The 56,433-nt window shown below is 62.8% G+C and carries 54 protein-coding genes and 1 other RNA gene (2 of these 55 running past the window's edge); 14 read left to right on the plus strand and 41 right to left on the minus strand.

Annotated elements, in window-relative coordinates; translation table 11 throughout:
- From QN085_RS21175 to QN085_RS21185, 3 genes are all read right to left on the minus strand, one after another.
- Positions 1-310, minus strand: the beginning of a protein-coding gene (locus QN085_RS21175; protein WP_013974097.1) for an MFS transporter. The gene continues 935 nt to the left of window position 1, outside the view; 310 of the gene's 1,245 nt are visible here — the first part of the coding sequence; it begins with the start codon at positions 308-310; its stop codon lies off the left edge, out of view.
- Positions 311-514: 204 nt separating this feature from the next.
- Complete coding sequence (locus tag QN085_RS21180; RefSeq protein WP_015271698.1) at positions 515-1,357, minus strand: mechanosensitive ion channel family protein; 843 nt, start codon at positions 1,355-1,357, stop codon at positions 515-517.
- Positions 1,358-1,471: 114 nt separating this feature from the next.
- A complete protein-coding gene (locus QN085_RS21185) occupies positions 1,472-1,957 on the minus strand; it encodes a YajQ family cyclic di-GMP-binding protein (protein WP_013974099.1) in 486 nt (161 codons plus the stop codon).
- Positions 1,958-2,057: 100 nt separating this feature from the next.
- Here QN085_RS21185 and QN085_RS21190 point away from each other — a divergent pair, with 100 nt between their 5' ends.
- From QN085_RS21190 to QN085_RS21200, 3 genes are read left to right on the plus strand one after another with little or no spacing between them, the layout of a single operon-like run.
- Positions 2,058-2,975 (plus strand): putative 2-dehydropantoate 2-reductase, encoded by a 918-nt coding sequence (locus tag QN085_RS21190; protein ID WP_013974100.1) that lies wholly within the window; start codon positions 2,058-2,060, stop codon positions 2,973-2,975.
- Positions 2,976-3,013: 38 nt separating this feature from the next.
- Positions 3,014-5,044 (plus strand): sensor histidine kinase, encoded by a 2,031-nt coding sequence (locus QN085_RS21195; RefSeq protein ID WP_013974101.1) that lies wholly within the window; start codon positions 3,014-3,016, stop codon positions 5,042-5,044.
- A 1-nt stretch (position 5,045) separates the two neighbouring features.
- Entirely contained in the window at positions 5,046-5,612 is a 567-nt protein-coding gene (locus QN085_RS21200) for a cob(I)yrinic acid a,c-diamide adenosyltransferase (protein WP_013974102.1), read from the plus strand.
- 125 nt (positions 5,613-5,737) lie between these two features.
- On the opposite strand, the gene QN085_RS21205 is transcribed toward QN085_RS21200, so the two are convergent.
- The 4 genes from QN085_RS21205 to secA all read right to left on the minus strand — a co-directional run bounded on the left by QN085_RS21205 (position 5,738) and on the right by secA (position 11,582).
- Positions 5,738-6,682 (minus strand): Nudix family hydrolase, encoded by a 945-nt coding sequence (locus tag QN085_RS21205; protein ID WP_013974103.1) that lies wholly within the window; start codon positions 6,680-6,682, stop codon positions 5,738-5,740.
- Positions 6,679-7,311 carry a glutathione S-transferase family protein gene (locus QN085_RS21210; RefSeq protein ID WP_013974104.1) on the minus strand — a complete coding sequence of 211 codons (633 nt, stop codon included), beginning with the start codon at positions 7,309-7,311 and terminating at the stop codon, positions 6,679-6,681. Before QN085_RS21210 ends, QN085_RS21205 begins: the two co-directional genes overlap by 4 nt.
- A 143-nt stretch (positions 7,312-7,454) precedes the next feature.
- Positions 7,455-8,672, minus strand: a complete 1,218-nt coding sequence (argJ, locus tag QN085_RS21215) for a bifunctional glutamate N-acetyltransferase/amino-acid acetyltransferase ArgJ (RefSeq protein WP_023662147.1) — start codon at positions 8,670-8,672, stop codon at positions 7,455-7,457.
- A gap of 174 nt (positions 8,673-8,846) precedes the next feature.
- On the minus strand, positions 8,847-11,582 hold the full coding sequence (gene secA, locus QN085_RS21220) for a preprotein translocase subunit SecA (RefSeq protein WP_015271704.1): 2,736 nt from the start codon (positions 11,580-11,582) through the stop codon (positions 8,847-8,849).
- A 390-nt stretch (positions 11,583-11,972) separates the two neighbouring features.
- On the opposite strand from secA, the gene QN085_RS21225 reads away from it, so the two are divergent.
- Complete coding sequence (locus QN085_RS21225; protein ID WP_023661964.1) at positions 11,973-12,428, plus strand: DUF721 domain-containing protein; 456 nt, start codon at positions 11,973-11,975, stop codon at positions 12,426-12,428.
- 47 nt (positions 12,429-12,475) lie between these two features.
- On the opposite strand, the gene lpxC is transcribed toward QN085_RS21225, so the two are convergent.
- The 18 genes from lpxC to rsmI form a co-directional block, all read right to left on the minus strand.
- Positions 12,476-13,387: a UDP-3-O-acyl-N-acetylglucosamine deacetylase gene (lpxC, locus tag QN085_RS21230; RefSeq protein ID WP_023661965.1), complete on the minus strand. Its 912-nt coding sequence runs from the start codon at positions 13,385-13,387 to the stop codon at positions 12,476-12,478.
- A 112-nt stretch (positions 13,388-13,499) separates the two neighbouring features.
- Complete coding sequence (gene ftsZ, locus QN085_RS21235) at positions 13,500-14,696, minus strand: cell division protein FtsZ (protein ID WP_003260772.1); 1,197 nt, start codon at positions 14,694-14,696, stop codon at positions 13,500-13,502.
- Positions 14,697-14,751: 55 nt separating this feature from the next.
- A complete protein-coding gene (gene ftsA / locus QN085_RS21240; RefSeq protein ID WP_015271706.1) occupies positions 14,752-16,008 on the minus strand; it encodes a cell division protein FtsA in 1,257 nt (418 codons plus the stop codon).
- Between the two features lie 14 nt (positions 16,009-16,022).
- Complete coding sequence (locus QN085_RS21245; protein WP_285688312.1) at positions 16,023-16,892, minus strand: cell division protein FtsQ/DivIB; 870 nt, start codon at positions 16,890-16,892, stop codon at positions 16,023-16,025.
- A 4-nt stretch (positions 16,893-16,896) separates the two neighbouring features.
- Positions 16,897-17,853, minus strand: a complete 957-nt coding sequence (locus QN085_RS21250; protein WP_023661967.1) for a D-alanine--D-alanine ligase — start codon at positions 17,851-17,853, stop codon at positions 16,897-16,899.
- Positions 17,850-19,298, minus strand: coding sequence for a UDP-N-acetylmuramate--L-alanine ligase (gene murC, locus QN085_RS21255; RefSeq protein ID WP_003260781.1), 1,449 nt, complete (start codon positions 19,296-19,298; stop codon positions 17,850-17,852). Before murC ends, QN085_RS21250 begins: the two co-directional genes overlap by 4 nt.
- Positions 19,291-20,370 carry an undecaprenyldiphospho-muramoylpentapeptide beta-N-acetylglucosaminyltransferase gene (gene murG, locus QN085_RS21260; protein ID WP_023661968.1) on the minus strand — a complete coding sequence of 360 codons (1,080 nt, stop codon included), beginning with the start codon at positions 20,368-20,370 and terminating at the stop codon, positions 19,291-19,293. Before murG ends, murC begins: the two co-directional genes overlap by 8 nt.
- On the minus strand, positions 20,360-21,574 hold the full coding sequence (gene ftsW / locus QN085_RS21265; RefSeq protein ID WP_013974112.1) for a putative lipid II flippase FtsW: 1,215 nt from the start codon (positions 21,572-21,574) through the stop codon (positions 20,360-20,362). The genes murG and ftsW overlap by 11 nt, the downstream gene beginning before the upstream one ends.
- A complete protein-coding gene (gene murD, locus QN085_RS21270; protein ID WP_024087703.1) occupies positions 21,571-22,917 on the minus strand; it encodes a UDP-N-acetylmuramoyl-L-alanine--D-glutamate ligase in 1,347 nt (448 codons plus the stop codon). Before murD ends, ftsW begins: the two co-directional genes overlap by 4 nt.
- Positions 22,918-22,923: 6 nt before the next feature.
- Entirely contained in the window at positions 22,924-24,006 is a 1,083-nt protein-coding gene (gene mraY, locus QN085_RS21275) for a phospho-N-acetylmuramoyl-pentapeptide-transferase (protein ID WP_023661969.1), read from the minus strand.
- Entirely contained in the window at positions 24,006-25,373 is a 1,368-nt protein-coding gene (locus QN085_RS21280) for a UDP-N-acetylmuramoyl-tripeptide--D-alanyl-D-alanine ligase (RefSeq protein WP_023661970.1), read from the minus strand. The genes mraY and QN085_RS21280 overlap by 1 nt, the downstream gene beginning before the upstream one ends.
- A complete protein-coding gene (locus QN085_RS21285) occupies positions 25,366-26,856 on the minus strand; it encodes a UDP-N-acetylmuramoyl-L-alanyl-D-glutamate--2,6-diaminopimelate ligase (RefSeq protein WP_013974116.1) in 1,491 nt (496 codons plus the stop codon). Before QN085_RS21285 ends, QN085_RS21280 begins: the two co-directional genes overlap by 8 nt.
- Positions 26,853-28,595 (minus strand): peptidoglycan D,D-transpeptidase FtsI family protein, encoded by a 1,743-nt coding sequence (locus QN085_RS21290; RefSeq protein ID WP_162150115.1) that lies wholly within the window; start codon positions 28,593-28,595, stop codon positions 26,853-26,855. The genes QN085_RS21285 and QN085_RS21290 overlap by 4 nt, the downstream gene beginning before the upstream one ends.
- Positions 28,595-28,888: a cell division protein FtsL gene (gene ftsL, locus QN085_RS21295; RefSeq protein WP_003260787.1), complete on the minus strand. Its 294-nt coding sequence runs from the start codon at positions 28,886-28,888 to the stop codon at positions 28,595-28,597. Before ftsL ends, QN085_RS21290 begins: the two co-directional genes overlap by 1 nt.
- Positions 28,885-29,832 (minus strand): 16S rRNA (cytosine(1402)-N(4))-methyltransferase RsmH, encoded by a 948-nt coding sequence (rsmH, locus tag QN085_RS21300; protein ID WP_013974118.1) that lies wholly within the window; start codon positions 29,830-29,832, stop codon positions 28,885-28,887. The genes ftsL and rsmH overlap by 4 nt, the downstream gene beginning before the upstream one ends.
- On the minus strand, positions 29,829-30,284 hold the full coding sequence (gene mraZ / locus QN085_RS21305) for a division/cell wall cluster transcriptional repressor MraZ (RefSeq protein ID WP_004575120.1): 456 nt from the start codon (positions 30,282-30,284) through the stop codon (positions 29,829-29,831). Before mraZ ends, rsmH begins: the two co-directional genes overlap by 4 nt.
- 308 nt (positions 30,285-30,592) lie before the next feature.
- An RNA gene (rnpB, locus tag QN085_RS21310) (RNase P RNA component class A) lies at positions 30,593-30,952 on the minus strand.
- A gap of 67 nt (positions 30,953-31,019) precedes the next feature.
- The gene (rsmI, locus tag QN085_RS21315) at positions 31,020-31,814 is read right to left on the minus strand and encodes a 16S rRNA (cytidine(1402)-2'-O)-methyltransferase (RefSeq protein ID WP_230397085.1); all 795 of its coding nucleotides are present in this window, start codon (positions 31,812-31,814) and stop codon (positions 31,020-31,022) included.
- A 267-nt stretch (positions 31,815-32,081) separates the two neighbouring features.
- On the opposite strand from rsmI, the gene QN085_RS21320 reads away from it, so the two are divergent.
- The 5 genes from QN085_RS21320 to QN085_RS21340 all read left to right on the plus strand — a co-directional run bounded on the left by QN085_RS21320 (position 32,082) and on the right by QN085_RS21340 (position 35,908).
- Positions 32,082-33,899 (plus strand): penicillin-binding protein activator, encoded by a 1,818-nt coding sequence (locus QN085_RS21320; protein WP_024087708.1) that lies wholly within the window; start codon positions 32,082-32,084, stop codon positions 33,897-33,899.
- Positions 33,899-34,270, plus strand: a complete 372-nt coding sequence (locus QN085_RS21325; protein WP_013974121.1) for a YraN family protein — start codon at positions 33,899-33,901, stop codon at positions 34,268-34,270. The genes QN085_RS21320 and QN085_RS21325 overlap by 1 nt, the downstream gene beginning before the upstream one ends.
- Positions 34,271-34,356: 86 nt before the next feature.
- Entirely contained in the window at positions 34,357-34,950 is a 594-nt protein-coding gene (locus tag QN085_RS21330; RefSeq protein ID WP_012274070.1) for a phosphoheptose isomerase, read from the plus strand.
- Positions 34,947-35,525 carry a BON domain-containing protein gene (locus QN085_RS21335; RefSeq protein WP_023662826.1) on the plus strand — a complete coding sequence of 193 codons (579 nt, stop codon included), beginning with the start codon at positions 34,947-34,949 and terminating at the stop codon, positions 35,523-35,525. Before QN085_RS21330 ends, QN085_RS21335 begins: the two co-directional genes overlap by 4 nt.
- A 164-nt stretch (positions 35,526-35,689) precedes the next feature.
- The gene (locus tag QN085_RS21340; RefSeq protein WP_013974122.1) at positions 35,690-35,908 is read left to right on the plus strand and encodes a YgdI/YgdR family lipoprotein; all 219 of its coding nucleotides are present in this window, start codon (positions 35,690-35,692) and stop codon (positions 35,906-35,908) included.
- Between the two features lie 49 nt (positions 35,909-35,957).
- Here the strand turns inward: QN085_RS21340 and QN085_RS21345 are convergent, their stop codons facing one another.
- From QN085_RS21345 to rplM, 7 genes are all read right to left on the minus strand, one after another.
- Complete coding sequence (locus QN085_RS21345) at positions 35,958-36,389, minus strand: ClpXP protease specificity-enhancing factor (RefSeq protein ID WP_024087709.1); 432 nt, start codon at positions 36,387-36,389, stop codon at positions 35,958-35,960.
- A 10-nt stretch (positions 36,390-36,399) separates the two neighbouring features.
- Positions 36,400-37,023 carry a glutathione S-transferase N-terminal domain-containing protein gene (locus QN085_RS21350; RefSeq protein ID WP_023662824.1) on the minus strand — a complete coding sequence of 208 codons (624 nt, stop codon included), beginning with the start codon at positions 37,021-37,023 and terminating at the stop codon, positions 36,400-36,402.
- A gap of 117 nt (positions 37,024-37,140) precedes the next feature.
- A complete protein-coding gene (locus QN085_RS21355) occupies positions 37,141-37,920 on the minus strand; it encodes a cytochrome c1 (protein WP_023662823.1) in 780 nt (259 codons plus the stop codon).
- The gene (locus QN085_RS21360) at positions 37,920-39,131 is read right to left on the minus strand and encodes a cytochrome b (protein WP_003260795.1); all 1,212 of its coding nucleotides are present in this window, start codon (positions 39,129-39,131) and stop codon (positions 37,920-37,922) included. The genes QN085_RS21355 and QN085_RS21360 overlap by 1 nt, the downstream gene beginning before the upstream one ends.
- Entirely contained in the window at positions 39,131-39,724 is a 594-nt protein-coding gene (gene petA, locus QN085_RS21365; protein ID WP_015271723.1) for a ubiquinol-cytochrome c reductase iron-sulfur subunit, read from the minus strand. The genes QN085_RS21360 and petA overlap by 1 nt, the downstream gene beginning before the upstream one ends.
- A gap of 263 nt (positions 39,725-39,987) precedes the next feature.
- Positions 39,988-40,380, minus strand: a complete 393-nt coding sequence (rpsI, locus tag QN085_RS21370) for a 30S ribosomal protein S9 (RefSeq protein WP_003260797.1) — start codon at positions 40,378-40,380, stop codon at positions 39,988-39,990.
- A gap of 14 nt (positions 40,381-40,394) precedes the next feature.
- On the minus strand, positions 40,395-40,823 hold the full coding sequence (rplM, locus tag QN085_RS21375) for a 50S ribosomal protein L13 (protein ID WP_003260798.1): 429 nt from the start codon (positions 40,821-40,823) through the stop codon (positions 40,395-40,397).
- A gap of 257 nt (positions 40,824-41,080) precedes the next feature.
- On the opposite strand from rplM, the gene QN085_RS21380 reads away from it, so the two are divergent.
- Both QN085_RS21380 and QN085_RS21385 read left to right on the plus strand, forming a co-directional pair.
- The gene (locus tag QN085_RS21380) at positions 41,081-42,121 is read left to right on the plus strand and encodes an NADP(H)-dependent aldo-keto reductase (protein WP_023662822.1); all 1,041 of its coding nucleotides are present in this window, start codon (positions 41,081-41,083) and stop codon (positions 42,119-42,121) included.
- 262 nt (positions 42,122-42,383) lie between these two features.
- Complete coding sequence (locus QN085_RS21385) at positions 42,384-43,304, plus strand: GlxA family transcriptional regulator (protein WP_169774643.1); 921 nt, start codon at positions 42,384-42,386, stop codon at positions 43,302-43,304.
- A 117-nt stretch (positions 43,305-43,421) separates the two neighbouring features.
- Here the strand turns inward: QN085_RS21385 and zapE are convergent, their stop codons facing one another.
- The 3 genes from zapE to QN085_RS21400 all read right to left on the minus strand — a co-directional run bounded on the left by zapE (position 43,422) and on the right by QN085_RS21400 (position 46,691).
- Positions 43,422-44,516 (minus strand): cell division protein ZapE, encoded by a 1,095-nt coding sequence (gene zapE / locus QN085_RS21390; protein ID WP_285688342.1) that lies wholly within the window; start codon positions 44,514-44,516, stop codon positions 43,422-43,424.
- A 164-nt stretch (positions 44,517-44,680) separates the two neighbouring features.
- Positions 44,681-46,030: a tryptophan--tRNA ligase gene (locus QN085_RS21395; RefSeq protein ID WP_003257163.1), complete on the minus strand. Its 1,350-nt coding sequence runs from the start codon at positions 46,028-46,030 to the stop codon at positions 44,681-44,683.
- A 25-nt stretch (positions 46,031-46,055) separates the two neighbouring features.
- Positions 46,056-46,691 carry an alpha/beta hydrolase gene (locus QN085_RS21400; RefSeq protein WP_023662821.1) on the minus strand — a complete coding sequence of 212 codons (636 nt, stop codon included), beginning with the start codon at positions 46,689-46,691 and terminating at the stop codon, positions 46,056-46,058.
- Between the two features lie 135 nt (positions 46,692-46,826).
- Between QN085_RS21400 and QN085_RS21405 the strand changes: the two genes are divergently transcribed.
- Positions 46,827-47,261, plus strand: a complete 435-nt coding sequence (locus QN085_RS21405; RefSeq protein WP_003257164.1) for a Z-ring associated ZapG family protein — start codon at positions 46,827-46,829, stop codon at positions 47,259-47,261.
- 160 nt (positions 47,262-47,421) lie between these two features.
- On the opposite strand, the gene QN085_RS21410 is transcribed toward QN085_RS21405, so the two are convergent.
- Positions 47,422-48,618, minus strand: coding sequence for a methionine gamma-lyase (locus tag QN085_RS21410; protein WP_013974133.1), 1,197 nt, complete (start codon positions 48,616-48,618; stop codon positions 47,422-47,424).
- A 127-nt stretch (positions 48,619-48,745) separates the two neighbouring features.
- Between QN085_RS21410 and QN085_RS21415 the strand changes: the two genes are divergently transcribed.
- Positions 48,746-49,225, plus strand: coding sequence for an Lrp/AsnC family transcriptional regulator (locus QN085_RS21415; protein WP_013974134.1), 480 nt, complete (start codon positions 48,746-48,748; stop codon positions 49,223-49,225).
- A gap of 256 nt (positions 49,226-49,481) precedes the next feature.
- On the opposite strand, the gene cysN is transcribed toward QN085_RS21415, so the two are convergent.
- The 3 genes from cysN to QN085_RS21430 all read right to left on the minus strand — a co-directional run bounded on the left by cysN (position 49,482) and on the right by QN085_RS21430 (position 53,323).
- Positions 49,482-51,383, minus strand: coding sequence for a sulfate adenylyltransferase subunit CysN (gene cysN, locus QN085_RS21420; protein ID WP_023661810.1), 1,902 nt, complete (start codon positions 51,381-51,383; stop codon positions 49,482-49,484).
- 16 nt (positions 51,384-51,399) lie between these two features.
- Entirely contained in the window at positions 51,400-52,317 is a 918-nt protein-coding gene (cysD, locus tag QN085_RS21425; protein WP_013974136.1) for a sulfate adenylyltransferase subunit CysD, read from the minus strand.
- Between the two features lie 247 nt (positions 52,318-52,564).
- Positions 52,565-53,323: a Nif3-like dinuclear metal center hexameric protein gene (locus tag QN085_RS21430; protein ID WP_023661811.1), complete on the minus strand. Its 759-nt coding sequence runs from the start codon at positions 53,321-53,323 to the stop codon at positions 52,565-52,567.
- Positions 53,324-53,490: 167 nt separating this feature from the next.
- Here QN085_RS21430 and algW point away from each other — a divergent pair, with 167 nt between their 5' ends.
- Positions 53,491-54,651, plus strand: coding sequence for a Do family serine endopeptidase AlgW (algW, locus tag QN085_RS21435; RefSeq protein WP_015271734.1), 1,161 nt, complete (start codon positions 53,491-53,493; stop codon positions 54,649-54,651).
- A gap of 133 nt (positions 54,652-54,784) precedes the next feature.
- Here algW and QN085_RS21440 read toward each other — a convergent pair whose 3' ends face one another.
- On the minus strand, positions 54,785-55,549 hold the full coding sequence (locus QN085_RS21440; protein WP_003251792.1) for an amino acid ABC transporter ATP-binding protein: 765 nt from the start codon (positions 55,547-55,549) through the stop codon (positions 54,785-54,787).
- A gap of 10 nt (positions 55,550-55,559) precedes the next feature.
- A protein-coding gene (locus QN085_RS21445) for an amino acid ABC transporter permease (protein ID WP_013974139.1) crosses the window boundary here: on the minus strand, positions 55,560-56,433 show its 3' portion. 224 nt of this gene lie beyond the right edge of the window; the window shows 874 of its 1,098 coding nt (coding positions 225-1,098); its start codon lies off the right edge, out of view; its stop codon occupies positions 55,560-55,562.

Here is a 56,433-nt window from a genome sequence, read left to right on the forward strand (position 1 = left end):
GGCCGATGTCGTGGACCCAGAAGGTGGCCAGACAGGCCAGGCCGAAGAACGCGCAGCCGATCAGCAGCAACGGGCGCCTGCCATAGCGGTCGGCCAGCGGACCGATCAGCCATTGCAGCACCACGCCCCCCAGCAGGTACAAGTTGAGGGCGTGGGGAATGTATTCGGGGCTGGCATTCAGGTCGCCGACCACCACCGGCATGGCCGGCATGACGGCGTCGCTGGCCAGGTAGGTGAGCAGCTCGAACAGGGCCAGGGTCAGACCGAACAGCAAGGCGCGCAGGGGGGTGATGTACAGCAGTGGTTTCATGATGGCGTATCGGGTGTGGCAGGTGGGGTCAGGCTATATGCCAGAAATGGCGGGGTATTGCTGTGAACAAGTGTAAAAAGCCGAGGCCGCTTCGCGCCCCATCGCGACACAAGGCCGCTCCTACAAGGGTTACGCGATTCCCTGTAGGAGCGGCCTTGTGTCGCGATGGGGCGCGAAGCGGCCCCAATCAATGACAACGCGGTATTACTGCGCTGCAGTCTCCTGCACCACGCGAATCACCCGCTGCGGGAACGGAATGTCGATCCCTTCGGCCTTCAACCGGTCACGCGCATGCTCGTTGAGCATGAACATCACATCCCAGTAATCGGCAGTCTTGGTCCACAAGCGCAAGGACACTGTGATCGAGCTGTCGCCCAGGGTCGCGACCACCGCCTGCGGCGCCGGGTCGGGCAGCACGCGCGGGTCCTGCGCCAGCTCCAGCAGCACGTTGCGGGCCTTCTGCAGGTCGGCCTCGTAGTCCACGCCCACATCGAACACCACCTTGCGCGTCGGCTGGCGGTTGGTGTTGGTGATGATGCCGTTGGACAGGCTGCCGTTGGGCATGATCACCGTCTTGTTGTCACCAGTGCGCAGCACGGTGTGGAAGATCTGGATGCTGTCGACGGTGCCGGCCACGCCTTGCGCCTCGATCCAGTCACCGATGCGGAACGGGCGAAACATCAGGATCAGCACACCGCCGGCGAAGTTCGCCAGGCTGCCCTGCAAGGCCAGGCCGATGGCCAGGCCCGCGGCACCGATGGCGGCAACGAACGAGGTGGTCTCGATACCGATCATCGACGCCACGCTGACGAACAGCAGCACCTTCAGCACGATATTCGACAAGGTGCTGATGAAGCCCTGCAGCGCCAGGTCGGCGTTGCGCAGGCCAACCAGCTTGCCCAGGCGAGCGCTGACCTTGTTGATGATCCACCAGCCGACCGCCAGGGTCAGCAGCGCCAGCAGCACACGGCTGCCATATTCCATGATCAAGGGGATCCAGGTCTGGGATTGGCGGACCAGCTGATCGACTTCAGCGTTCAAATCCATATTCATCTCCTGATGCCGAGCGGCAAGTACACGGTAGAACTGGCCACGCGCGATGGCGCAGCCCCGGCCCCCATGGACATCATTTGGCCATCGGGGTTCCGGGCGATGCCCACATCAGTCGCGGAAGTTATTGAACTGCAGTGGCATGTCGAATTCCTTGGTACGCAGCAGCGCAATGGCTTCCTGCAGGTCGTCGCGCTTTTTGCCGGTAACGCGTACCTGCTCGCCCTGGATGGCGGCCTGCACTTTCAGCTTGGCATCCTTGATGGTGGCGACGATCTTCTTCGCCAGATCCTTGTCGATACCTTCGCGGAACTTGGCTTCCTGTTTCTTTTCCTTGCCCGAGGCATACGGGTCCTTGGTTTCCAGGCACTTCACGTCGATCTTGCGCTTGACCAGCGCCAGGCGCAGGATTTCCAGCATCGCTTCGAGCTGGAACTCTTCCTCGGCGGTGAGCATCACGGTCTGCTCTTTGTCCTTGAACTCGAAGGTGCCCTTGCCCTTGAGGTCGTAGCGACGGTCCAGGTCCTTGATGGCGTTGTCGACCGCGTTCTGCACTTCGTGCTTGTCCAGTTCCGATACCACGTCGAACGAAGGCATGGTTGTTCTCCCAAAATAAAAGCGCGCTCAGGCTGAAGATGGAGCGCGCTGGGTTTGACGGTTAAAATGCGGGCTCATTATAACGGGTTGCGAAACGCATATGAGCAGCACCTGGCATATTCTCGGCGCCGGTAGCCTGGGCAGCCTGTGGGCTTGCCGCCTGGCGCGCGCGGGCAAGGCAGTGCGCCTGATCCTGCGTGACGGGCAGCGGCTGCAGGCCTACCAGCAGGCCGGCGGCCTGACCCTGGTCGAACAGGACCAGTCCCGCCACTACGCCATCCCCGCCGAAACCGCGCAGGCACACGGCCCGATCCATCGCCTGCTGGTGGCCTGCAAGGCCTACGACGCCGCCCCGGCCATCGCCGGCGTGGCACCTCGCCTGGCCGAAGACGCCGAGGTGGTTCTGCTGCAGAACGGCCTGGGCAGCCAGGACGAGGTCGCCGACCTGGTGCCCCATGCACGCTGCATCTTCGCCTCCAGTACCGAAGGCGCATTCCGCGAGGGAGATTGGCAGGTACGCTTTGCCGGCCACGGCTTCAACTGGCTGGGTGACCCACGCAACCCGACGATCCCGGCCTGGTTCGATGACCTGCATCAGGCTGGCATCCCTGCCGAGTGGACGGTGGATATCCTTACCCGTCTGTGGCGCAAGCTGGCACTCAATTGCGCCATCAACCCGCTGACCGTGCTGCACGACTGCCAGAACGGCGGGCTGCTGGGGCACCTGGGCGAAGTGGATGCGCTGTGCGCCGAGCTGGCCCAACTGCTGCGCCGCTGTGGCCAGCCAGAAGCGGCAGACGGGCTGAACGAGGAAGTGCAGCGGGTGATCCTCGCCACTGCGGCCAACTACTCTTCCATGTACCAGGATGTACGCGCAGGCCGCCGCACCGAGGTGCACTACCTGCTTGGCCATGCCTGCCGCACCGCCGGCCGTCATGGCCTGCAACTGCCAGAGCTGGAACGCCTGCTGCAGCACCTGGTCGATAACCTGCGTGTGCGTGGTTTGCCCTGCGACTGACGCAGCCCTTTCAACCGGATACGGACATTGCCTAGCCCATGACCTTGCGCCAACGCCTGGAAAACCTCCCGGTCGGGCAGAAGCTGCTGGCAGCCCTGCTGGTGTTGCTGGTGACCATCCTGTTGGTGGCCAACCTCACCTTCATCAGCGCCGCCTACTGGATCACCCAGGAAAGCATGGCGCCACAGGCGCTGCACACCATCGGCCGGCTGGTGGCCAACCCGCAACTGGCGGCGCGCGCCGGCGATACACCGGACACCGCCAGCGCCCTGCTGAAAGAGCTGGACAGCTACACGCCGCTGCGCGCCGCTGCCGTCTACGGTGGCGATGGCCGCATGTTGGCGCAGCTGCAGCACGGCGAGCCGCTGGCACTGCCCAAGCGTTTTCGCAACATCGACGGCTGGCGCCTGATGGAGTTTCGCAGCACCCAGCTGATCCGCATGCCACGTGACGCCAACCCGCCCGCACACCTGCTGCTGGTGGCCAGCAGTGAACTGCCCACGGCTTTCTATACCGGCACCCTCAGCGCCAGCCTGGGCATCCTGGTGTTCAGCATCCTGCTGTGGATCGTCATCGCCCGACAGATAAAACGCCTGATCACCCAGCCGATCAACCAGCTCGAAGAGCTCAGCCGCCAGGTCACCCGCGAAGAGAGCTATGCCTTGCGCGCGCAGCGCGGTAACGACGACGAAATCGGCAGCCTGGCCGAAGCGTTCAACACCATGCTCTCGCGCATCGAAGCCCGCGAACAGCAACTCAAGCGCACCCGCGACGAGTTTCAGGAGGCCTACGACCAGGCCCAGGGCCTGGCCGAGGAAACCCGCCACACCAACCGCAAGCTGGAACTGGAAGTCCAGGTGCGCAGCAAGATCGAGAAAAAACTCACCGGCTTCCAGAACTACCTCAACAGCATCATCGACTCGATGCCCTCGGCGCTGATCGCCCTGGATGAACAGCTCTACGTGACCCAGTGGAACCACGAAGCCACGGTACTTTCCGGCACGCCTCTGGACGAGGCGCTGAACCAGCCGATCTTCATTGCCTTCGAACCGCTCAAGCCGTTCCTGCCGCAACTGAAGGAAACAGTGGAAAAGCACCGGGTGGCAAAGATCGAGCGGGTCACCTGGCCCAAGGGTGACGACCTGCGCCACTACGCCCTGACCTTCTACCCGCTGACCGGTGGCGGCGGCCGTGGCGTTGTCATCCGTATCGACGACATCACCCAGCGCCTGTCGCTGGAAGAAATGATGGTGCAATCGGAAAAGATGCTTTCGGTCGGCGGCCTGGCCGCCGGCATGGCCCACGAGATCAACAACCCGCTGGGCGCGATCCTGCATAACGTGCAGAACATCCGCCGGCGCCTGTCACCAGAACTGCCGCGCAATCAGGAACAGGCAGAGGAACTGGGCATCGACCTGCCCACGGTCAACCGCTACCTGGAGAGCCGCGAAGTGCCGCAATTGCTCGACGGCATCCAGCAGGCCGGTGCCCGGGCAGCGAAGATCGTCACCCACATGCTCAGCTTCAGCCGCCGCAGCAACCGTCAGCTGGCGCCGTGCGACCTGCCGGCGCTGATCGATCAGGCGGTGGAAATTGCCAGCAACGACTTCGACCTGGCCATAGGCTTCGATTTCAAGGGCCAGGCCATCGTGCGTCAGTTCGACCCCGACCTGGGGCCGGTGCCGTGCACCGCCAACGAATTGGAGCAGGTGCTGCTCAACCTGCTGAAAAACGCGGCCCAGGCCATCCACCAGCGGCCACAGCCGAGCGAGCCCGGGCGCATCACCCTGCGCACCCGCTTGAGCCCGCCATGGGCGGAAATCCAGGTCGAGGACAACGGCGTCGGCATGCCCGAAGGGGTGCGCAAGCGCACCTTCGAGCCGTTCTTCACCACCAAGGAAATCGGCCAGGGTACCGGGCTGGGGCTGTCGGTCTCGTACTTCATCATCACCAACAACCACAAGGGGCAGATGGAAGTGCAGTCCACGCCCGGCCAGGGCACCTGCTTCACCCTGCGCCTGCCCCTTGGCCAGCCGGCAGCGGTGGCGCCGGCCAAAATGGAGAAATGACATGGGCTACCGCCTGTCGAAGATCTACACCCGCACCGGCGACAAAGGCGAAACCGGCCTGGGCGACGGGCGCCGAGTGCCCAAGGACCACCCGCGAATCGAGGCGATTGGCGAGGTGGACAGCCTGAACAGCCAGCTGGGTTTGCTGCTGGCGGGGCTGGCCGAACAAGGGCTGGATGAAGTGAGCGCGGTGTTGGCGCCGTGTCAGCACCGCCTGTTCGACCTGGGCGGTGAGCTGGCGATGCCCAGTTATCAGGCGTTGGACCTGGCGGAGGTGGAGCGGCTTGAGGCAGCGATCGATGTGTGGAATGAAGAGCTGGGGCCGTTGAAAAACTTCATCTTGCCCAGTGGCTCGGCGCTGGTGGCACAGGCGCATGTGTGCCGGAGCCTGGCGCGCAGTGCGGAGCGGCGGTGCCAGCAGCTGAATGCGCTGGAGCCGTTGGCGGGGGTTGGGTTGGCGTATATCAACCGGCTTTCGGATCTACTGTTCGTGGCCGCGCGGATCATTGGGCGGCGGCAGGGGGTGGCGGAGGTTTTGTGGCAGCCTGCTGAGAAACCAAACGGCTGATATTTCTGGGGCTGCTGCGCAGCCCATCGCCGGCAAGCCAGCTCCCACAGAGCCCGGTCTGTGCTGCCTCTGTGGGAGCTGGCTTGCCGGCGATGGGCCGCAAAGCGGCCCCAATTACAGGCGACTCAGATCTCAGGCCAGAACGCCCGGATCCCGGCCACACCCTGTGCCCCCGCTTCCCAGGCCTGCTCACGCTCACCCGGCCCTACCCCACCCAGCAGGTAGACCGGCTTGTTGAACCCGGCAATCAACCGCTGTGCCTCGTCCCACCCCAGCGGCACCGCCTCAGGGTGTGTCCGGGTTGCCTGCACCGGCGACAAGGTGACGAAGTCCACGCCCATCTGCTCCGCCAGCGCCAGCTCTTCGGCACTGTGGCAGGACGCCGCCAACCAGCGCTCCTTGGGGAACGGCCGGCCGTTGGCGGCATATTTGCGCAGTTGTGCAGCCGTCAGGTGCCAACCCGCGGCTGGGAAGTCACCCAGCCACTCCAGCGGCCCCTTGAGCATCAGCTGCGCCTTGCCCGCGCAAAGGCCGACCGCATCCACCGCCACATCGCGATACTTGGGATCGTACATGTCCGGGGCACGCAACTGGATCAGGCGAATGCCACTGGCCACTGCCTTCTGGATGCCCTTGAGCATCTGCGGCACTTCCAGGCCATCGGGGGTGATCAGGTACTGATCCGGCAGGCGCGCGGCTGCAACGATCGGCTTGTTGGCCTCGGGGAATTCGTATTGGGGCAAATCGCGTGGAGCAACCCATTCCAGCGGCTGCCCTTCGGCGCCATGCGGCTCGCCGGCGAATGCCTCGACTTCGCGCACATCCAGCAGCACCTGCTTGTCCGGGTAATCGTGGCTGACCTTGATCAGCGCGCGCGAACGGCTCACCTCGATACCCAGCTCCTCGCGCAGCTCGCGGGCCAGCGCCGCCTCGACGCCCTCACCCTCTTCTACCTTGCCGCCCGGGAATTCCCACAGACCGCCCTGGTGCTGGGTATCGGCGCGCCGTGCGATCAGAATACGGCCGTCAGTACCGCGAATGACAGCAGCTACAACATGAATCCGTTTCACCCTTCACGCTCCGCCAGGCCAGCCTTTTGCCAGGCCTGGAAGGCTGGCCACTGATAAATGGTTTCGATATAAGCCGCTGCCTCTGCTGGCACTTCCACACGGTAGGTGCGCAGGCGCACCGCCACCGGGGCGAAGAAGGCATCAGCCAGGCTCGGCCTGCCGAACAGGAACGGGCCGCTGTCCTTGGCCGCAAGGCGACATTCCGACCACAGTGCAACGATACGGTCGATATCGATTTGAACCTCCAGCGGCACACCGTCCAGCGCCTGGTCGCGGGACAGGTCGAACGGCATCGCGCCGCGCAGGGCGAAGAAGCCGCTGTGCATCTGCGCGCAGGCCGAACGGGCCTGGGCCCGGGCCGCCACGTCGGCAGGCCACAGCTGCGCGTCGGGGTGGCGTTCGTTGAGGTATTCGGCAATGGCCAGCGAGTCGGCGATCACACCGTGCTCGGTCTTGAGCAGCGGTACCTTGCCGGTAGCCGAAAAGGCGAGGATGCGCTGACGGGTGTCAGGCTGGTTCAGCTTGATCAGTGTTTCTTCGTAAGGCACGCCAGCCAGCTCGAGGGCCAGGGCGCCACGCAGCGACCAGGAGGAATACAGCTTGTCGCCGATGATCAGGTGATAGCTCATGGTTCGGCTCCATCGTTTGGGAATTCTGGGGCTGCTCTGCAGCCCTTTCGCGACACAAGGCCGCTCCCACATGGGGCGGTGTACGAAGGTCCTTGTGGGAGCGGCCTTGTGTCGCGATGGGCCGCAAAGCGGCCCCAGCTACATCAGGTACGGTACTCGGCGTTGATCTTCACGTACTCGTGGGACAGGTCGGTGGTCCAGATGGTTTCGCTGCACTGGCCACGACCCAGTTCGATACGGATGGTGATCTCTTCCTGGGCCATAACCTTGGCACCCTGGTCTTCGGTGTAGCTCGGGCTACGGCCGCCTTTGCTGGCAATGCACACGCTGTCCAGGTACACATCGATCAGGCTCACGTCCAGCTCCGGTACGCCGGCACGGCCGACGGCGGCGAGGATACGGCCCCAGTTGGGGTCGGAAGCGAACAGCGCAGTCTTGATCAGCGGCGAGTGGGCCACGGCGTAGCCGACGTCCAGGCATTCCTGGTGGTTGCCACCGCCGTTGACCTGCACGGTAACGAACTTGGTGGCGCCTTCGCCGTCACGGACGATGGCCTGGGCCACTTCCATGCACACTTCGAACACTGCCTTTTTCAGAGCTTCGAACAGTGCGCCGCTGGCTTCGGTGACTTCCGGCAGGTTGGCCTTGCCAGTGGCAATCAGCATGCAGCAGTCGTTGGTCGAGGTGTCGCCATCGATGGTGATGCGGTTGAACGACTTGTTGGCGCCGTCCAGCATCAGGTCCTTGAGCACCGCCGGGGCAACCTTGGCGTCGGTGGCGATGTAGCCGAGCATGGTGGCCATGTTCGGGCGGATCATGCCTGCACCCTTGCTGATGCCGGTGACGGTAACCGTCACGCCATCGTGCTGGAACTGGCGGCTGGCCCCCTTGGGCAGGGTGTCGGTGGTCATGATGCCGGTGGCAGCTTCAGCCCAGTGGTTTTCCGACAGGTTGTCGAGGGCGGCCTGCAGTGCGCCTTCGATCTTCTCGACCGGCAGCGGCTCGCCGATAACGCCGGTGGAGAATGGCAGTACCGACTCGGCCGGTACGCCGGCCAGTTCGGCCAGCTTGGCGCAGGTGCGCTCGGCGGCGGCCAGGCCTGGCGCGCCGGTGCCGGCGTTGGCGTTACCAGTGTTGGTCAGCAGATAGCGCACGGTGCCCTGTACACGCTGCTTGGACAGGATCACCGGCGCTGCGCAGAAGGCGTTGAGGGTGAACACGCCAGCCACGCTGGAGCCTTCGGCGCAGCGCATGACCACCACATCCTTGCGCCCCGGGCGCTTGATGCCGGCAGAAGCGATGCCGAGTTCAAAACCCGGAACCGGGTGCAGGGTGGGCAAAGGACCAAGACCAACAGCCATTAGAGCGCTCCTAGAAAATACGGTTGAGTTGCAAAAAGCGGGGCCGCTTCGCGCCCCATCGCGACACAAGGCCGCTCCTACATAGGATGGCGCAGCGTTGCGGCTGTGCGCTATCCCTGTGGGAGCGGCCTTGTGTCGCGATAGGGCCGCACCGCGGCCCCAATTCAGGTCAGATCACTCGATCTGCCCGTGGCAATGCTTGAACTTCTTGCCCGAACCACACCAGCACGGCTCGTTGCGGCCCAGCTTCTGCTCGTTGCGCACCGGTGCCGAGGCAACGGCCACTTCGGCGCCCTCCTCGTTCAGTTGCTCGCTTTCCAGGCCCGGAGCAGCGGCATGCTGGAACTGCATGCGGCTGGCCAGTTCCTCGGCCTCGCGGCGCAGGCGTGCTTCCTCTTCGACCGGGTCTTCGCGGCGTACCTGAACGTGCGACAGCACGCGGATGGTGTCGCGCTTGATCGACTCGAGCAGCTCCTGGAACAGGCTGAAGGATTCGCGCTTGTACTCCTGCTTCGGGTTCTTCTGCGCATAACCACGCAGGTGGATACCGTGACGCAGGTGGTCCATGGTCGACAGGTGGTCTTTCCACAGGTCATCCAGCACACGCAGCAGGATCTGCTTCTCGAAGGTACGCAGGGCTTCGATACCGGCCTGGTCTTCCTTCTCGGTGTACGCGGTGGTGATTTCGTTCAGCAGCTTCTCGCGCAGGGTCTCTTCGTAGAGGTGATCGTCCTCGTCGAGCCACTGCTGGATCGGCAGCTTCATGGCGAAATCGCTGGCCAGCGAAGCCTCCAGGCCGGCCACGTCCCACTGTTCGGGCAGCGACTGCGGCGGAATGTGCTGGCTGATGGTAGCGTCCAGTACTTCCTTGCGGAATTCGACGATGGTGTCGCCGATGTTCTCGGCGGCCAGCAGGCTGTTGCGCATGTGGTAGATCACCTTGCGCTGCTCGTTGGCCACGTCGTCGTATTCCAGCAACTGCTTGCGGATGTCGAAGTTGCGGCCTTCGACCTTTCGCTGGGCCTTCTCGATGGCGTTGGTGACCATGCGGTGCTCGATGGCCTCGCCGGACTGCATGCCCAGCGCCTTCATGAAGTTCTTCACCCGGTCAGAGGCGAAGATACGCATCAGGCTGTCTTCCAGCGACAGGTAGAAGCGGCTGGAGCCCGGGTCGCCCTGACGGCCGGAACGGCCACGCAGCTGGTTGTCGATACGGCGCGATTCGTGGCGCTCGGAAGCGATCACGTGCAGGCCACCCGACTCGATCACCTGCTGGTGACGCTTCTGCCAGTCGGCCTTGATCTGGGCGATCTGCTCGGCGGTCGGGTTTTCCAGGGCTGCCACTTCGGCTTCCCAGTTACCGCCCAGCAGGATGTCGGTACCACGGCCGGCCATGTTGGTGGCGATGGTCAGGGCACCTGGCGCACCGGCTTGCGCGATGATCTCGGCTTCCTTCTCGTGGTACTTGGCGTTGAGCACCTTGTGGTCGATACCTTCCTTCTTCAGGAGGTTGGACATGTGCTCGGAGGTTTCGATGGTCGCAGTACCCACCAGCACCGGGCGACCCTGCTTCATGCTTTCCTTGATGTCGGCGATGATCGCGGCGTATTTCTCGTCGGCGGTCAGGTACACCAGGTCGTTGAAGTCTTTACGTGCCAACGGTTTGTTCGGCGGAATGACCATCACGTTGAGACCATAGATCGACTGGAACTCGAACGCTTCGGTGTCAGCGGTACCGGTCATGCCGGACAGCTTGGTGTACAGGCGGAAGTAGTTCTGGAAGGTAGTCGAAGCCAGGGTCTGGCTCTCGGCCTGGATGTTCAGGTTCTCTTTGGCTTCGATGGCTTGGTGCAGGCCTTCGGACAGACGGCGGCCCGGCATGGTACGGCCGGTGTGCTCGTCGATCAGCAGGACCTGGCCGTCCTGGACGATGTACTCGATGTTGCGGTGGAACAGCTTGTGCGCGCGCAGGCCTGCATAGACGTGGGTCAGCAGGCTCAGGTTATGCGCCGAATACAGGCTCTCGCCCTCGGCCAGCAGGCCGGACTGGGTGAGCATCTCTTCGATGAACTGGTGACCGGCTTCGTTCAGCTCGACCTGACGGCTCTTTTCGTCAATGGTGAAGTGGCCTTCCTGGGTGACCTGGCCTTCCACTTCCTCGATGTGCTGGGTAAGGCGCGGGATCAGACGGTTGATCTCGATGTACAGCTTGGAGCTGTCCTCGGCCTGGCCGGAAATGATCAGCGGGGTACGCGCTTCGTCGATGAGGATGGAGTCGACTTCGTCGATCACGGCGAAGTTCAGTTCACGCTGGAACTTCTCTTCCTGGCTGAACGCCATGTTGTCGCGCAGGTAGTCGAAACCGAATTCGTTGTTGGTGCCGTAGGTGATGTCGGACGCGTAGGCGGCACGCTTTTCTTCCGGCGGCTGGAACGCCGAGACGATGCCGACCGACAGGCCAAGGAACTCGTACAGCGGGCGCATCCAGTTGGCGTCGCGGCGGGCCAGGTAGTCGTTGACGGTGACCACGTGCACGCCCTTGCCGGACAATGCGTTGAGGTACACGGCCAGGGTACCGACCAAGGTCTTGCCTTCACCGGTACGCATTTCTGCGATCATGCCCTCGTGCAGGGTCATGCCACCGATCAGCTGCACGTCGAAGTGGCGCATGCCCATCACGCGCTTGCCGGCCTCACGGGCCACGGCGAAGGCTTCAGGCAGCAACTGGTCCAGTGTCTCGCCTTTGGCCAGGCGCTCCTTGAACTCTGCGGTCTTGCCCCGCAGTTGCTCGTCGGAGAGGGCCACCATCTTCTCTTCGAGAGCATTGACGATGTTCACCGTCTTGAGCATGCGTTTGACTTCACGCTCGTTCTTGCTTCCAAAAAGTTTCTTTAACAAAGGCGCAAACATATCGGCAGGATCTTCCACACGTAGGGATGGAGGGCGGCCCCATGAGTCGCCCGTGCAGCCCTGAGGCCGCATGCGAACGAGCATTCTACCCGGAAACGATGGTGAGGAAAGTGGTGGATTTCCACGATGCTTGGACAGCGTTTTGGCGGGGGCTTGTTTTAGATAGGGGCATTTTCCCTGAGTTCAAGGTTCGGGAAGATGAAACGTATCGAGAATGAGTCTTGTCTTTTGTTATCTGTGCCGGCCACTTCGCGGGTAAACCCGCTCCCACAGGATTACCTACACATCAAGGGCAGTGCCGTGCGTGTAGGAGCGGGTTCACCCGCGAAGAGGCCAGTGCAGGCTATAGAGATGTTAGACTGCGGACCATGTAACCTCATGCGTACCCCCATGGCCTACAAACCCTCCCCCGCCCAGCCGCCCTCGGCCCTGCTCCGCCAGGTCCGCCCGCTGCGCCTGCTGCTGAACCAGGCCGAACGCCTGGAGCACCTGCAGCGCCTGCTGGAAAGCCAGCTGCAACCGGCCGCCCGCGAGCATTGCCATGTGGCGTCGTGGCGCGATGGCACATTGTTGCTGGTGGTGACAGACGGCCATTGGGCAACCCGCCTGCGCTATCAGCAGAAACGCTTGATGTCTGCATTACAGGCCATGGAGGCATTCGCCAACCTCAGGCGCATCCTGTACAAGGTCCAGCCACCGCTGGTGCCAGCCAAGCGTGGTGGCAATGCCGCAGAACTGTCCAATAACGCAGCCGAGAGCCTGCGCGATACCGCCGAGGGCATCACTGACCCCAAGCTGCGCGCAGCACTGGAACGATTGGCCGCCCACGCCCGGGACAAGCCATAAAAAAGGCCACCCAAAGGTGGCCTTAATGAACTAGAGAGTGTTCGAACTTACACGGCCGCAACAGGGCGCATGTACGAGATCGGTGCCGTGCTGGCATCTTCGAAGGTGACCACTTCCCAGGCATCGGTTTCGGCAATCAGCTTGCGCAACAGCTGGTTGTTCAGCGCGTGGCCGGACTTGTAGCCCTTGAACTCGCCAATCAGGCTATTGCCCAGCAGGTAGAGGTCGCCAATAGCGTCGAGGATCTTGTGCTTGACGAATTCGTCTTCGTAACGAAGGCCGTCTTCGTTGAGCACGCCGTCCTCATCGACCACGATGGCGTTCTCGACACTGCCACCCAGCGCAAGGTTGTGCTTGCGCAGGTACTCGATGTCACGCATGAAACCGAAGGTACGCGCGCGGCTGACTTCCTTCACGAACGAGGTGCTGGAAAAGTCGACGCTCGCACTCTGGGTCCGGTTGCGAAGCACCGGATGATCGAAGTCGATCTCGAAGCTCACCTTGAAACCGTCGAAAGGCAGGAAAGTGGCGCGCTTGTCGCCCTCTTCCACGGTTACCTCACGCAGGATGCGGATGAACTTCTTGGCTGCGTCCTGTTCTTCCAGGCCGGCAGACTGAATCAGGAATACAAAGGGTCCGGCGCTGCCATCCATGATCGGCACTTCCGAGGCGGAGAGCTCGACGTAGGCGTTATCGATGCCCAGGCCCGCCATGGCGGAGAGCAGGTGCTCGACCGTATCGACCTTGACGTCACCGTTGACCAGCGTCGTCGACATGGTTGTCTCGCCGACGTTGGCCGCGCGCGCCGGGATTTCGACCACAGGGTCGAGGTCGGCGCGGCGGAAGACGATGCCGGTGTCAACAGGTGCAGGCTTGAGGGTCAGGTAAACCTTCTCCCCGGAGTGCAGACCGACACCTGTGGCACGGATGGTATTCTTCAGGGTGCGTTGTTTAATCATGGCATTGGCCGCTTCAGCGCAAATTGCGAACAGGTATCAACAAAGGCTGGGGATGATAACAGACCCAACCTTTGATGAATACCAATCACCTTTATACCCCTGATAAATTCCATTAATCAGCCTGACGACGCAGGAATGCCGGGATATCAAGGTAGTCCAGGTCATCCTGAGGGTTCAGTTTAGCGGCTGCAGCGGCACCTGCATGAGCCTGGTTGCGCATTACGGTCGGGCGCTCCAGGTCACGGTAGTTGACCGCAGGCTGCTCCTGGCGAACCGGCGCCGGGTTGGAGGCCTCATACACCTGCTGGGCAGTCTGCAGGGTGTTGTCGACCACCTTCACAGGCTTCTCGATGCGCGCGCCCAGGCCAGTAGCCACCACGGTCACGTGCAGCTCGTCACGCATGTCCGGGTCGATCACGGTGCCGACCTTGACCATGGCGTGGTCGGAGGCGAAGGCTTCGATGATGCTACCCACATCGGAGTACTCACCCAGCGACAGGTCAGGGCCTGCGGTGATGTTCACCAGGATGCCGCGGGCGCCCTGCAGGTTGACGTCTTCCAGCAGCGGGTTGCGGATCGCTGCCTCGGTGGCTTCACGCGCACGGTTCGGGCCGCTGGCGCAGCCAGTACCCATCATGGCCATGCCCATTTCACCCATCACGGTACGCACGTCGGCGAAGTCGACGTTGATCATGCCCGGGCGCTTGATGATATCGGAGATACCGCGCACGGCACCGGCCAGTACGTCGTCGGCCTTGGCGAAGGCGGACAACAGGCTGGCATCCTTGCCCAGGATGGTCAGCAGCTTCTCGTTGGGGATGGTGATCAACGAGTCGACGCTTTCGGCCAGCATGCGGATGCCTTCATCGGCGATCTGCATGCGCTTGCGGCCTTCGAACGGGAACGGACGGGTCACCACGGCGACGGTGAGGATGCCCATTTCCTTGGCCACTTCGGCGATGATCGGCGCTGCACCGGTACCGGTACCGCCACCCATGCCAGTGGTGATGAACACCATGTTGGTGCCCTGCAGCACTTCAGCGATGCGCTCACGGTCTTCCAGCGCGGCCTGACGGCCGACTTCCGGATTGGCACCAGCACCCAGGCCCTTGGTCACGCCAGTGCCCAATTGCAGGATGGTGCGCGCGCCGATGTTCTTCAGCGCCTGGGCATCGGTGTTGGCGCAGATGAATTCCACGCCTTCGATGCTGCTCTTGACCATGTGGTTGACAGCGTTGCCGCCACCACCGCCAACACCGATCACTTTGATGACCGGGCTTTGCGGGACGTTGTCTACGAGCTCGAACATTTTCCCTCTCCTTACAGTTCTCTAGTTGTCGCGCCTACCACTACTGCTTTGAAACTTAGAAATTGCCCTGGACCCAGCGCTTGAAGCGTTCAAGCACTGGAGCCTTCGGTTCATCGCCATAGCTGTTGTTGCTGCTGTTACCGGTCAGGGGCAGGTCTTCGGTCTGCTTCTGCAGGCCGTAGGTGAGCAAGCCCACGCCGGTGGAATAGATCGGGTTGCGAACCACGTCGCTGAGCCCCCGAACGCTGTGCGGTACGCCCAGGCGTACCGGCATGTGGAAGATTTCCTCGGCCAGTTCCACGGCGCCTTCCATCTTCGCGGTGCCGCCGGTGAGAACGATGCCGGCCGGCACCAGGTCCTCATAGCCACTGCGGCGCAGTTCGGCCTGGATCAGGGTGAAGAGCTCGTCGTAACGTGGCTCCACCACCTCGGCCAAGGCCTGGCGCGACAGCTCGCGCGGTGGGCGATCGCCCACGCTCGGCACCTTGATGGTCTCGCCGGCGCCAGCCAGTTTGGCCAGGGCGCAGGCGTAGCGGATCTTGATTTCTTCGGCGTACTGGGTCGGAGTACGCAGCGCCATGGCGATGTCGTTGGTCACCTGGTCGCCAGCAATCGGGATCACCGCGGTGTGACGGATCGCGCCCTCGGTGAAGATGGCGATGTCGGTAGTGCCACCGCCGATGTCCACCAGGCACACGCCCAGCTCTTTTTCATCGTCGGTCAGCACCGAGTAGGCCGAGGCCAACTGCTCGAGGATGATGTCGTCGATTTCCAGGCCGCAACGGCGTACGCACTTCTCGATGTTCTGCGCCGCGTTGACCGCGCAGGTGACCACGTGGACCTTGGCTTCCAGGCGTACGCCAGACATGCCCAGCGGCTCGCGCACGCCTTCCTGGTTGTCGATCACGTAGTCCTGCGGCAGGGTGTGCAGCACGCGCTGGTCGGCCGGGATGGCAACGGCCTGGGCGGCGTCGAGTACGCGCTCCAGGTCGGCCAGGCTGACCTCGCGATCGCGGATGGCGACGATGCCGTGGGAGTTCAGGCTGCGGATGTGATTGCCGGCCACGCCGACGAAGGCCGAGTGGATGCGGCAGCCTGCCATCAGCTGCGCCTCTTCCACGGCGCGCTGGATCGACTGCACGGTGGACTCGATGTTCACCACCACGCCTTTTTTCAGGCCGCGGGACGGATGAGTACCGATCCCGACGATTTCCAGGGTGCCGTCCTCGCCCACTTCACCCACCAGCGCCACCACCTTGGAGGTGCCGATGTCCAGCCCGACGATCATTTTGCCGCTATGCGCGTTTGCCATGGTCCTGCCTCTCTCTAATTCTTCGCAACGGCGGGTTGGGCCGTCGTCGGTGCAATCGGTTCCCGCCAACCAACGGCAAGTCCGTTGGAGTAACGCAGATCAATGCGGGCGATAGTGGTGATCTGGTCTTTGAGTGTCTTGTCGTAAATGGCAATGAAACGGCGCATCTTCTCCACCAGATGGTCGCGCCCCAGCAGCAGCTCGATGCCCGGCCCGGCGCTGCTCGCGCCCGTGGTCAGGAACCAGCTGCCTCGCTCGCGCAGCTCCAGGCGAGCGATGGAAAAGCCCAGGGGGCGCAGCATCTGGCTCAATACCTGATACTGCTGCATGACTTGTTGCTGAGCACGCTGCGGCCCGGCCAGCTGCGGCAGGTGCTCGTAGTTGGCCAGTTCGCGCGGGGTGAAAGCCTGGCCCTGGTTGTTGAGCAAGGCTTCGTCACCCCAGCGCGCCACCGGCAACTGTTCTTCCAGGCGGATCACCACCTCGTCTGGCCACACCCGGCGCACTTCTGCATGGGCGATCCACGGCATCTGCTCGAGTTCTGCGCGCATCGCCGGCAGGTCGGCGCTGAAGAAGCTCGCTGCCACGTAGGGCGCGATACGCTGCTGCACCGACTGCTGGCTGATGTAGCTGAGGTCGCCCTGCACGTCGATCTTGGTGATCGGCCGGTCGGCATATGGCATCAGGCGAATGGCGCCCTCGTAGGCGCCAAAACCGGCCGCCACCAACAGCACCGGCCACAACAGGCGCTTGAGGCCACCCAGGCTTGGCCGCGGCAGGCGCGCCGATACGGGCTCGTCGGCCACCAGCCTGCTGGCACCACGCGGCACCGGCTTGCTACGGCCGGTAACGGGTTGCTGCTGACGTATCATCGCGCCTTGCATGGTTTTAACCTCGCGTCGCCACGCTCTCGGCCAGGATTGCCAGCACCAGTTGCTGGAAGTCCAGGCCGGCCGCGCGGGCCGCCATGGGCACCAGGCTATGGTCGGTCATGCCGGGTGCGGTGTTGACTTCGAGCAGCCAGAACCGGCCCTGCTCGTCCTGCATCACGTCCAGCCGCCCCCAGCCTTCGATGCCGATGGCATCGCAGGCACGCGCGGTCAGGTCGATCAGTTCCTGTTCCTTGACGCTGTCCAGGCCGCACGGAATGCGGTACTGGGTATCGTTGGCGATGTACTTGGCGTCGTAGTCGTAGAACACGTGCGGCGTACCCAGGGCGATCGGCGGCAGCACCTGGCCGCGCAATACCGCGACGGTGAACTCCGGCCCGTGGATCCACTGCTCCACCAGTACCTGGGAATCGTATTTAGCTGCGTCCTGCCAGGCGGCGACCAGTTCCTGGGCGCTGTTCACCTTGGCCATGCCGATGCTGGAACCTTCATGGGCGGGTTTGACGATAAGCGGGAAGCCCAGTTCCGTACTGGCCTGCAAACAATCGCTTTCGCTCGCCAGCACTGCGTGGCGCGGAGTCGGAATGCCCAGGCTCTGCCACACCTGCTTGGTGCGCAGCTTGTCCATGGCCAGTGCCGAAGCAAGGATGCCACTGCCGGTATAGGGAATGCCCAGGCACTCGAGCAGGCCTTGCATGCTGCCGTCTTCACCGCCACGACCGTGGAGAATGATGAAGGCGCGGTCGATCTTCTCGCTTTGCAGGCGGTCGAGCAGGTCGTCCCCCACGTCGATGGCGACCACGTCGACACCGGCGGTGGTCAGCGCGTCGATCACTGCGGCGCCGGACTTGAGCGACACTTCGCGCTCGGCGCTCTTGCCGCCGTACAGCACCGCGACGCGGCCGAACGCCTTGACGTCCAGGGTCGAGTGCAGTTTGTCGTAGGCGCTGGTCATTTCGACTTCTCCTGCTTGGCGCCAGCGAACAGCGGGCTTTTCATCAATTGAGGGGCCAGGCCGCCGACATCACCGGCACCTTGGCAGATCAGGATGTCGCCAGCGCGCAGCAGTGGCTTGACCAGTGGCGCAAGGTCGACACCACGTTCGATGTAGATCGGGTCCAGCTTGCCGCGCTGGCGGATGCTGTGGCACAGCTGGCGGCTGTCGGCGCCGGGGATCGGCTCTTCGCCAGCCGGGTAGACTTCCATCAGCAGCAGCACGTTGGCATCGCCCAGCACCTGGACGAAATCGTCGTACAGGTCGCGGGTACGGCTGTAGCGGTGCGGCTGGTAGACGATCACCAGGCGACGGCTTGGCCAACCGCCGCGCACGGCCTGGATCACCGCAGCCACTTCGGTCGGGTGGTGGCCGTAGTCGTCGACCAGCATCACGCTGCCGCCTTCGACCGGCAGTTCGCCGTACACCTGGAAGCGGCGGCCGACGCCCTGGAACCCGGACAGGCCTTGGACGATGGCTTCGTCGGTGATGCCTTCGTCAGTGGCGATGGCGATGGTGGCCAAGGCGTTGAGCACGTTGTGGTTACCGGGCATGTTCACCGACACCTCCAGCGGCTCGCGATCACGACGCAGCACGGTGAAGTGGGTCTGCATGCCCATCTGGCGAACGTTGATGGCGCGGACGTCAGCCTCGTCGCTGAAGCCATAGGTCACGGTCGGGCGCTTGACCTGTGGCAGGATCTCGCGCACCACCGGGTCGTCCAGGCACATAACGGCCAGGCCGTAGAACGGCAGGTTGTGCAGGAATTCGACAAAGGTTTTCTTCAACTTGTTGAAGTCACCTTCGTAGGTCGCCATGTGGTCGGCGTCGATGTTGGTGACCACGGCCACCATCGGCTGCAGGTGCAGGAAGCTGGCATCGCTCTCGTCCGCTTCGGCAATCAGGTAGCGGCTGGTACCCAGCTGGGCATTGGTGCCGGCAGCGGTCAGGCGGCCACCGATGACGAAGGTCGGGTCCAGGCCACCGGCGGCGAACACCGAGGCCAGCAGGCTGGTGGTGGTGGTCTTGCCATGAGTGCCGGCAACGGCCACGCCATGCCGATAGCGCATCAGCTCGGCGAGCATCTCGGCACGCGGCACCACCGGAATGCGCCGTTCGAGGGCGGTGGCGACTTCCGGGTTGGCTGGGTTGATGGCGCTGGAAACCACCAGCACATCGGCAGTGGCGGCATTCTCGGCGCGGTGGCCGACGAAAATCTCTGCGCCGAACGACTCCAGACGCTCGGTGACCGGCGACGCCTTCAGGTCGGAACCGGACACTTCATAGCCCAGGTTCAGCAACACTTCGGCAATGCCGCACATGCCCACGCCGCCGATACCGACGAAGTGGATACGGCGGATACGGCCCATCTTTGGCTGGGGCATGGCTTTCTGGCTCTCAACCATGGGCCACCTCCAGGCAGATATCGACCACGGTGCTGGTTGCTGCAGGTTTGGCCAGACGCCGTGCGGTGCCTGCCATGACGTTGAGTTTCTCGGGTTGCATCAGCACCTCGTTCAGGCGTTCAGCGAGCTGCGCTGCGCCAGTTGTCGCTTGTGGCATCAGGAAGGCAGCGCCTTCCCGGGCCAGATATTGGGCGTTGTGGGTCTGGTGGTCGTCGATCGCGTGGGGCAATGGCACCAGCATCGAAGGCAGGCCCGCTGCCGCCAGCTCGCTGACGGTCAGGGCGCCGGCCCGGCACACCACAATGTCGGCCCAGCCATAGGCTTGGGCCATGTCCTTGATGAAGGGCTCTACCTGAGCCTCGACGCCCGCCTCGCGATAACGCTCGGCGGTGGCCGGCGCGTGTTGCTTGCCGGCCTGGTGGAATACCTCTGGCCGCAGCGCGGGGGGCACTTCGGACAGGGCCTTAGGCAACAATTTGTTCAATGGTTCCGCCCCCAGGCTGCCGCCCATCACCAGCAGGCGCGCACGGCGCTCGGCCAGCGGCGCGCGCAGGGCATCCATGAACAGCTCCGGGCGCACAGGATTACCGGTGGTGCGCAGTTTGTCGCTGGCGGCGAAGGTGGCCGGGAAGGCTTCGCACACGCGGGCAGCCAGCGGCAGCAGCAGGCGGTTGGTAGTACCGGCGCGGGCGTTCTGCTCATGGATCACCAGCGGTACGCCGCACAGGCGTGCGGCCACGCCACCTGGGCCGGTCACATAGCCACCGAAGCCGACCACGCATACCGGCTTGAGCTCACGCACGATACGCCGCGCCTGCAGCACGGCCTTGACCAGGGTCAACGGCGCCTTGAGCAACGACAGCTTGCCCTTGCCGCGAAGGCCGCTGACCTGGATCAGATGCAACGGCAGGCCGGCCTGGGGCACCAGTTCGTTCTCGATGCCACGCGGGGTGCCCAGCCAGTGCACGCTGTAACCGCGCGCCTGGAATTCACGGGCGCAGGCCAGGGCCGGGAATACGTGGCCCCCGGTGCCGCCTGCCATGATCAGTACGTTCCTGCCGTCAGCGGCCATGATTGGTCTCCTCGGCAAAATCGCTTTCGCTGAATTCGTGCTCCTCACTGCCCAGGTGCGTACGGCTTTCCCACTCGATACGCAGCAACAGGCCCACGCAGGCACAGCAGATCACCAGCGAGCTGCCCCCGTAGCTGAGGAACGGCAGGGTCAGGCCCTTGGTCGGCAGCAGGCCGACGTTCACACCGATGTTGATCAGGAACTGGCCGATCCACAGGAAGGCAAGGCCGAACGCAACATAAGCGGCAAAGAACTGTTTGGCTTTTTCCGCCCACAGGCCGATATACAGGGCACGCACAGTCACGAATACGAACAGCGCGATAGTCAGCAGCGAGCCGACCACGCCGAGTTCTTCGGCCAGTACCGAGAACACGAAGTCGGTGTGCGCTTCAGGCAGGTAGAACTGCTTCTGCACGCTGTTGCCCAGGCCAACGCCCAGCCACTCGCCACGGCCGAAGGCAATCAGCGCCTGGGTCAGCTGGTAGCCCGAGCCGAACTGGTCGGACCACGGGTCGGTAAAGGTAATCAGGCGCGCCATACGGTAAGGCTGCGCCTGTACCAGGACGAACACCGCGACCACCGCCAATACCACCATCAGGCTGAAGCGGAACAGCCCCACCCCGCCGAGGAACAGCATGGCCGCCGCCGCGCCCATCATCACCACGGTGGCACCGAAGTCCGGCTCCATCAGCAGCAGGGCAGCCATGGGCAGCAGCACGATGAACGGTTTGAAGAAGCCCATCCAGGTTTCGCGCACCTCGGTCTGCCGGCGCACCAGGTAGCCAGCCAGGTAGATGACCACGAACACCTTGGCAATTTCCGAAGGCTGCACGTTGAAGAAGCTGAAGCCGATCCAGCGCATGGAACCGTTCACTTCGCGGCCGATACCCGGCACCAGCACCAGCACCAGCAGGCCGAAGGCTCCCAGCAGCATCAGGAAGCCCATGCGCTGCCAGGTGGCGATCGGCACCATCATGGTGGCGCCACAGGCGACCAGGCCGAGGAACACGTACACCAAGTGGCGGAACATGTGGTAAAGCGGGTTGCCAGATTGCACCGCAGCCACTTCCGAGGACGCCGAGGTGATCATCACCAGGCCCAGGCCCAGCAAAGCCAGGCAACCGGCGAGCATCGCGAAGTCCAGGTCGATGCCACGGCCGCTGATCAGCGGCGACGGATAGGGCTTGAGGATGCCAAAGATCATGCAAGGCCTCCCGCTGCCTGGGCGAACAGGCGCCCGCGCTCTTCGAAGTTCTTGAACATGTCGAGGCTGGCGCACGCCGGCGACAGCAGCACGGCATCACCCGCCCGGGACAGTTCGGCGCATTGCTTTACAGCCTCGTCAAGAGACTTAACGCGGACCAGTTGCACGCCATCACCCAGGGCTTCGGCCAGGCGCTCGGCATCACGGCCAAGCAGCACCACGGCGCGGCAGAAGCGCTTGACCGGCTCGCGCAACGCGGCGAAGTCGGCGCCCTTGCCGTCGCCACCGGCGATCAGCACCAGTTTGCCTTCGATGTCGGAACCCAGGCCTTCGATCGCGGCCAGGGCAGCACCGACGTTGGTGGCCTTGGAATCGTCGTACCAGTTCACGCCGTTGCGCTCGCGCACCCACTGGCAACGGTGGGCCAGGCCGCCGAACTCGCGCAGTGCCTCGAGCATTGGTTCGAACGGCAGGCCGGCAGCGTGCCCCAGAGCCAGAGCCGCCAGGGCGTTGCTCTGATTGTGGGCGCCACGAATCTTCAGCTCACGTGCCGGCATCAGCGCCTGGAACTCGAACGCCAGGTATTTTTCGCCGTCCACTTCACGCAGGCCGAAGGCCTTGAAATCCGGTTGGTTGAGACCGAAGGTCCAGCATGGGCGGCCTTCCACCGGCAGCGGTCGGCTCAGGGCGTCCTGGCGGTTGACCACGACCTGACGGGCACCACGGAAGATCCGGTGCTTGGCCAGGTGGTAGGCCGGCAGGCCGCTGTAGCGGTCCATGTGGTCTTCGCTGATGTTCAGCACGGTGGCCACTTCGGCGTTGAGCTGGTCGGTGGTTTCCAGCTGGAAGCTGGACAGTTCCAGCACGTACAGCTCGACGTCATCGGCCAGCAGGTCCAGCGCCGGGGTACCGAGGTTGCCGCCCACCGCCACGCGCTTGCCCGCCTTGGCGGCCATTTCGCCGACCAGGGTAGTGACGGTGCTCTTGGCGTTGGAGCCGCTGATGGCAATGATCGGAGCCTTGGCGTGGCGGGCGAACAGTTCGATGTCACCGGACAGCTTCACCCCACGCGCGGCCGCCTGCTGCAAGGCCGGGGTGGCAAGGGCCAGGCCGGGGCTGACGTACAGCTCGTTGGCGCGGCACAGGAAGTCCACGTCCAGTTCACCACAGCGCACTTCCACCTGCGGGTAATCACGGCGCAGGGTGTCCAGTTCCGGCGGTTGCTCGCGGGTGTCGGCGACCGCAAAGGCAATGCCCCGGCTCGCCAGGAAGCGAACCAGGGACATGCCGCTCTTGCCGAGGCCGACAACGATGCGGAATTGGTCGGAAGCGATCAAGGACACGCTCATCTACCTCAGTTTCAGGGTTGCAAGGCCGATCAGCACCAGGATCACGGTGATGATCCAGAAGCGGACGATCACCCGTGGCTCTGGCCAGCCCTTGAGTTCAAAGTGGTGGTGGATCGGCGCCATGCGGAACACGCGCTTGCCGGTCAGCTTGAAGGAGGCAACCTGGATCACCACCGACAGGGTTTCCATGACGAACACGCCGCCCATGATGAACAGCACGATTTCCTGGCGGACGATCACGGCGATGGTGCCCAGCGCAGCGCCCAGCGCCAGCGCACCGACGTCACCCATGAATACCTGCGCTGGGTAGGTGTTGAACCACAGGAAGCCCAGGCCGGCACCGATCAGCGCGCCGCAGAACACGATCAGCTCGCCCGAGCCCGGCACATAGGGGATCAGCAGGTATTCGGCGAACTTAACGTTGCCCGACAGGTAGCAGAAGATGCCCAGAGCGCCGCCGACCATCACCGTCGGCATGATCGCCAGGCCGTCGAGGCCGTCAGTGAGGTTGACCGCGTTGCTCGAACCGACAATGACGAAGTAGGTCAGCACGACGAAGCCGATGCCCAGCGGAATGGTGACATCCTTGATGAACGGCAGGATCAGCGTGGTTTCGACGCTGGTCGGCGCGGTCTTGTAAAGGAAGATGGCTGCAGCCAGGCCGAACACCGACTGCCAGAAGTACTTCCAGCGGCTTGGCAGGCCACGCGAGTTCTTTTCGATCACCTTGCGGTAGTCGTCGACCCAGCCGATGGCACCGAATGCCAGGGTAACGATCAGCACCACCCACACGTAGCGGTTGGTCAGGTCGGCCCATAGCAGCGTGCTGACGGCGATGGCGGACAGGATCAGCGCCCCACCCATGGTCGGGGTGCCGGACTTGGACAAGTGCGATTGCGGGCCGTCGTTACGCACGGCCTGGCCGATCTGGCGGATTTGCAGGGTACGGATCATCCACGGCCCCAGCCACAGCGCCAGGGACAACGCGGTCAGCACACCCAGAATCCCGCGCAGGGACAGGTACTGGAAGACCGCGAAGCCTTTGTGGAACTGTTGCAGATACTCGGCCAACAGCAGCAGCATTAATGTTTCTCCCCGCTGGCACCGCACAATGCCGCCACGACGTTTTCCATCGCAGCGCTGCGCGAGCCCTTGATCAAGATAGTGGTGTCGCTGGCATTCTCGGCGCCAACCGCGTCGATCAGCTCAGCTTGAGTAGCGAAATGGCGGCCATTGGCTCCGAACGCCTTGACCGCGTGTGTCATGTTGGAACCCACTGCGTACAGGGCGTCGACCTTGCCACGCGCGTAGTCACCCACCTGACGGTGGCCTTCTTCCGCCCATTGCCCCAGTTCGCCGATATCCCCAAGCACCAAGACGGTGCGCCCGGAAAAGCCGGCGAGTATATCAATGGCCGCGCACATGGAGGTGGGATTTGCGTTGTAACTGTCGTCGATCACCCGCACGCCGTTCGGCGCAATCTGCGCCACGGTACGGCCCTTGACCGGTTGCACGGCAGCCAGGCCTGCGGCGATGCCGCTCAGGCTCAGACCAACGGCATGGGCAGCGGCAGCGGCGGCCAGGGCATTGCTGACGTTGTGCTCACCGAGCACATTGAGTTGCACGTCTACCGTGTCGCCAGCGCCATGCAGCTTGAACGACGGGCAACCACGGGCATCGCGGCCGATGTCAGAGGCATGGAAATCGGCCTTTGGATTGTTGCGGGCAAAGCTGAAGACCTTGTGCGCGCCGGCACGTGCCTTCCATATATCAAAGGCCTTGTCGTCCAGGTTGAGGATGGCGATACCGCCCTCGCCCAGGCCTTCGAGAATCTCGCCCTTGGCTTCGACGATCTTTTCCGGGCCGCCGAACTCGCCAACGTGGGCGGTGCCGGCGTTGTTGATGATGACCACCTGGGGCCGGGTCAGGCCGACGGTGTAGCGGATCTCGCCAATGCGCGAGGCGCCCAGCTCGATCACCGCGGCGCTGTGCTCGGGGGCGATCTCCAGCAGGGTCAGCGGCGCGCCGAGGTCGTTGTTCAGGTTGCCGCGGGTGGCGTGCACCAGGCCACGGGTGCGCAGGATGCTGGCGAGCATCTCCTTGACCGTGGTCTTGCCGCTGGAACCGGTGATGGCCACCACCGGCTTGTCGAAGGCAGCACGGTTCAGCGCGCCAAGCTGGCCGAGGGCCAGGCGGCAATCGGCGACCAGCAGCTGCGGCAGGTCGACATCGGCCACTTCACGCTCGACCAGGGCAGCGACAGCGCCCTTGGCCTTCACATCGGCCAGGTAGTCGTGGCCATCGAAGCGCGGGCCAGCCAGGGCGACGAACAATTGCCCGGCGCCAACACTGCGGCTGTCGATGCTGACGCCGGTGAAGGTGGCGTCAGCACCGATTTGTTGACCACTCAGTGCTGTGGTCAGCTGGCTGAGTGACATCGGCTTAAGCATGTGGAGCCTCCCAGGCTGCAAGTGCCTTTTCGGCCTCGGTCAAATCGGAGAAATCATGGCGCTCGCCATTGATCTCCTGGTAATCCTCGTGCCCCTTGCCGGCCAGCACGATCACATCGTCGGCAGCGGCGGTGGCGATCAGGTGCGCGATGGCTTCGCCACGACCGGCAACGAACTCGACTTCGACAGGCTTGGTGAAACCCGGGCGGATGTCGTCAAAGATGCGCAGCGGGTCTTCAGTACGCGGGTTGTCGTCTGTTACCAGCACGCGGTCGGCCAGGCGCTCGGCCACTTCAGCCATCAGCGGGCGCTTGCCGCGGTCTCGGTCGCCGCCGCAGCCGAAGAGGCACAGCAGCTTGCCGTGCGCATGCGGGCGCAGGGCTTCGAGCACTTTCTCCAGGGCGTCCGGGGTGTGCGCATAGTCGACCACCACCAACGGCTTGTCGCCCCCACCCAGGCGCTGCATACGGCCGATAGGCCCCTGCAGTTTCCGGGTGACCTCGAGGATTTCGTCCAGCGCATAGTCCAGCGCCAACAGAGTCGCCACGGCGGCGAGCATGTTGCTCAGGTTGAAGCGGCCCAGCAACTGGCTGCGCAGGGTACGTTCGCCCTGGGCGGTGACCAGGGTGGCGCACACGCCATCGTCATTGAACACGGCTTCACGGCAGTACAGCGAGGCCTCCGGGTTCTCCAGGCTGTAGCTGAGCAACCGGGTTTCGATATGGTCGACACTCGGGCGGCGGGCAAAATCGGCGGCCAGGCGACGGCCGAAATCGTCATCCAGGTTGACCACCTGGCAACGCAGGCTCGGCCAGGCGAACAGCTTGGCCTTGGCGGCCTCATAGGCCTCCATGCTGCCGTGGTAGTCCAGGTGGTCGCGGGACAGGTTGGTCATGACCGCAATGTCGAATTCCAGAGCGGCGACCCGGCCCTGCTCCAGTGCGTGGGAGGAAACCTCCATGGCCACGGCTTTGGCGCCACCTTTCTTGAGGTCATTGAGGGTCGACTGTACGGCGATCGGGTCGGGCGTGGTCAGGCGGCCACTCTGCAGCTCACCATAGAAGCCGGTACCCAAGGTGCCGATCAGGCCACAACGCTGGCCAAGCAAATCCAGCGCCTGAGCCACCAGCTGGGTGACGCTGGTCTTGCCGTTGGTACCGGTAACGCCCACCAGATTCAGCTGGCGGCTTGGTTCGCCATAGAAGCGACCTGCGATATCCGAAAGCTGGGCGATCAGGCCCTTGACCGGGATGAGCGGCACATCGGTGATTGGCAGGACGCTCGCGCCCTGCTCTTCATAGGCTACGGCGGCAGCGCCACGCGCCAGGGCATCGGCGATATGCTCGCGGCCATCGACCTTGGCACCCGGAACAGCCAGGAACAGATCACCCGGGCGCACATTGCGGCTGTCCAGCGTCAGTTCACGGATCAACGGGTCACGGCTGGCGTGAGCGAAAAGCTTGCTCAATGGCATTGTCATCATCCACGCCCTCCCTTGGCGGTTGCAGCTGCATTGACTTGCGATTGTTCGACGGGTGCCGGTGGCGGCAGGTTGTCTGGCGGAACGTTCATCAGGCGCAGGGTGCCGGACATGACCTTGCTGAATACCGGTGCCGAAACCAAGCCACCGAAGTAACCGCCCTTGCCAGGCTCATCGATCACCACGACGATGGCGTAGCGCGGGTCGCTCATCGGCCCGAAGCCGGCGAACAGCGAGCGGTAGGCGTTTTCGGTGTAGCCCTTGGAGCCCACGGTGGCTTTACGCGCGGTACCGGACTTGCCGGCCACGTGGTAGAACGGCACCTGGGCGCGGAACACGCCGCGCGGTGCTTCGATCACCTGTTGCAGCATGCCCTGAATGGTTTCGGCGGTTTCCTTCGGAATGGCCTGCACCGCTTCCGGGGCCTTGTCGACCTTGAGGATCGACAGCGGCACCATCTTGCCGTCGTTGGCCAGCGCCGCGTATGCATGCACCAGCTGCAGAGCGGTCACCGACACGCCATAGCCATAAGACAGGGTCGCAGTCTCGGCCTTGCGCCACTCGCGATGGTTGGGCAGGTTGCCGACGCGCTCGCCGGGGAAGCCAAGGCCGGTGTACTGGCCCAGGCCGACCTGGGACATGACCCGGTAGATGGCCTCGCCGCCGATGTCGAAGGCGATCTTGCTCATGCCGACGTTACTGGAGTTGATCAGGATACCGGTCAGGTCGAGGATCGGGCCTTCGCTCTTGGACACGTCCTTGATGGTGTAGCGACCAATTTGCAGGCTGCCCGGGTACACCTCGACCTTGTCGGTCGGCTTCCAGCGACCACTTTGCAGCGCCGCGCTCATGGAGATCGGCTTGACCGTGGAGCCCGGCTCGAACACGTCGATGATCGCGCGGTTACGCATGGCGGCCGGGAACATGCTGCGGCGGTTGTTGGGGTTGTAGGTCGGCTGGTTGACCATGGCCAGGACCTCACCGGTCTTGACGTCCATGATCACCAGGCTGCCGGCCTTGGCGTCCTGTTCGGCAATGGCGTTGCGCAGCTCGCGGGTGGCCAGGTACTGCAGGCGCAGGTCTATCGACAACGCCAAGGTCTTCCCGGCCTTGGCGTTCTTGGTTACCTGGATGTCCTTGATCAGCCGGCCGCGCCGGTCCTTGATCACCTGCCGCTTGCCGGGTACGCCAGCCAGCCATTCGTCATAGGCCAGCTCCACCCCTTCGCGACCGTGGTCGTCGAGGTCGGTGAAGCCGACCATGTGCGCGGTGACATCACCGGCCGGGTAGAAGCGGCGGAATTCTTCCAGGCCATACACGCCCGGCACTTTCAGGTCGAGCACATGCTGGCCCTGCTCCGGGGTCAGGCCGCGGACCAGGTAGATGAACTCTTTGCTGGCCTGCTGGGTCAGGCGCTCGGTCAGCTGCTGCGGGTTCTGCCCCAGTGCTGCTGCCAGCTGCGGCCAGCGGTCCTTGGAGGCCTGCATTTCCTTGGGGTTGGCCCACAGGGTGGTGACCGGGGTACTGACCGCCAACGGTTCACCGTTACGGTCGGTGATCAGGCCGCGGTGAGCCGGGATAGGGATGTGACGCAGGCTGCGCGCATCGCCCTGCCCCTTGAGGAAGTCACGGTCGACTACCTGCAGGTCGATGATGCGCCAGCAGATGGCACCGACCATCAGCGCCAGCAAGCCGATCACCACGCGGAAGCGCCAGGGGTAGAGTGCGCCTTCGAGCTTCATCATGGCGCCACCATCCGCACTTCGTCAGCCGAAGGTACGCGCATCTTCAGTTGCTCGGAAGCCAGGTTCTCGATGCGACTGGCGGCTGTCCAGGTGCTTTGTTCGAGGATCAGCCGGCCCCATTCGGCCTGGGCCTTGTCACGTTCGTTCAATTCGCCGTACAGCGTGTTGAGCAACTGACGGTTCCAGTGCGCGCTGTAGGACACGGCGATGGCCGAAACCAGCACGGCAACGAACAGCAGAAGCATCAGGAAGCTTCCGCCTGGCAAAGGTTTGGCAAACAGCCTGCTCACCGCAGCTTCTCCGCCACCCGCATAACGGCGCTGCGCGCCCGCGGGTTGGCCTTGAGCTCGGCGTCGGAAGCGAACTGAGCCTTGCCGATGAGCTTGATTTTCGGCTCGAAGACCTTGTGCTGTACCGGCAGGTTGCGCGGCAGGTTGTCAGCCTCGCCCTTGGCCAGCTTGCGCATGAACAGCTTGACGATGCGGTCTTCCAGCGAATGGAAGCTGATCACTGCCAGGCGGCCGCCCACTTCCAGCGCATCGATCGCGGCCTCCAGGCCTGCCTCGAGATCACCCAGTTCGTTGTTGACGTGAATGCGCAGGCCCTGGAAGGCACGGGTCGCCGGGTTCTTGCCCTTCTCCCAGGCCGGGTTGGCCACCTTCAGCACCTCGGCGAGGTCGCCGGTGCGGGTGAACGGTTGCTGTTCGCGGCGCTGCACCACGGCACGAGCCATGCGCTTGGCGAAACGCTCTTCGCCGTACTCCTTGAACACACGGGCTATTTCTTCTTCAGGTGCAGTGGCGATGAACTCGGCGGCGCTGATGCCCTGGTCCGGGTTCATGCGCATGTCGAGCGGGCCATCATTGAGGAAGCTGAAGCCCCGCTCGGGGTCATCCAGCTGCGGCGAGGAAACGCCCAGGTCCAGCAATACGCCGCTGACCTTGCCATCCAGGCCACGCTCGGCCACTTCCGCCCCCAGCTCGGCAAAGCTGCGCTGCACAATGACAAAGCGGCCGTCTTCGGCCGCCAGCGCTTGCCCCGTGGCAATCGCCTGTGGATCTTTGTCGAAACCCAGCAGCCGCCCTTGCGGCCCGAGCTTGCTGAGAATCAGCCGGCTGTGCCCGCCACGGCCAAAGGTGCCGTCCAGATAGCAACCGTCGGCGCGCAGGGCCAATGCCTCGACAGCTTCGTCGAGCAGGACGGTAATGTGGTTGAAGCCGCTATCTATGGTCACAGGATCAGGTCACGCAATTCGTCGGGCATGGCGCCCGGTTGTTGAATAGCTGCAAGGTCTGCTGCCGAAACCGCGTTCCAGGCATCTTCATCCCACAGCTGGAATTTGTTCAGTTGCCCCACCAGCATCGCCTTCTTGTCGAGCTTGGCGTACTCACGCAGACGGGGCGGCACCAGGAAACGCCCACTGCCATCGAGCTCCAGGTCAACCGCGTTACCGATCAGCAAACGCTGAAGGCGGCGGTTTTCCTCACGCAACGATGGCAAGGCACGCAACTTGGCTTCTATCTGCTCCCACTCATCGAGGGGATAAACACACAAGCAGGGGTCAACGGCGTCGATGGTCACGATCAGCTGACCATTGCAACGCGAATCGAGCTCGTCACGGTACCGGCTCGGCATGGCGAGACGGCCCTTGGCATCGAGGCTGACGGCGTTGGCTCCGCGGAACACGGCTGCGATTCCCCACAATGTTAGCTTTTTTGTGTCAGAAAACCCACTTCATCCCACTTTCTGCCACTTGCGCACACTATAGGAATCCGCCCGCAGCACCGTCAAGGCACGTTCGGAAGGAAAAGCCTTACAGGACCGAGATTTAGCGCAACAAAGGAATGCGGAAGGACTACCGAGCAGAAAAAAACACGAGAAAAATCAAACCCACGCAGGCGAATGGAGTTCGAAGTTAAAGTGAATTATTAAGAGTAAGATTTTTTCGGTATTACCAGAGGACATCTGCTATCGAATAAAGCAGGGAGGGAAAGGTGGAGAGTCGATCTGTAAGCCGGGTTTTGTCGAGGACAGTCATTCCTCTACGACGGCCATCACTGGACGCCTCTAGCAACCTACCCGGTTCCGACGCGGGCCACGCCTGATGGAACCCTATTTGGTCTTGCTCCGAGTGGGGTTTACCTAGCCACGAACTGTTGCCAGCCGTGCGGTGCGCTCTTACCGCACCTTTTCACCCTTACCGGCACCGAAGTGCTTAGGCGGTTATTTTCTGTGGCACTTTCCGTAGGCTCGCGCCTCCCAGGCGTTACCTGGCACTCTGCCCTATGGAGCCCGGACTTTCCTCCCCCTGCTGTTGCGGAACAAAAGCAGGCAGCGACTGTCCGATCGACTCTCCGCCGCCAAGGTTAACGGCACGCGCGCCCAAGAACAAGCAATACCGGCATTTATATCAATATGCCACTATTCGGCTTTCTGCTTTTCCAGTGCAAGTTGATACAGCAGGTTCTTGCGCACCCCGGTAATTTCCGCAGCCAGCGCCGCCGCCCGCTTGAGTGGCAGCTCGGCCAGCAGCAGGTCGAGCACCCGTTGCGCCTCGGCACTGACCGCCTGTTCGCCCTCCGGCGCACTCCAGCCACCGACCAGTACCACGCACTCACCGCGCTGCTGGTTGCTGTCACCAGCAACGAACGCGCGAAGCTCGGCCAGGGGCAGGCCCTTGAGGGTCTCGAAGGTCTTGGTCAGTTCACGCGCCAATAGCGCCGGGCGCTCGCCACCGAATACCGCCTCCATGTCTTCAAGGCATTCCAGGATACGGTGCGGGGCCTCGTAGAAGATCAGCGTGCGCGGCTCTTCCTTTACCTGCTCCAGGCGCGCCCGCCGTCCCGCCGCCTTGGCCGGCAGGAAGCCTTCGAAGATGAAGCGGTCCGACGGCAGGCCGGCTGCCGACAGCGCGGCGATCAGAGCGCAGGCGCCCGGCACCGGCACCACATTTACCCCCGCAGCACGCGCCTGGCGCACCAGGTGGTAACCCGGATCGGAAATCAGCGGCGTGCCGGCATCGGAAACCAACGCAACGTTCTCGCCCGCCAGCAGCTTGGTGAGAAAACGCCCGCCCTCGTCACGCTCGTTGTGCTCATGGCATGCCGCCAGCGGCGTGTCGATGCCGAAGTGCTGCAGCAGACGGATCGAATGACGGGTATCTTCCGCCGCGATCAGGGCCACGTCCGCCAGCACCTTCAGCGCCCGGGCACTCATGTCGTCGAGGTTGCCGATAGGGGTTGCGACCACATACAGCGTCCCCACCGTGGATTTCGAAGCCCCTGCCACATCAGTCACTGCGCACACCTGTCGTTCGGATCAAAGGCGCCATTGTAGCCCGAGCGCCTGCAACAGGGCGCAAAGAACTTCGCCGACGACCGATGGCAGGCCTCCTATAGTGAAGGATCGACACGGCAACATCGCGCCCCGGCCAGCGCTTGGGTACAATTGCCGGCCACCTTGATCGAGTAACAGGACCTTTACATGATCGCTTGCCTGCGGCTGTTCACAGCCCTCTGCCTTGCTGCCTTGCTGGCAGCCTGCGCCAGCTCGCCCTCATCCAGCCTGGGCGAACTGCCACGCACCCCGGACGCCAGCATCGAGCAACTGCTCGAAAAGGCTGCTTCCAGCAAGTCCGCGGAAGACGCCGCGCTGCTGCGCCTGAGCGCAGCCGACCTGGCCTACAGGCAGAAGGACTTCCCACGCGCCGCACGCATCCTCGAGCAGGTGCCGCTGGACACGCTCAAGCCGGCCCAGCAAGTGTTCGCCAGCACCCTCGGTGCCGAGCTGGCCATGAGCCGCAACCAGCCCAAGGCTGCCCTGGCCGCCCTGGCCCACCCCAGCCTGCAGCGCGTCGCCGAACTGCCGGAAGAACAGCAAGCGCGCACCTACAGCGTGCACGCGGCCGCCCTCGAAGCCGATGGCCAGGCCCTCGCCGCCGCGCAACAGCGCGTGCTGCTGGGCCCGCTGCTCAGCGGTCAGGCCGCCAGCGCCAACAATGACGCCATCTGGGCACTGGTCGCCTCGCTGCCGGCAGAGCAACTGCAGCAGCCAGGCAACGACCAGACCCTTGCCGGCTGGACCAGCCTGGCCTTCGCGGTAAAAAGCGCCGGCACCCTGGAACAGCAGCAAGCGGCGATCGACGCCTGGGTCAAGCAGCACCCGGACCACCCGGCCGCCCAGCAACTGCCGCTGGCTCTGACCAAGCTCAAGGAGCTGGCCAGCCAACCGCTGACCAAGATTGCCCTGCTGCTGCCTCAGGAAGGCCCGCTTGCCGGTGTTGCCCGCGCCCTGCGTGACGGTTTCATGGCTGCACACTTCCAGGCCCAGCAAGCCGGCCAGCAGGCGCCAGCCGTGCAGGTATTCGACAGCTCGCGCATCGGCTCGCTCGACGACTTCTATCGCCAGGCCCAGGCCGCAGGCGTACAGCTGGTCATCGGCCCACTGGAAAAACCGCTGGTCAAGCAACTGGCTGCCAAGCCACAACTGCCGATCACCACCCTGGCCCTGAACTACGCCGACGCCGGCCAGAAGGCTCCACCGCAGCTGTTCCAGTTCGGCCTCGCTGCCGAAGACGAAGCCCGTGAAGTGGCCCGTCGCGCCCGCGCCGATGGCATGGTCCGCGCAGTTGCCCTGGTACCGAGCGGCGAATGGGGCGATCGCGTGCTTGCCGCCTTCCGCCAGGACTGGGAAGGCAACGGTGGCACTCTGCTCGCCGCCGAGCGCATTGCCCAGCCGGTCGCACTGGCCCAGCAGATTGCCGACCTGTTCCAGCTGCGCCAGAGCGAAGGCCGCGCCAAGAGCCTGCAGAGCACGGTAGGTGGCAGCATCGCCGCGCAGCCGTCGCGCCGCCAGGACATCGACTTCATCTTCCTCGCCTCGACCCCGCAACAGGCCCAGCAGATCAAGCCGACCCTGAACTTCCAGTACGCCGGTGACGTACCGGTCTACGCCACCTCGAACCTGTACAGCGCCAGTGGTGACGTCAACCAGTACAACGACATGAACGGTATCCGCTTCTGCGAAACCCCGTGGCTGCTGGACACCAGCAACAGCCTGCGCCAGCAGGTCGTGCAGCAGTGGCCGCAAGCGGCCGGCAGCCTTGGCCGCCTGTATGCCATGGGCGTCGACGCCTACAGCCTGGCGCCGCGCCTGGGCCAGCTGAAAGCACTGCCGGACAACCGCGTACTGGGCCTTTCAGGCAGCCTGAGCATGAACGCCAACCAGCGTGTCGAGCGCCAGCTGCCTTGGGCCGAGTTCGTCCGCGGCCAGGTCCAGCGCCTGCCTGATACCGCCCGCTGATGGCAGCAGCGTCGCCCACCAGCGCCGGGCAGGCAGCGGAAACCCAGGCCCTTGAGTACCTTCAAGGGCAAGGCCTGCAACTGCTGGCGCGCAACTGGCGATGCAAAGGCGGTGAGCTTGATCTGGTCATGCTCGACGCCGATACAGTAGTATTCGTCGAAGTCCGCTACCGGTTGCACGCGGGCTTCGGTGGCGCCCTCGGCAGTATCGACGGGCGCAAGCAAAAACGGTTGGTGCTCGCCGCCAGCCTGTTCCTGCAGAAGGAGCCCCACTGGGGTAACCACCCCTGCCGCTTCGACGTAGTCGCCCTGCAGGGCAGCCACCATGCAGGCAGACCGCTTCAATGGCTGAAAAACGCCTTCGAATGCTGAACCCATTCCGATTTTTTTGCTCTATGTTTCGCGGGCTGGTCGTTGTTGCGCGTAGCAAAGGCCACCGCCCCACTTAAGGTCACCAGATGGACATGCAATCCCGAATTCGCCGGCTATTCCAGGCCAGCATCGATACCAAGCAACAGGCAATGGACATCCTGGCACCGCACATCGAGCAGGCCAGCCTGGTCATGGTCAACGCGCTGCTCAACGAGGGCAAGATGCTCGCCTGTGGCAACGGCGGCTCGGCCGGCGATGCCCAGCACTTTTCCTCCGAGCTGCTCAATCGCTTCGAGCGCGAACGCCCGAGCCTGCCGGCCATCGCGCTGACCACCGACAGCTCGACCCTGACCTCGATCGCCAACGACTACAGCTACAACGAAGTCTTTTCCAAGCAGATCCGCGCGCTGGGCCAGCCCGGTGACGTGCTGCTGGCGATCTCCACCAGCGGCAATTCGGCCAACGTGATTCAGGCGATCCAGGCCGCACATGACCGCGAAATGATTGTCGTAGCATTGACTGGTCGCGATGGCGGCGGCATGGCTTCGCTGCTGCTGCCCGAAGACGTGGAAATCCGCGTGCCTTCGACGGTTACCGCGCGTATCCAGGAAGTCCACCTGCTGGCGATCCACTGCCTGTGTGATCTGATCGACAGCCAACTGTTCGGGAGTGAAGAATGACCCCTACGCGCCTCGGCCTTATGGCCCTGACCCTATGCCTGAGCGTCACTGGTTGCAGCTCGGTGCTGACCTCTACCCGCAATTCGCCAATCGAGGACGATCGCGGAACGCGCACCATCGGCAGCAAGATCGACGACTCGCTGATCGAAACCAAGGCCTCGGTCAACATCGCCAAGGCCAGCCCTGACCTGGACAAAGGTTCGCACATCGTTGTCAGCAGCTACAACGGCATCGTCCTGCTGGCCGGCCAAACACCGCGCGCCGACCTCAAGAGCCTCGCCGAGCAGACTGCCAGCCAGGTACAGCGCGTCAAGAAAGTGCACAACGAGCTGCAGGTGATGCAGCCCTCCTCCATCCTGGCGCGCAACAACGACGCCTGGCTGACCACCAAGATCAAGACCCAGATGCTGACCGACAATGCCGTGCCCAGCTCGCGCATCAAGGTAATTACCGAGAACGGCATCGTTTACCTGCTTGGCCTGGTGACCCAACAGGAGGCCAACTCGGCCACTGCCGTGGTACAGGGCGTTTCGGGCGTGCAGAAGATCGTCAAGCTGTTCGAGTACATCGACTGATTCACTGATTACCTGCACCGGCCTCTTCGCGGGTAAACCCGCTCCCACACGAATCTCACAGCTTTCGAGGCTTGTTGTATTCCTGTTGGAGCGGGTTTACCCGCGAAAAAGCCAGCACAAGCAACAACACTGCCCCACGTTTCAGAAAAACCAGGAAACACCGCATGAAAAAGCTTCTGCTGCCTGCCCTGCTATTCGGCACTTTCGCCACCCTGGCCGGCTGCTCTACACCAAGCCTGATCACCCTCAACGATGGCCGTGAATTCCAGGCCGTCGACGTACCGAAGTTCGACCGTGACGCCGGCTTCTACGAGTTCCAGCAACTCGATGGCAAGCGTACCCGCATCAACAAGAACCAGGTACGCACCATCAGCGACCTGTAAGCAGGGCTGGCAGTAAAGAAAAGGCGACCCGGTTGGATCGCCTTTTTTATTACTTGACCACTTTCAGACTTGGTCGACCAGTCGGGCGTGGCGGCTGGCCACCACCCTCTGGCGGGCCATCGTCATCCGGCTGCACATCATCATCTTCCTGCTCATCGTCATCCATCATGGACGACTCCAGCTCGAAGACCATACCTTGGCCATTCTCGCGGGCGTAAATACCCAGGATGGCGCCAACCGGCACGTACAGCGAGTGGGCCACGCCACCGAAGCGGCCCTCGAAGCTGACCGCCTCGTTGTCCATGTGCAGGCTGCGCACGGCACTTGGCGAGATGTTCAACACGATCTGGCCATCACTGGCGAAACCGTCCGGCACCTGGACCTTCGGGAATTCGGCATTGACCAGCATATGGGGCGTGCAATCGTTGTCGACGATCCACTCGTACAGTGCTCGAACCAGATAGGGGCGACTGGAGTTCATCAACGGCTCCTTAAAGCTTGCGCATTTCACGTTCTACGGAGGACAGGCTCGCCTGGAAAGGCTCGCGGGCAAACTGCCGCTCCATGTATTCCAGCAGCGGCTTGGCTTGCCGCGGCAACTCGATGCCCAACACCGGCAGACGCCAGAGTATGGGCAGTAGACAACAATCGACCAGGCTTTGCTCCTCACTCATGAAGCAGGCGAACTCGCCGAACAACGGCGAGACCCCGGTCAGGCTCTCACGCAACGCCTTGCGCGCTTCGGCTCGGTCAGCCTCGCTGCTGCGCGGATCGAGCACGGTATCGGCCAGGGAGCACCAGTCGCGCTGGATGCGGTGCATCAGCAAGCGACTGTTCCCCCGCGCAACCGGGTACACCGGCATCAGCGGCGGATGTGGATAACGCTCCTCGAGGTATTCCATCACCACGGTCGATTCATACAGCGCCAGGTCACGGTCGACCAGGGTCGGCACGCTGCCGTAAGGGTTCACCTCGGCCAGCTTGGGCGGCAGGCGACTGGGGTCGACATCGATGACCTGCACGCTGATACCCTTCTCGGCGAGCACGAGGCGTACCCGATGAGAATAGTGATCAGCGGGGTCGGAATAGCAGGCTAACCTGTTGGTTACGCCCATGTAGCGCCTCCTCGCACGGGATGCTTGTAAAACTGTAAATGAAAACGCGCCCGTGGGGACCTGGCAGATCTGCCAGGCCACCACGGGCGCGTTCAACAACCAGAAACTACTGCGTGATCAGTGCACGTCCTTCCAGTATTCACGCTTGAGCAAATAGGCGAATACGAAGAAGAAAGCCAGGTACAGCAACACGTAGGTACCGATGCGCTGGCTTTCCAGTTTGACCGGGTTGGCCGAATAGGCCAGGAAGGTCACCAGGTTCTTGACCTTCTCGTCGAACTGCTCGGTCGTCAGGGTACCGGAATTCGGCGTAATGGTCAGCTGGTCGCAGGCTTCATGGGTCAGCGGGCTACCAGTCAGTGGGTCGAATTGCTTCTTGCCATCGGTTACGGTCTGCACCTGCTTGCAGCCAACCACCTGGTTACCCTGCAAGCCGACCAGCACGTTAGGCATGCCGACGTTCGGGAACACCTTGTTGTTCACCCCATAAGGCCGCGACGGGTCCTCATAGAAGCTGCGCAGGTAGGTGTACAACCAGTCGGTACCACGCACTCGGGCCACCAGGGTCAGGTCGGGCGGTGCAGCGCCGAACCAGGTCTTGGCGTCACTGGGCTTCATGCCGATCTGCATGTGGTCACCGATCTTGGCACCGGTGAACACCAGCTTCTCGAGCATCAGCTCGTGGGGGATGCCCAGGTCATCAGCAACCCGCTCGTAACGCTGGAACTTCGCACTGTGGCAACCCATGCAATAGTTGGCAAAGGTACGCGCACCGTCCTGCATGGCGGCCTTGTCGCTCAGGTCGATGTCGACCTTGTCCAGCTCCAGGCCCGCTTCGGCAGCGAAGGAAAAGGCAGGCATCACTGCCAGCAAAAATACTGCAATCAACTTTTTCATCAGCCAGTCACCCTTTCCGGAACCGGTTTGGTCTTCTCGAGCCTTGTGTAGAACGGCATCAGCAGGAAGTAGGCGAAGTACAACACCGTGCACACCTGCGACAGCAAGGTACGCCCAGGTGTCGGCGCCAGCACGCCCAGTATGCCGAGGATGACGAAGGCCACACAGAACACCAGCAGGAAGAGCTTGCTGATCCAGCCCTTGTAGCGCATGGAGCGGACCGGGCTGCGGTCGAGCCAGGGCAAGACGAACAACACGGCAATGGCCGCACCCATGGCAATGACGCCCATCAGCTTGTCAGGCACCGCACGCAGGATCGCGTAGAACGGCGTGAAGTACCACACAGGCGCAATGTGCTCGGGGGTCTTGAAGGCGTTCGCCTGCTCGAAGTTAGGTTTCTCCAGGAAGTAACCGCCCATTTCCGGGAAGAAGAACACCACGGCGCAGAACACGAACAGGAACACCACCACGCCGACAATATCCTTGACGGTGTAGTACGGGTGGAACGGGATACCGTCCAGCGGGATACCATTTTCGTCCTTTTTCTTCTTGATGTCGACGCCATCGGGGTTGTTCGAACCCACTTCATGAAGGGCGAGGATGTGCAGGACCACCAGGCCGAGAATCACGATCGGCAAGGCAACCACGTGCAGGGCGAAGAAGCGGTTCAGAGTGATACCCGAGATCAGGTAGTCACCACGGATCCATTGGGTGAGGTCGCCACCGATCACCGGAATGGCACCGAACAGCGAGATGATCACCTGGGCACCCCAGTACGACATCTGGCCCCACGGCAGCAGGTAGCCCATGAAGGCTTCGGCCATCAGCGCCAGGTAGATCAGCATGCCGAACAGCCACACCAGTTCACGCGGCTTCTGGTAGGAACCGTAGAGCAGGCCGCGGAACATGTGCAGGTAGACGACGATGAAGAACGCCGATGCACCGGTGGAGTGCAGGTAGCGCAGGATCCAGCCGTATTCCACATCCCGCATGATGTACTCGACCGAGGCGAACGCCTCTTCTGCCGAGGGCGTGAAGCTCATGGTCAGCCACACACCGGTGACGATCTGGTTGACCAGCACCAGCAACGCCAGCGAGCCGAAGAAGTACAGGAAGTTGAAGTTCTTGGGTGCGTAATACTTGCTCAGGTGGTCTTCCCACATCTTGGTCGCGGGGAAGCGAGCATCAATCCAGTCCATGAACTTGCTCATCATGCGTTCTCCTGGTCAACGCCGATGACGACGATCTCGTCCGACTCGTAAGAGTGCGGTGGCACGGGCAGGTTGAGTGGCGCCGGCTGCGACTTGTAGACACGGCCGGCCAGGTCGTAGTGGGAACCGTGGCACGGGCAGAAATAGCCACCGACCCATTTCGGGCCAAGGTCGGCGGGTGCGACTTCCGGGCGGAAGGTGGGCGAGCAGCCCAGGTGTGTGCACAGGCCAACAAGGATGAGGATTTCCGGCTTGATCGAACGAACCTGCGGATCGACGTAGGTGGGCTGCACCGAGGCCTTGGACTCGGGGTCAGCCAGATCACCTACGACCTTTTTCAGGTTACCGAGGATCTCGTCCGTTCGCCGCACGATGAACACTGGCTGACCGCGCCACTCGGCCACCATCTGCTGCCCGGCCTCGACCTTGGCGATATTGACCTTCACCGGTGCACCCGCGGCTTTCGCCTTGGCACTGGGAAACCATGACCCCACGAACGGTACCGCAGCCCCCACTGCCCCCGCCGCCCCGACTACGGATGTCGCGGCTACGAGGAAGCGGCGCCGGCCTGCGTTGACGCCGTCATTGCTCATTCAGTCCTCTCCCATCAGCTTGCTTGACCAGTTGGACCTGGCCTGTACTTAGGTAATGTCTGTGGCACTAAAAATTGGCCGCCATGGTAAGAAACAAATCCACACACTGACAAGGTGATTACCCGGGGAACGGGCTACAACCCTCGCTTTGCTTGATCTGCGTCTATGCGGCAAGTCGTCACGGACATGCTGACAGGTTAGTTCAAGACATAAAAAAAGCCCGGTTCCAAAGAACCGGGCTTTTTTCGACTGCCGAAGCGGTATTAACGCTTGGAGTACTGAGGACGCTTACGCGCTTTACGCAGACCCACTTTCTTACGCTCGACTTCACGAGCGTCGCGGGTGACGTAGCCAGCACGACGCAGAGCGCCACGCAGGGTTTCGTCGTATTCCATCAGAGCGCGGGTGATACCGTGACGGATCGCACCGGCTTGACCGCTGACACCACCACCGGAAACGGTGACGTAGATGTCGAACTTCTCAACGGTTTCGGTCAGCTCGAGCGGCTGACGAACAACCATGCGAGCGGTTTCGCGACCGAAGAACACGTCCAGAGAACGGTTGTTGATGGAAATGTTACCAGTACCCGGACGCAGGAATACGCGAGCGGTTGCGGTCTTGCGACGGCCAGTGCCGTAGTTTTGAGTCGCCGACATAATGAACTATCCCGTTAGATCTTCAGTTCTTGAGGCTGCTGAGCAGTGTGTGGGTGAGCAGCACCCGCGTACACTTTCAGCTTGCGGTACATGTCGCGACCCAGCGGGTTCTTCGGCAGCATGCCTTTGACCGCAGTTTCGATAACACGCTCAGGGGCCTTGGCGATCAACTTCTCGAAGTTGATTTCCTTGATACCGCCCGGGAAACCGGAGTGGGAGTAGTACATCTTGTCGGAAGACTTGGCACCAGTCACACGAACCTGCTCGGCGTTGATAACGACGATGTAGTCGCCGGTGTCAACGTGAGGGGTGTATTCTGGCTTGTGTTTGCCACGCAGACGGCTAGCGATTTCGGTAGCCAGACGACCCAGGGTCTGGCCAGCGGCGTCGACTACGAACCACTCGCGCTTTACTGTTTCCGGTTTAGCAGTAAAAGTTTTCATTCTCTAAAGCCTCAGAGGCCGCCCAGCGAAAAATAGACGGCGAATCTTACTGGATAGTGCACAGCTTGCCAAGGGCAAGCGCGCAGCCGAACGCTGACGCTTTTGGGGGCTCGGGTCAGGCACGCCAATGTTCGACGGGGTTCTTCCTGCGTGGTGGTGCATCACTTCCGCCACACGGAGAGGTGCCGAATTATCCAGATTGCGCGAAAAATTTCAACCTGCTTTGATGGGCTTCTTTGCCAAGGAGTGTCTATCCGATGGAATACCGCCAGCTCGGCCGTACCGACCTCAATGTCAGTGCCCTGTGCCTTGGAACCATGACCTGGGGCGAGCAGAACGTTCAGGCCGAGGCCTTCGAGCAGATTGCCCGGGCCAAGGCCGCCGGGGTCAACTTCATCGACACCGCCGAGATGTACCCGGTGCCGCCCCGCCCCGAAACCTACGCCGCCACCGAGCGCATCATCGGCAACTGGTTCCGCGCCAATGGCGATCGCGATGACTGGGTGCTGGCCAGCAAGGTCGCCGGCCCCGGCAACGGCATCAGCCACATCCGCGACGGCCAGCTCAAGCACAACCGCCAGCACATCGTCGCCGCGCTGGACGAGAGTCTCAAGCGCCTGCAGACCGACCGCATCGACCTGTACCAGCTGCACTGGCCCGAGCGCAGCACCAACTTCTTTGGCAAGCTGGGCTACCAGCATTTGCCACAGGACCACTTCACCCCGCTGGAAGAAACCCTTGAAGTACTCGACGAGCAGGTGCGCGCAGGCAAGATCCGCCACGTCGGCCTGTCCAACGAAACGCCGTGGGGCACCATGAAGTTCCTGCAACTGGCTGAAAGCCGCGGCTGGCCGCGAGCAGTATCGATCCAGAACCCTTACAACCTGCTCAACCGCAGCTTCGAGGTGGGCCTGGCGGAAGTGGCCATCCGCGAGCAGTGCGGCCTGCTGGCCTATTCGCCGCTGGCGTTCGGCATGCTCTCCGGCAAATACGAGAACGGCGCACGCCCGGAAAACGCACGCCTGACCCTGTTCAGCCGCTTTGCCCGCTATTCCAACCCACAGACCGTGGCGGCCTGCAGCCGCTATGTGCAGCTGGCCCGCGAGCACGGCCTGGACCCGGCGCAGATGGCCCTGGCATTTGTCACCCGGCAGCCGTTCGTGACCAGCAACATCATTGGCGCGACCAGCCTCGAGCAGTTGGACAGCAACCTTGCCAGCCTCGAGCTGAGCCTGAGTGATGAACTGCTGGCGGCGATCGAGGCGATTCACCAGGAGCAACCGAACCCGGCGCCTTGAGCCGGACCCTGTGCTGGTTTCTTCGCGGGCTCGCCCGCTCCCTGCCCCTCAGGCCTGCGGGTTACCTGTGGGAGCGGGCAAGCCCGCGAAGAAACCAGCGCGGTGTAGCAGGCTAGACACAATCGCCAAAAAATAAGACGATCCAGCCGGTGATTGACCACTCTACCCTATAAGAACAATGACAATGATGTTTACCCAACCCTCCGCGTCGCTGCGGCGCGTCAGCATCCTGGCCATTGACAAGGTGTTCGCTTCGACCTTGATGCAGGCCAAGGATTTCTTCCACCTCGCCAGCTTGCGCTACAGCAAGCAACTGGGCCTGGGCCTGCAGCCCATGTTCGAGATTCGCCTGGTGAGCCCAGACGGCCAGCCCGTGGACAGCTTCAGCAATGTGCAGTTGCCGGTCGAAGGCGGCCTAGACGACGCCGACGTGATCATCCTCCCGGCCTTCTGGGATGACTTCGACAACCTGCTGCAACGTTATCCACAGGTACTGCCTTGGCTGCGTGAACAGCATGCCCGCGGCTCGGTGCTGTGCGCCGAGGCCAGTGGCGTATTCTGGCTGGCCGAGTCCGGCCTGCTCGATGGCAAGGAAGCGACCACCTACTGGCGCTTCTTCAACAGCTTTGCCGAACGCTTCCCGAAGATCCGACTGAACCAGGACAAGCATCTGACAGATGCAGACAACCTCTATTGCGCCGGCGGGACCACTTCAGCCTGCGACCTGTACATCTATCTGATCGAACGCTTCTGCGGCGCCAACGTGGCCCGCGCCGTGTCCCGCGACATCCTCTACGAAGTGCAGCGCAACTACACCCCGGGACGCATGGGCTTTGGCGGGCAGAAGCTGCACCAGGACCTGATCATCCTGCAGATACAGCACTGGCTGGAAGAACACTTCGCCGACAAGTTCCGCTTCGAGGACGTGGCTCGCAACCACGGCATGAGCATTCGCAATTTCATGCGGCGTTTCCAGAGCGCTACGGGTGACAAGCCGCTGCACTACCTGCAACGGTTGAGGATCGAGACGGCCAAGGGCTTGTTGTCGAGCACGCGCAAGAGCATCAAGACCATCAGTTATGAGGTGGGCTATGACGATGCCAGTTTCTTTGCGCGGCTGTTCCGCCAGCATACCGAGTTGTCGCCGAACCAGTATCGGCAACAGTTCATGCAAGAGGCTTGAGGCCAATGGGGCTGCTCTGCAGCCCATCGCGACACAAGGCCGCTCCTACAGGGAATCGCGTAATCCTGTAGGAGCGGCCTTGTGTCGCGAAAGGGCCGCAAAGCGGCCCCGGTAATTTCAAGGCTTGTGCGCCCGCGCCAGAAACTCGTGCGACTGCATCTCCAGCAAGCGACTCAGGGTACGCTGGAACTCGAAGGCCAAGCGCCCACCGGTATACAGGTCCTTCAGCTCCACCTCGGCCGAGATGATCAGTTTGACGTTGCGGTCGTAGAACTCGTCCACCATGTTGATGAAGCGGCGGGCGATGTCGTCGGTGGTGACACCCATCTGCTCCACGTTGCTCAACAGCACGGCATGGAAGATCTTGCCCAGTTCGATGTAGTCGTTCTGGCTGCGGGGGCCGTCGCACAGGGCGCGGAAGTCGAACCAGGCCACGTCGTCACAGGTAAGCAGGGCATTGATCGGGCGATTCTCGATCATCAGCACGTCGTTCTGGACCGCCTGGGTGCACTCGGGGGTCAGTGCCTTGAAGCTTGCGCGCAGGCTCTGGTGAGCCGCTTCATCGAGCGGGTAATGGTAAAGCTCGGCCTGCTCCAGGTGACGCAGGCGGTAGTCGACCCCGCTGTCGACGTTCACCACCTCGGTGTACTGCTTGATCATGGCGATGGCCGGCAGGAAACGCGCGCGCTGCAGGCCGTCCTTGTACAGGCCGTCCGGCACGATGTTGGAGGTAGCCACCAGCGATACGCCGTTCTTGAACAACTCTTCCATCAGGGTGCCGAGAATCATCGCGTCGGTAATGTCCGACACGAAGAATTCGTCGAAACAGATGACCTTGGCTTCTTCGCTGAAGCGCTTGGCAATGATGGTCAGCGGGTTCTTCTCGCCCTTGAGGGTTTTCATCTCCTCGTGCACACGCTTCATGAAGCGGTGGAAGTGCGTGCGCATCTTCTGCTTGAACGGCAGCGCCTCGAAGAAGGTATCGACCAGGTAGGTCTTGCCGCGCCCTACCCCACCCCAGAAGTACAGGCCCTTGACCGGGGTCTGCTCCTTCTTGCCGAACAGCTTGCCGAACACACCCGGCTTGTTGTTCTGCGCGTGTACCAGGTCATCGTACAGGCGCTGCAGGTAACGCACCGCAGTTTCCTGCGCCGCGTCATGGAAGAAGTCGGGACGTTTCAGATCTGCTTGATATCGTTCTAGGGGCGTCATGATTCGTTAGCGAGGCAACAAAAAACGGGCCGTCACTGTAGCGACAGGCCCGCTTAATGGCAATCAGACTTGCGTCAATATGCCTCATCCAGACCAACTAAGTGCTGGATGGCACCGGCTTTGCCGGTGTTCGCGGGCAAAACCGCTCCTACAGGCGAAATGCCTCAGTCCGGTTGTGGCGCAAGCGCTGCACGCAGGCTTTCGATGGCCGAATCACGGGCTTCGGCGCTGTCGAACTGCGGCCCCTCGGCAACCTGTTCACCGTTCAGCCACAGACCGAAACCCAGGCCTTCGACGCGTACATCCGCCTCGCCACCTTGCTGCAGCTGCTTGCTCACGGCGCCGGCGCTCTTGCCGTCGGCGAAGCTGCGCGACAGCAGCAGTTGCTCGCCATCAGCGGCAAGCAGGCGGAAGCGGAAGCTGCCGTCTTCATCGCGGAAGCTGACGAAACGCGCACTCTTGGCGGCCTTCTTCTTCACTTCGGTGCTGGCCTGCACGCTGCTACGGAACGAACGCAGGCCAACAGCCTCGCGCAGCTGCTCGAGGAATGGCGTGGCGATCTTGCGAGCCTTGGCAGCGCCGGCCAGCAGGATGTCTTCCAAGTCCGCCGGGCGGGCGATCAGCTGGTGGTAGTACTCGCGCTTCTCGGCCAGCTGGCCGTCCAGCAGCTGGAACAGCCGCTGCTTGGCCTCGCCCCAGCCCAGGCCCTGCAGCAGCTCTTCACGGAACTCGGCGCACTGCGCCGGCGTCGAGAAGGCCTGGAACAGGGTGAACAGGTGAGCGTTGTCCGGGTCTTTCGCCTCGCCAGGCGCACGCGAGTCGGTGACGATGCGCGAGATGGCGTCTTTCATCTCCTTGGCGCTGGTGAATAGCGGGATGGTGTTGTCGTAGCTCTTGGACATCTTGCGCCCGTCCAGGCCCGGCAGGGTCGCCACGCTCTCCTCGATCACCGCTTCCGGCAGGGCGAAGAAGTCCTTGCCCTGGCCGAACAGGTGGTTGAAGCGCTGACCGATGTCGCGGGCCATTTCCACGTGCTGGATCTGGTCACGACCGACCGGCACCTTGTTGGCGTTGAACATCAGGATGTCCGCAGCCATCAGCACCGGGTAGCTGTACAGGCCCATGGTCACGCCGGCATCCGGGTCCTCGCCATTTTCCAGGTTCTTGTCCACCGAGGCCTTGTAGGCGTGTGCACGGTTGAGCAGGCCCTTGGCGCTGACGCAGGTCAGCAGCCAGGTCAGCTCGGGGATTTCCGGGATATCGGACTGGCGGTAGAAGGTCACCTTGTCCGGATCGAGACCGCCGGCCAGCCAGGTGGCGGCAATTTCCAGACGCGAACGCTGGATGCGCAGCGGGTCGTCGCACTTGATCAGGGCGTGGTAGTCGGCCAGGAAGTAGAACGAGTCGACACCGGGCTGCTGGCTGGCACGGATCGCCGGGCGGATGGCGCCGGCGTAGTTGCCCAGGTGCGGAGTGCCGGTGGTGGTGATACCGGTGAGAATGCGCGTGGTCATGGGTGTTCGCTTATTCAGGCTTGGCTCAGTTCGAAAGGCGCGGCAGCAGCAGATCCTTCAGATCGGTCAGCTTGCCATGGAAGAAGTGTCCGCATTCTGCCACTTTCAGCAGCTCATGGGGGCGCGACAGGCTGTCGGACCATTCGTAAACCAGCTGCGGCGCGACGACTTCGTCGGCGTCCGGCTGCACCACGGTGATCGGGCAGCGCTGCGGCAGCGGGAAATCCGCCGTCAGGCGCATGACCGCCGGGGCGATCATGAACAGCTGCTGCAGCTCTACTCCAGTGGCCTCCAGGCGGCCGGCCAGGCTGGTGGCGACAAAACCACCGAACGAGAAGCCCATCAGCACCAGCGGCAGGCCCAGATGCTTTTCGCGCAGCCAGGCCGCAGCGGCTTCGGCATCGGCCACCTCGCCAGCGCCCATGTCATGGGTACCTGCGCTCTGCCCGACGCCACGGTAGTTGAACCGCAAGGTCACGTAGCCGGCGTCACGGGCGGTGCGTTGCAAGGTCGAGACCACCTTGTTGAGCATGGTGCCGCCCTGGACCGGGTTGGGGTGGCAGATCAGCACCGCGCCACGTGCATTGGCCACGTCCAGGTACAAGGCTTCCAGCTGGCCGCTGGGGCCATCGATGAACAAGGGGGTTTCGCGGACAAGCAAGGCACTACTCCGTGACCTCGGGAGGGGTCGATTCGTCTAGATGAGGAATTCTGTTCTGATTTGCGATCGCTCGCGGTATACAGCGCAGGTCTGAGCCGTTAACGTAAAGCAAAGCCGTTTATAGAGGAAGGACTCGTGGAACTCTCGCTCCTTGTTTGGTTGTTGCCGACCCTGGCCCTGGTCATCGGTGTGGTGGTTGGGTTCGTCGTCGCTCGCCTGCTGCCCAATGCCGCGCCGAGCAGCACCCAGCGTCAACTGGATGATATCCAGAAGCGCTTCGACAGCTATCAGAACGAAGTGGTTACTCATTTCAACAGCACTGCCGTGCTGGTCAAGAAACTGACCCAAAGCTATCAGGACGTGCAGGACCACCTGGCCGAAGGCGCCAACAGCCTGGCCCTGGACGACGTCACTCGCCAACGCTTGCTGGCAGCCCTGCACTCCGAGGCAGCGCAAGGCCCACGCGACCGTTTGACCCCGCCGAAGGACGCCGAAGTGCCACGCGACTACGCGCCGAAAGCACCGAACTCGCCGGGCATGCTCGACGAGAGCTACGGGCTCAAGCGCTGATCTGCAGAAAATGACAAAGGCCTCGCAAGAGGCCTTTTTCATGGGCTGGATTCACTGGGCTCTTCGCGGGTGAACCCGCTCCCACAGGGGCGGCGCAGGTTTCAAATACTGCGCCTGACCTGTAAGCGGGTTTACCCGCGAAGAGGTCGGCCCAGGCAACCTAGCTGCAGGCCTGCAATGCCTGCTCGACATCCGCTAGCAGGTCCTCCACGTCCTCCAGCCCCACCGACAGGCGCACCAGCCCCTCCGATATCCCGTGATGGGCCCGCTCCTTCGCGGTATAGCTTGAGTGCGTCATGCTCGCCGGATGCTGCGCCAGCGACTCGGCATCGCCCAGGCTCACCGCCCGCGCAAACAGTTGCAGGGCATTCATGAATCTGCGCCCGGCCTCGATCCCCCCCTTGAGCTCGAACGCGATCATCCCGCCCGGCAAACGCATCTGCCGCTGCGCCAGCTCGTACTGGGCAAACGACGGCAAACCCGGGTAGTGAATCAGCTCCACCTGCGGCTGCCGCGCCAGAGCCTCGGCCACCTGCTGGGCATTTGCGCAATGGCGGTCCATGCGCAGGGCCAAGGTCTTGATACCGCGCATCAGCAGCGACGCATCGTGGGGTGACAGCACCGCCCCGGTCATGTCCTTCAGCCCTTCCAGGCGAATGCGGTCGACCAGCGCCTTGCGCCCCACCACCAGACCGGCAGTGATATCGCCGTGGCCACTCAGGTACTTGGTCGCCGAATGCACCACCAGGTCCGCCCCCAGCTCCAGCGGCCGCTGCAGGTAAGGCGTGCAGTAGGTGTTGTCGACCACCACATGCACATCATGCCCGCGCACCGCTTCGGCCACCGCGGCGATATCCACCAACTGCATGTTGGGGTTGGCCGGCGTTTCGAAGTAGATCATCCGCGTTTTGCTGTTGATCGCCGCTTTCAGGGCCTTGGCATCGTTCAGGTCGACATGGCGGATCTTCACCCCGAATTCGCCAATGCCATGGTGCAGGAAAGAAAAAGTGCAGCCGTACAATGTACGCCCGACGATCAGCTCATCACCAGGGCGCAACAGGGTCCAGATCGTCGAGGTGATGGCCCCCATGCCCGACGCCAATGCCAGCCCCGCCTCGCCGCCCTCCAGCGAGGCCATGCGCTGTTCCAGCAGGGCCAAGGTAGGGTTGGAAATGCGGCTGTAGAAATGCCCCGGCTCCTCCCCGGCGAAGCAAGCAGCACCGTATTCGACTGTGGGGAAGGCATAAGTAGCGGTCTGGTACACCGGCGGCACCAGGGCGCCACCGTGGGAAAGCGGATCGTAGCCATGGTGAATGGCCCGCGTGGAAAAACCGGTGTTGTTATGGGAGTCGCGCATGGCAACAGCCTCTTGTGGTTTGCTATAAGCTTATGCCACCGAGCTGCCCGATTTTTTCCAAAATGGCCCACGCATACGCGTGCTTGTTGGAACAAAAACAATAATTACCGGACCAGAAGGGTAAAACATGCCTTCACGCCTCGACCGTACCGACCGCGCCCTGCTCGCTGCCCTGCAGGACAACGCCCGCCTCACCGTTGCCGAACTTGCCGACCAGGTAGCGCTAACCACTTCGCCGTGCTGGCGGCGGGTCAAGTTGCTGGAGGACAACGGCTACATCACCGGCTACCAGGCCATTCTCTCGCCCAAGTCACTGGGGTTTGGCGTCACCGCGTTCGTCAGCATCATGATGGACTCGCACACCAAGGACATGGCACTGGCATTCGAACAGCGGCTGATGGAAATTCCCGAGATTGTCGCCTGCCACAACATCTCCGGGCGCTACGACTTCTTGCTTGAGATCCTGGCGCGGGATCTGGAGTCGTTTGGCGAGTTCACCCGGGAAGTGCTGCAGCGGTTGCCGGGGGTGAAGGAGATCTACTCGAGTTTTTCCTACAAGGCAGTGAAGGAACGGCGGGTGATACCGGTTTCGGAAAAACACATCTGAACGAAATGCACAGTCCGTGCGGGAACAACTGCCTTGCTCAAAATCCAAAGCTCACGCAATCCTTTGTGGGAGCGGCCTTGTGTCGCGAAAGGGCTGCGCAGCAGCCCCAGCAATTTGTGCATCAGTGCTGAGACCCGGGGGCTGCTGTGCAGCCCTTTCGCGACACAAGGCCGCTCCCACAGGAGACCCGCGCATGTATGCCGGGCGTAGAAACAAAAAACCCCGCCGAGGCGGGGTTTTCCTTGCAGGCTAGCGCTTAGATCGCGCCACGCTGACGCAGCACGTCCAGCACCTGCTTCACGCCCTCATCCACGCTCGTGGCCTGAGTATCGATCACAAGGTCGGCATCCAGCGGCACATCGTACGGGAAGCTTTCGCCCGGGATGTTGTCGCCACCAGCAGCGTACAAGCCTTGCGGGTCACGCTCACGGCAGGCCAGCGGCGAGGCCTGGACGTAAACGGTCACCAGGCGCTCCTTGCCGATCAATGCCTTGGCCTGTTCGCGGCCTTCTGCATCCGGGGCCACGAACGCGGCCAGAGTCAGCAGACCGGCTTCGTTGAACTGGCGCGCCACGTGGGCGGCGCGGCGCCAGTTCTCGGTGCGACCTGCGCGGTCCTGCGGCAAGCCCTTGTTCAGGTCATGGCGCAGGTTCTGGCCGTCGAGCACGTACACTGCACGGCCCATGTCGAACAGCTTGCGCTCCACGGCGTAGGCCAGGGTGCTCTTGCCAGCGCCGGACAGGCCACTGAACAGCACGGTGGCAGGCTGCTGGCCGAAGCGCAGGGCGCGCTCTTCGGTGGCCACATGGCACAGCTTGCCATGATGGCCGGTGCTGCCGTGCGGCAGGACTGGCGGGGCGATGATCATGCCGGCGCCGACCGTGCCGTTGGTCAGCCGGTCGATGACGATGAACGCACCGGTGGTGCGGTTGCTTTCGTAACCGTCCAGGGCGATCGAGGCGTCCAGGGACACCTTGACGCGGCCGATCTCGTTCAGCTGCAGCGCGCTGGCAGCGCCCTGCTCCAGGGTGTTCACATCGACCTTGTGGGTGATGCTGGCAATCGAGCCCGGCACGTAGCTGGTGGCGCGCTTGATGTCGTATTTCTTGCCTGGGAGCATCGGCTCCTCGGCCATCCACACCAGCATGGCGTCGAACTGGTCGGTGACCGGCGGGACGTTGTCGGCATGCACCAGCAGGTCACCACGGGAGATGTCGATCTCGTCTTCCATGGTCAGGGTCACGGCCTGGCCAGGGCCTGCGTTTTCCAGCTCGCCTTCGTAGGTGACGATGGACTTGACGCGGCTGCTCTTGCCCGACGGCAGCACGACGATTTCATCGCCCTTGTGCACCACGCCGCTGGCGATGGTGCCAGCGAAACCGCGGAAGTTCAGGTTCGGACGGTTGACATACTGCACCGGGAAGCGCAGGTCGGTGAAGTTGCGGTCGGCCGACACTTCGACGGTTTCGAGGATTTCCATCAGCGTCGGGCCGGCGTACCACGGCGAACGCTCGCTGTGGTTGACCACGTTGTCACCCTTGAGCGCCGACATCGGCACGAAGTGCAGGCTGCTCGGGGTAAGGTTGATGGCTTCGGCGAACTTCAGGTAGTCGGCCTTGATCGACTCGAAGACGTCCTGATCGAAGCCCTTGAGGTCCATCTTGTTGACCGCGACGACGATGTGCTTGATGCCCAGCAGCGAGGCAATGTAGCTGTGGCGGCGGGTCTGGGTCTGCACGCCGTAGCGGGCATCGACCAGGATGATCGCCAGGTCGCAGGTGGACGCGCCGGTAGCCATGTTGCGGGTGTACTGCTCGTGGCCCGGGGTGTCGGCAATGATGAACTTGCGCTTGGCGGTGGAGAAATAGCGGTAGGCGACATCGATGGTGATGCCCTGCTCGCGCTCGGCCTGCAGACCGTCGACCAGCAGCGCCAGGTCGACTTCCTCGCCGGTGGTGCCGACCTTTTTCGAATCGCGGGTGATAGCCTCGAGGTGGTCCTCGTAGATCATCTTCGAGTCGTGCAGCAGGCGCCCGATCAGGGTGCTCTTGCCGTCATCCACGTTGCCGCAGGTGAGAAAACGCAGCAGTTCTTTGCGCTCGTGCTGAGCCAGATAAGCGAGGATGTCTTCGCTGATCAAATCGGATTGGTGCGACATGGAGTAACCCTGAAAATTAGAAGTAGCCCTGACGTTTCTTGTCTTCCATGGAACCGGCGCCATCGTGGTCGATGACTCGGCCCTGGCGCTCGGAAGTGCGCGTCAGGAGCATTTCCTGAATGATGTCGGTGAGCGTCTCGGCTTCCGACTCGACAGCGCCCGTGAGCGGGTAGCAGCCAAGGGTACGGAAACGCACCTTTTTCTTGACGATGCGCGCTTTCTCTTCATCGGTGAGATGTTCGAGGATGCGCTCGTCGTCGATCATGATCAGGGTGCCGTTCTTCTCGATGACTTCACGCTCGGCGGCGAAGTACAGCGGCACGATCGGGATGCCTTCGAGGTAGATGTACTGCCAGATGTCCAGCTCGGTCCAGTTCGACAGCGGGAAGACGCGGATCGACTCGCCCTTGTTGACCTTGCCGTTGTACACGTTCCACAGTTCCGGGCGCTGGTTCTTCGGGTCCCAGCGGTGCTTGCTGTCACGGAACGAGTAAACGCGCTCTTTGGCCCGCGACTTCTCTTCGTCGCGGCGCGCACCACCGAAGGCGGCATCGAAACCATGCTTGTCCAGCGCCTGCTTCAGGCCCTGGGTCTTCATGATGTCGGTGTGCTTGGAGCTGCCATGGGTGAACGGGTTGATGCCCTGCGCCACACCCTCGGGGTTGACGTGGGTGATCAGCTCCAGGCCCATTTCCTCGACCATCTTGTCGCGGAAGCTGTACATCTCCTGGAATTTCCACTGGGTGTCGACGTGCATCACCGGGAACGGCAACTTGCCTGGGAAAAAGGCCTTGCGCGCCAGGTGCAGCATCACGGCGGAATCCTTGCCGATCGAGTACAGCATCACCGGGTTGTCGAACTCGGCGGCCACCTCGCGGATGATGTGGATGCTCTCCGCCTCCAGCTGTTTCAAGTGCGTCAGTTTGTCGACCATGGCTACTCACGAAAAACGATCTTATGGACGGCCTGCGGGCCGTGTTCGAGCGAGCCACTTTATCACAGCGGCTGCTTCTATTTAGGAGGCCGGCTAGATCGAAAAAGTCTAACGATATGACTGCGGGTTTGGGCCAGCAGGCCTGGCCTATTCGCGGGTAAACCCGCTCCCACAGGGATCCCGCAGGCCTGGGATCAACACTGTCCCTGTGGGAGCGGGTTTACCCGCGAAGAAGGCGACGCCGATGTCAGATCGGGTTCGGGCAATCGATGAACAGGTGCTCCACGGCAAAGCGCCGCGCCAGGTATTCACCCAGCGCCTGCACCCCATACCGCTCGGTGGCATGGTGCCCGGCGGCAATGAAGCTGACGCCATTCTCGCGGGCGCTATGGTAGGTCTGTTCCGACGCCTCGCCGGTCAGGTACAGGTCCACCCCGGCCGCAATCGCCGTGTCGATGTAGCCCTGCCCGCCCCCGGTACACCAGCCGACCCGCCGGATCATCTGCTCACCTTCGACCAGCAGAGGCTCACGCCCCAGCACCTCCCGCACCCGCCGGGCGAAATCGAGCGCGGTCATCGGCTCGGCCAGCGAGCCGACCAGGCCGACCACCTTGGGGTTCTCCGGGTCCAGCGGCCCTTCGACGGTGATGTCCAACTGCCGTGCCAGCTGCACGTTGTTGCCCACATCCGGGTGAGCGTCCAGCGGCAGATGAAACGCGAGCAGGCTGATATCGTTGTTCAGCAGCGTTTTCAGCCGGCGCTGCCGGATACCGGTGATGCAAGGGTTCTCTCCCTTCCAGAAGTAGCCATGGTGCACCAGCACCAGGTCGGCCTCGGCTTCGACTGCCGCATCCAGCAACGCCTGGCTGGCGGTAACGCCGCTGACGATGCGGCTGACCTGCGGCCGGCCTTCGACCTGCAGGCCGTTGGGGCAATAATCCTGGATCTTCGCGCTGCCCAGGTAACGCTCGGCTTCCTCGACCAGGGTGTTCAGAGCGACGGCCATGAAAATCTCCTCGAAATCTGCGTTTTTCTCGGGCACAACGCCCATGCAACGCCCGTATAATGCCGGCCATTATGGGCCGTCGCCGGCACTGGGGGAACCGGTGTATGATCGCGCGCGCTCATGCCCACCGCACGGTCACCATCCCCGGCTCTTTCCAGGATTCATTCATGTTCAAGGCTTTGCGTTATTTTGGCTGGCCCCTGCTTACCGGCGTACTGATCGCCATGCTGATCATCCAGCGCTTCCCGGAGTGGGTCGGCCTGCCCAGCCAGGACGTCAACCTGCAACAGGCACCGCAGACCACGCGGATCATGCAGGGCCCGGTATCCTATGCCGACGCGGTAACCCTGGCCGCCCCGGCGGTGGTCAACCTGTACACCACCAAGGTGGTGAACAAGAGCGCCCACCCGCTGTTCGAGGACCCGCAGTTCCGCCGTTTCTTCGGCGACAACCTGCCCAAGCAGCGCCGCTGGGAGTCGAGCCTGGGCTCGGCGGTGATCATGAGCCCCGAGGGTTACCTGCTGACCAATAACCACGTCACCAGCGGCGCCGACCAGATCGTCGTGGCCCTGAAGGATGGCCGCGAGACATTGGCCCGGGTCATCGGCAGCGACCCGGAAACCGACCTGGCGGTGCTGAAAATCGACCTGAAGAGCCTGCCGGCGATCACCATCGGCCGCTCCGACAACATTCACATCGGCGACGTGTCGCTGGCCATCGGCAACCCGTTCGGGGTCGGCCAGACCGTGACCATGGGTATTATCAGCGCCACTGGCCGCAACCAGCTGGGCCTGAACAACTACGAAGATTTCATCCAGACCGACGCGGCGATCAACCCGGGTAACTCCGGCGGTGCGCTTGTGGATGCCAACGGCAACCTGATCGGCATCAACACGGCGATCTTCTCCAAGTCCGGCGGTTCGCAAGGTATCGGCTTCGCCATCCCGGTGAAACTGGCACTGGAGGTGATGAAGTCGATCATCGAGCACGGCCAGGTGATCCGTGGCTGGCTGGGCATCGAAGTACAGCCACTGAGCCAGGAACTGGCCGAATCGTTCGGCATGAAGGACCGCCCGGGCATCGTGGTGGCGGGCATCTTCCGCGAAGGGCCGGCGGCAAAGGCCGGGCTGCAGCTGGGTGACGTGATCCTGAGCATCAACGGCGAGCCGGCCGGTGATGGGCGCAAGTCGATGAACCAGGTGGCGCGGATCAAGCCCAACGAGAAGATCACCATCGAGGTGATGCGCAATGGGCAGCAGTTGAAGCTGATCGCCGAGGTGGGCCTGCGGCCGCCACCGGCGCCGGCAGTCGCCAAGGAAGAGAAGTAAGGCTGCGATCTGGTCTCTGGGGGGCTGCTTCGCAGCCCATTCGCAGCACAAGGCTGCTCCTACAGGAGATCGCATTTCCCTTGTAGGAGCAGCCTTGTGCTGCGAATGGGCAGCAAAGCGGCCCCCGGCTACATCAATGCAGGATCTGGCTCAGGAACAACTTGGTCCGGTCACTGCGTGGCCGGTCGAAGAAGTCATCCGGCGCTGCCTGCTCGACGATCTCGCCCTTGTCCATGAAGATCACCCGGTTCGCCACGGTCCGGGCAAAGCCCATCTCGTGGGTCACGCAGAGCATGGTCATGCCATCCTCGGCCAGGCCCACCATGGTATCGAGCACTTCCTTGACCATTTCCGGGTCCAGCGCCGAGGTCGGTTCGTCGAACAGCATGATCTTCGGTTTCATGCACAACGCGCGGGCAATCGCCACACGCTGCTGCTGACCACCGGACAACTGCCCCGGGTACTTGTGCGCCTGCTCCGGAATACGCACCCGCTCCAGGTAGTGCATGGCGATTTCCTCGGCCTTGCGCCGCGGCATCTTGCGCACCCACATCGGCGCCAGGGTGCAGTTTTCCAGGATGCTCAGGTGCGGGAACAGGTTGAAGTGCTGGAACACCATGCCCACTTCGCGGCGGATGGCCTCGATCTGCTTGAGGTCGTTGGTCAGCTCCACACCATCGACCACGATGCGCCCCTGCTGGTGCTCTTCAAGGCGGTTGAGGCAACGGATGGTGGTGGACTTGCCAGAGCCGGACGGCCCGCACAGCACGATGCGCTCGCCCTGGCGCACGTTCAGGTTGATGTCCTTGAGCACATGGAACTGGCCGTACCACTTGTTCACGCCCTGCATCTGGATGATGCCTTCGGGGCCGGCAGGCTGCTTGATCGCTTCACTCATTTCGAAACTCCTAACGCTTGTGGCCAGTGTCCAGCTTGCGCTCCAGATGCATGGAGTAGCGGGACATACCGAAACAGAAAATCCAGAAAACCAGGGCGGCGAACACGTAGCCCTCGGTAGCCATGCCCAGCCAGGCCGGGTCGGCAGCAGCTTGCTTGACGCTGTTCAGCAGGTCGAACAGGCCGATGATGATCACCAGGCTGGTGTCCTTGAACAGGGCAATGAAGGTGTTGACGATGCCGGGGATCACCAGCTTGAGCGCCTGCGGCAGAATCACCAGGCCCATCGCCCGCCAGTAGCCAAGGCCCATGGCCGCGGCAGCTTCGTACTGGCCCTTGGGGATGGCCTGGAGGCCGCCACGCACCACCTCGGCGATATACGCCGACTGGAACAGGATCACGCCGATCATCGCCCGCAGCAGCTTGTCGAAGCTCATGCCCTCAGGCAGGAACAACGGCAGCATCACCGATGACATGAACAGCACGGTGATCAGCGGCACGCCGCGCCAGAACTCGATGAAGGTCACGCACACCACCTTCACCGCAGGCATTTTCGAGCGCCGCCCCAGGGCCAGCAGGATTCCCAGCGGCAATGCGCCGACAATGCCCACGGTGGCAATCACCAGGGTCAGCATCAGCCCGCCCCACTGGCTGGTAGGTACGCTTTCCAGGCCCAGCATGCCCCCGTGCAGCAGGGTGTAGGCAAGCAGCGGGTACACCACCAGGAAGCCAAGGCCGTAGAAGGCCTTGCGTGGGAAGCGTTTGATGAACAGCGGGGCGGCGCCAAGCACGGCAAGCCACACGGTCAGGTCCACGCGCCAGCGCAACTCGGCCGGGTAGTAGCCGTACATGAACTGGCCGAAACGCTGCTGCACGAACACCCAG

It is taken from the genome of Pseudomonas sp. M2(2023) (assembly GCF_030263955.1).
GTDB classification, from domain to species: domain Bacteria; phylum Pseudomonadota; class Gammaproteobacteria; order Pseudomonadales; family Pseudomonadaceae; genus Aquipseudomonas; species Aquipseudomonas asiatica.

Coding starts and splice junctions, on each gene's coding strand:
- QN085_RS21180 (WP_015271698.1), bottom strand. CDS start 1,357: ATGGATTTGAACGCTGAAGTCGATCAGCTGGTCCGCCAATCCCAGACC.
- QN085_RS21185 (WP_013974099.1), bottom strand. CDS start 1,957: ATGCCTTCGTTCGACGTGGTATCGGAACTGGACAAGCACGAAGTGCAG.
- QN085_RS21190 (WP_013974100.1), top strand. CDS start 2,058: ATGAGCAGCACCTGGCATATTCTCGGCGCCGGTAGCCTGGGCAGCCTG.
- QN085_RS21195 (WP_013974101.1), top strand. CDS start 3,014: ATGACCTTGCGCCAACGCCTGGAAAACCTCCCGGTCGGGCAGAAGCTG.
- QN085_RS21200 (WP_013974102.1), top strand. CDS start 5,046: ATGGGCTACCGCCTGTCGAAGATCTACACCCGCACCGGCGACAAAGGC.
- QN085_RS21210 (WP_013974104.1), bottom strand. CDS start 7,311: ATGAGCTATCACCTGATCATCGGCGACAAGCTGTATTCCTCCTGGTCG.
- argJ (WP_023662147.1), bottom strand. CDS start 8,672: ATGGCTGTTGGTCTTGGTCCTTTGCCCACCCTGCACCCGGTTCCGGGT.
- secA (WP_015271704.1), bottom strand. CDS start 11,582: ATGTTTGCGCCTTTGTTAAAGAAACTTTTTGGAAGCAAGAACGAGCGT.
- QN085_RS21225 (WP_023661964.1), top strand. CDS start 11,973: ATGGCCTACAAACCCTCCCCCGCCCAGCCGCCCTCGGCCCTGCTCCGC.
- lpxC (WP_023661965.1), bottom strand. CDS start 13,387: ATGATTAAACAACGCACCCTGAAGAATACCATCCGTGCCACAGGTGTC.
- ftsZ (WP_003260772.1), bottom strand. CDS start 14,696: ATGTTCGAGCTCGTAGACAACGTCCCGCAAAGCCCGGTCATCAAAGTG.
- ftsA (WP_015271706.1), bottom strand. CDS start 16,008: ATGGCAAACGCGCATAGCGGCAAAATGATCGTCGGGCTGGACATCGGC.
- QN085_RS21245 (WP_285688312.1), bottom strand. CDS start 16,892: ATGCAAGGCGCGATGATACGTCAGCAGCAACCCGTTACCGGCCGTAGC.
- QN085_RS21250 (WP_023661967.1), bottom strand. CDS start 17,853: ATGACCAGCGCCTACGACAAACTGCACTCGACCCTGGACGTCAAGGCG.
- murC (WP_003260781.1), bottom strand. CDS start 19,298: ATGGTTGAGAGCCAGAAAGCCATGCCCCAGCCAAAGATGGGCCGTATC.
- murG (WP_023661968.1), bottom strand. CDS start 20,370: ATGGCCGCTGACGGCAGGAACGTACTGATCATGGCAGGCGGCACCGGG.
- ftsW (WP_013974112.1), bottom strand. CDS start 21,574: ATGATCTTTGGCATCCTCAAGCCCTATCCGTCGCCGCTGATCAGCGGC.
- mraY (WP_023661969.1), bottom strand. CDS start 24,006: ATGCTGCTGCTGTTGGCCGAGTATCTGCAACAGTTCCACAAAGGCTTC.
- QN085_RS21280 (WP_023661970.1), bottom strand. CDS start 25,373: ATGCTTAAGCCGATGTCACTCAGCCAGCTGACCACAGCACTGAGTGGT.
- QN085_RS21285 (WP_013974116.1), bottom strand. CDS start 26,856: ATGATGACAATGCCATTGAGCAAGCTTTTCGCTCACGCCAGCCGTGAC.
- QN085_RS21290 (WP_162150115.1), bottom strand. CDS start 28,595: ATGAAGCTCGAAGGCGCACTCTACCCCTGGCGCTTCCGCGTGGTGATC.
- rsmI (WP_230397085.1), bottom strand. CDS start 31,814: ATGAGTGCCCGGGCGCTGAAGGTGCTGGCGGACGTGGCCCTGATCGCG.
- QN085_RS21320 (WP_024087708.1), top strand. CDS start 32,082: ATGATCGCTTGCCTGCGGCTGTTCACAGCCCTCTGCCTTGCTGCCTTG.
- QN085_RS21325 (WP_013974121.1), top strand. CDS start 33,899: ATGGCAGCAGCGTCGCCCACCAGCGCCGGGCAGGCAGCGGAAACCCAG.
- QN085_RS21330 (WP_012274070.1), top strand. CDS start 34,357: ATGGACATGCAATCCCGAATTCGCCGGCTATTCCAGGCCAGCATCGAT.
- QN085_RS21335 (WP_023662826.1), top strand. CDS start 34,947: ATGACCCCTACGCGCCTCGGCCTTATGGCCCTGACCCTATGCCTGAGC.
- QN085_RS21340 (WP_013974122.1), top strand. CDS start 35,690: ATGAAAAAGCTTCTGCTGCCTGCCCTGCTATTCGGCACTTTCGCCACC.
- QN085_RS21345 (WP_024087709.1), bottom strand. CDS start 36,389: ATGAACTCCAGTCGCCCCTATCTGGTTCGAGCACTGTACGAGTGGATC.
- QN085_RS21350 (WP_023662824.1), bottom strand. CDS start 37,023: ATGGGCGTAACCAACAGGTTAGCCTGCTATTCCGACCCCGCTGATCAC.
- QN085_RS21355 (WP_023662823.1), bottom strand. CDS start 37,920: ATGAAAAAGTTGATTGCAGTATTTTTGCTGGCAGTGATGCCTGCCTTT.
- QN085_RS21360 (WP_003260795.1), bottom strand. CDS start 39,131: ATGAGCAAGTTCATGGACTGGATTGATGCTCGCTTCCCCGCGACCAAG.
- petA (WP_015271723.1), bottom strand. CDS start 39,724: ATGAGCAATGACGGCGTCAACGCAGGCCGGCGCCGCTTCCTCGTAGCC.
- rpsI (WP_003260797.1), bottom strand. CDS start 40,380: ATGTCGGCGACTCAAAACTACGGCACTGGCCGTCGCAAGACCGCAACC.
- rplM (WP_003260798.1), bottom strand. CDS start 40,823: ATGAAAACTTTTACTGCTAAACCGGAAACAGTAAAGCGCGAGTGGTTC.
- QN085_RS21380 (WP_023662822.1), top strand. CDS start 41,081: ATGGAATACCGCCAGCTCGGCCGTACCGACCTCAATGTCAGTGCCCTG.
- QN085_RS21385 (WP_169774643.1), top strand. CDS start 42,384: ATGCAGGCCAAGGATTTCTTCCACCTCGCCAGCTTGCGCTACAGCAAG.
- zapE (WP_285688342.1), bottom strand. CDS start 44,516: ATGACGCCCCTAGAACGATATCAAGCAGATCTGAAACGTCCCGACTTC.
- QN085_RS21395 (WP_003257163.1), bottom strand. CDS start 46,030: ATGACCACGCGCATTCTCACCGGTATCACCACCACCGGCACTCCGCAC.
- QN085_RS21410 (WP_013974133.1), bottom strand. CDS start 48,618: ATGCGCGACTCCCATAACAACACCGGTTTTTCCACGCGGGCCATTCAC.
- QN085_RS21415 (WP_013974134.1), top strand. CDS start 48,746: ATGCCTTCACGCCTCGACCGTACCGACCGCGCCCTGCTCGCTGCCCTG.
- cysN (WP_023661810.1), bottom strand. CDS start 51,383: ATGTCGCACCAATCCGATTTGATCAGCGAAGACATCCTCGCTTATCTG.
- cysD (WP_013974136.1), bottom strand. CDS start 52,317: ATGGTCGACAAACTGACGCACTTGAAACAGCTGGAGGCGGAGAGCATC.
- QN085_RS21430 (WP_023661811.1), bottom strand. CDS start 53,323: ATGGCCGTCGCTCTGAACACCCTGGTCGAGGAAGCCGAGCGTTACCTG.
- algW (WP_015271734.1), top strand. CDS start 53,491: ATGTTCAAGGCTTTGCGTTATTTTGGCTGGCCCCTGCTTACCGGCGTA.
- QN085_RS21440 (WP_003251792.1), bottom strand. CDS start 55,549: ATGAGTGAAGCGATCAAGCAGCCTGCCGGCCCCGAAGGCATCATCCAG.